The following is a 57671-nucleotide window of genomic DNA, read 5'->3' as shown; positions in this document are numbered from 1 at the left end:
AAATTCAAACAATATTATTTTTTCGTTTGTTAATTTTTATTAAATAATGTCACTACAAAAATAAATAATTCTTATCAATATTAATAAATAAAAAGGGTGAACAAATATGTTCACCCTTACTTCATAAAATATATTTAATTGATCAAGACTTCCAAACAAATTGGGAAAAACTCTGATCGGCTTTCAAACTATTTTCAACGGCCTGTGCAAGCTGGCGAATAATGCTTTGTGTTTCAATTTTCTCAAACCAGTCTTGTTCTTCATCTGGATTGGCAGAAATTTCACACATCAGGTGTCCATCATGGTCTGTTTTTTGACAAGTAATAGACAAAGGTAAAAGATGATTATCAATACTCACTTCTACCTTTTCATGTTCATGCACAATATGCTGTGCATCGAAACCATAATGCCCCAATTGTTTAAATAATAAAGCCGCTACATATTCTTGAGTGATATGGCATTCATTTGGTGGATGATCAAGCACCCCATGTTGTGGGCAACTGGCAATAAATTGTAATTTTTTCATCCTTTGTCCTAACACTATTATCATTATCTGCACTTAGCATAAGCAATAAACAAACAGCAGCCAAGCTTTTAGCTCGCTGCTGCCGTTGCTATTGTGTTAGCAATTATAAAATGTGTTAGGTAAAAAGTTATTGGCTAACTTCTATTGTTAAACCTGCACGATTCGCCAACTCAGTGAAAGTTGGGAAACTTGTAGCAACGGTTTCAGTACCATGAATTGTAATCGGACCAGAATTACGAAGACCTGCCATACTAAAACTCATAGCAATACGGTGGTCGTGGTGTGATTCAATTTCACCGCCAGCGAAAATTGGTGACCAATCGCCAGATTTGCCTTTACCTTCGATAATGATGCCATCATCAGTTGGCGTGCAGTCAATACCCATGATTTTTAAGCCATCTGCCATCACCTGAATGCGATCAGATTCTTTCACACGAAGTTCTGCCGCACCAGTTAATACTGTTTGGCCTTCGGCACAAGCCGCTGCAATAAATAAAGCTGGGAATTCATCAATTGCCAAAGGTACTTGGTCTTCAGGCATATGAATGCCTTTAAGCGTGCGTGAACCTTTAATATGAATATCAGCAATCGGCTCACCACCAGCAATACGTTCATTTTCAACAGTCAGATCTGCACCCATCTGTTTTAAAATTTCAATTACACCAGTACGTGTAGGGTTAATACCTACTGCCTCAAGCACAACGTCTGAACCTTCTGTGATTGCAGCACCCACCATAAAGAAAGCAGCAGATGAAATATCAGATGGAACTTGAATATCAGTACCTACTAATTTTCCGCCACCAACGAGTGAAATCTTGTTGCCTTCAGTTTTAACTTCATAACCAAATGCACGAAGCATGCGCTCTGTGTGGTCACGAGTTGGTTCTGGTTCAGTTACCGAAGTTTCGCCTTCAGCCCACAAACCAGCAAGTAAAATACCTGATTTCACCTGAGCAGATGCCATAGGTAAATCGTATTGAATACCTTTTAATTGCTGGCTACCTGTAATACTTACAGGTGGTGTACCTTTCTCACCTGTAGTCTGAATTTGCGCACCCATTAAACGTAATGGCTTAGCAATACGCTCCATTGGACGCTTAGAAAGTGATGCATCACCTGTCATCACTGAATCAAACTTTTGCGCTGATAACATGCCTGAAAGCAAACGCATGCTTGTACCAGAGTTACCCATATACAATGCACTTGCTGGCGCTTTTAAACCATGCATGCCTACGCCATGAATGGTCACTTCACCATTTTTAGGGCCTTCAATGCTTACACCCATATCACGGAAAGCTTGCAAAGTTGCCAAAGCATCTTCACCTTCGAGGAAGCCAGTTACATGGGTAGTGCCTTCAGCAATAGCACCAAACATAATGGAGCGATGTGACACAGATTTGTCACCCGGTACGGTAAATTTACCTTTAAAAGCCTTATTTCCCGGTAAGATACTGAATTGCTGTGTCACCTTATTTTTCTCCATTAAAGGTTTTTTGGCTAACATATGATTGAAATGCTGACGTGCTGCCTGAGCATGGCCGAGTAAACCCATTAATGCATGAGAGTCTTCGCTTTCAATCAATTGTCTAAGTACTGTGAGTTGCTTTTCGAAGCCATCGACAGCATTTAATATCGCTGTTTTATTGGCAAAGAAAATGTCATGCCACATTTGAGGATCACTGGCTGCAATCCGTGAGAAATCACGAAAGCCACCAGCCGCATAACGGAAAATATCAAGATTATCTTCACGGTTTGCAAGTTGCTCGACCAAATTAAATGCCATTAAGTGCGGTAAATGACTCGTATGTGCCAATACCTCATCGTGCTTGGCAACGTCCATACAAATTACTTCAGCTTTAGCAGCCGACCATAGTTGAATCAGTTTATCAACAGCCCATTCTGCACTTGTTGGCAACGGCGTTAAAATCACTTTATGGTTTGCAAAGAGATCAACCTTACCTGCGTGAACACCTGTGTGCTCACTGCCAGCAATAGGATGTCCGGGCACAAAACCTGCTGGTAAGTCTTCACCAAATACAGCTTTTGCTGCATCTACAACATTACCTTTTGTACTACCCACGTCAGTTACAATCGTAGTTTCTGACAAATACGGTTTAATTTGCTCGAGCACTTTTTGTGTAGCACGTACTGGCAAGGCTAAAACAACTAAATCGGCCCCTTTCACAGCTTCTACAGGATCGGAAAATCCTTCTTGTATTAAGCCAAGTGATTTTGCATCTTCTAAAGTTTTCTGTGAGCGTGTAGATGCAACAACTGTTGTCGCCAATTTTTCTGCAAAAATAACACGCGCCAAACTCGACCCGATGAGTCCTAAACCAATAAATGCAACTTTTTTAAATAGGGGTTGTGACATAACTTCAACTTTGCTTTTGCTCAAAGTGATTTAAACCTCTGAGCAATTTATTTTTAAGCATAATGACATGCTCTATTTTGATACATGCCATTATTCCAACATGAGTGATTAGAGAACAGCTGCAGGATAAGAACCTAGAATACGAAGCTCTTTCACCATTGGACGAATATCATTGATTGCCGCAGCAACGTTCTCTTGATCGATATGACCTTCTAAATCGATAAAGAATACATAGGCCCATTTTTCAGGTAACGCTGGGCGAGTCTCAATACTCGTTAAACTAATATTATGTTTTGCAAACGGCGCTAAAATTTCTAATAAAGCACCTGCACGGTCATGTGCTGAGATCAATAACGATGTTTTGTCATTACCACTTTGTGGAATTTTTTCACGACCAATCACTAAGAAACGAGTGGTATTTTCCGGGTTATCTTCAATATTGCTATGCAAGATTTCAAGGTTATACATGCCTGCTGCAATATCAGATGCAATTGCTGCTGAATGCCATTCGTTGCGAATACGGCGTGCAGCTTCTGCATTTGAGTTTAAGGCAACACGTTCAACACCCGGATAATGCGCGTCTAACCACTGACGACATTGGGCCAAAGTTTGCTGGTGAGCATAAATCTGTTTAATGCTGTCTTTACGTGTATTTTCAGAGACAAGGAATTGATGATGAATACGTAATTCAACTTCACCAATCACATTTAAATTCGATGTTTTAAAACAATCTAAAGTATGGTTCACAATACCTTCAGATGAGTTTTCAACTGGAACTACGCCGTAATGTGCACTACCCGCTTCCACTTCACGGAAAACTTCATCAATTGTTGGTAATGGACGAACAACTGCATCCTTACCAAAATGCTTAAGCACAGCAGATTGAGTAAAAGTACCTTCTGGTCCTAAAAATGCAATACTTTGCGGAGCTTCTAAAGCAAGGCAAGCAGACATAATTTCACGGAACAGACGCGCCATGGTGACATCAGACAAAGGACCTTGGTTACGCTCCATCACTTTACGTAAGACTTGCGCTTCACGTTCAGGACGATAAAACAAAGGATTCTCTTCGGAAGCAAATTTAGCTTTAGCAACAGCTTCAGCAAGGCTTGCGCGGCGATTTAATAATTCTTGAATCTGTTGATCAACACTATCAATATCTTCGCGAATTTGTTCTAAACTAAGAGAAGTCGTTTTGTTTTGATCATCGTTGATCATTGGAATGCAGCCTCAGTAAAATCATCTTTTAAACGAGAGTATAACAATAGTCTGCTTTGATTTGTTAGGCAATATGGCTGTAAGAGCTTTTTTCATTAACCTTTTTGCGGACATTCTTTTGATAGCTTTATTTGATAATGATTTTCATTTATGATTTGAGTAATAAATTTTATTTTCATCTGTTATGCATAAATCATTTTTCTTTTTTTCTTCTAGTTTTATCTTGAGTACTTTAATAAGCAGTAATGTTCTAGCTGAAACGCCTATACAAAATCAATCAAAAATCGTTTTTCAAAATAATCAGGCACAATTCCAAATCAAATCTAAAAATACAGGCCATGATTATCTTATTCAAATTTATAAACCACCTGTTGCCCCACCACAACATGGGTATCCGGTACTATATATACTAGACGGAAATGCAACTTTCCCAAGTGCTGTCAATATTGCTCAGTCAATTGGAGCTGGCTCTACAAAATTAGGACTTGATCCACTTATGATTGTAGCGGTTGGTTATCCTCAGCAAAAAACTTTTGATGTGCAAAAGCGTGCTTACGATTACACACCAAAACCTTCTTCTGAATTTCAAGCTCAAGGTAAATATAAATATGGCGGTGCTGATCAGTTTATTGCATTTTTAAATAACGAACTCAAACCTGAAATTGCACAACAGTTTCCAATTAATAGCCAGCAACAAAGTATCTATGGGCACTCTTTTGGAGGCTTGTTTGTGCTTTATCATTTTTTTCAAAAGCCAGATGCATTTCAACGTTACTTCGCTGCAAGCCCTTCTCTGTGGTTTGATCAAGGTATGTTATTTCAACAGTTAAAGCATTGGCAAAGTCAAAAATCAAATCATCCCTTACTCATAACCACAGTTGGTACACATGAGCAAGGTGGGCCTCGTACTCAATCTAATAATAAGTTTAATGAAACAGATTTCTTTAAAGCTTTAGAAAACAAACGTTCAAACCAATTTAGTTATTGGCATTTTTATAACCCTGCCGAGCAACACATTACAAATTTGTATGCAAGTCTACCTAAAGCCCTTATGTTTGCTTCGTGCAAAGATCTAGAAAGCTGCAAATCTTTATTTAATGAACAGAGTGAGAAGGCAACGGAATAAGAAATTGCTCAAATTTCAAAATGCTGAACTCATCTTAAAGCCTAGATTAGCTATACTGCTTAAAGATGTTAAAAGAACAGTAAAATAGAATGAATAAAATTATTGTCTTGAGTCTACTAAGTCTTGCAAGTTATAGTTTAACGGCTTGTAGCGGTTGTCCGATAATCGCAGGATGTAATGGTACTGATAATTCTCCGTACTATATGACAACTACCAGCGATCAAGTTCGTGGTATTCCAATCCCAGCCCAAACAAAACTGACCTATCAGTCGCAACACTTCAGGCAGAAATTTGAGCAAAAACATGCTTTAAATGAGAAAAATCTATCAGGTATATACTTGCCAGCAGATACAGCAATTATTTGGGGTGGTATGCCAGTAGACATGTTTATACAATTTTCCAACCCTGAAATAAAAGGATTTTCTGTCTATCCAGCACGAGGATTTAAAACAGAATTATCAAATGAGTTTTTACGTTTATGGAAAAGCTGTGAAAGTGATTTAGACATTAACTTAAAGAATCCAAATGACTGGTCATTTAATCCTGAAAATATGGAAATAACGGGTTGTGGCATCAATCAAAAACGTAGCAAATATACCGAAGACTCTTTTCGTCAAGATGAAGCCAATGCATTTTTAATAAAGATCAATCAAGCCTTACACAAATTACCCAAACAACAAGACTATCCTGTCATTTATCGAACTAACAAATAGGTAATATAAAAAAGCCTACTCAAAGGTAGGCTTCTTTTAAAACTATTTAATTAGGCTTTACCAATTAAACCACGCGCTACGATTTCTTTCATAATTTCATTTGTACCACCGTAAATACGCTGAATACGAGCATCTACAAAGAAACGTGAAATTGGATATTCAGTCATATAACCATAACCACCAAAGAGTTGCAGCAAGTTGTCTGCGACTTTCATTTGCATATCCGTACTAAAACTTTTGAGTGCGGCTGCTGTTTCCACATCTAACTTACCTTCTTGATATAGAGCAACGTTTCTCTCGTAAAAAGCAGCCGTAGCAAGCTCATCAATTTTTGCTTGTGCTAAAACAAAACGAGTATTTTGGAACTGTGAAATAGGTTGACCAAATGCATGACGCTCTTTTACATAAGCCGTTGCCAAATCAATTGCACCACGAATAGCGCCAATAGCGGTAGATGCAATGGCTGTACGTTCACGTGGTAACTCTTGCATTAAGTAAGCAAACCCCTGTCCAGCTTGACCGAGTAACTGGTTTTTAGGAACCTTAACATTGTCAAAAAATAGCTCAGATGTGTCTTGAGAATGCAGACCAATTTTGTCGAGGTTGGTACCTTTTTTAAAACCTTCTAAATGCGTATCTGCCAATAATAATGACACGCCTTTTGCACGCGCTTGAGGATCGGTTTTTACTGCAAGCACCACAAGGTCAGCATGTTGACCATTTGAAATAAAGGTTTTTGAGCCATTTAACAAATAATGGTCATCTTGCAAAATGGCACTGGTACGCATTGATTGTAAGTCTGAACCAGCACCTGGTTCAGTCATACCAATGGCACCAACCACTTCACCCGTAACCATTTTTGGTAACCAGTATTGTTTTTGCTCTTCAGTCCCGATATGTAAAATATAAGGTGCAGCAATTTCAGAGTGACAAGAAATAGCAGTTGATAATGCACAAAAACCAGCTCGAGCAGATTCTTCAACCAACATTAATGAATAGTAGGTTGGAACGCCATAACCACCGTATTCTTCTGGAACATCTACACATAAAAAGCCATTTTCGCCCAATTGATTCCAAACTGAACGCGGCATAATTCCTTCGTGTTCCCATTGGTCATAATGTGGAGCGATATGCTCATTCATAAAACGTTTAAAATTATCACGAAATAATTCTAAATCTGCATCGTATGCCAACATAATATTTTCCTTCAGCTTTATTGTTTTATCAATTCTCATTGCTGAGCATGCTAATCATTTTTTTAGTTACTGTCATGGCATAGCTGCTCATTAAAACTGTACTTTTCAGTCAGCCAATAAAAAAGGAAGCCGAAGCTCCCTTTTTATCAATCATAATTTTTAGTGAGATGCTTCAGCAACAACACTTTTTGGCTCAAGCATTTTCCTATCCACTTCCTCTGGATTATTTAATGCATCATTTAATTTATCTTTATCTAAAGCACCTACCCATTTAGCAACCACAATTGTTGCTAGAGAGTTACCAACAAGGTTGGTTAAAGCACGTGCTTCTGACATGAAACGGTCAATACCTAAAATTAATGCCAAACCTGCAACTGGAATATGACCAACAGCAGATAAAGTTGCCGCCATAACAATAAAACCAGAACCTGTTACACCTGCTGCACCTTTAGATGAAATTAAAAGTACCAAAAGCAAAGTAATTTGATGCTGGATATCAAGCTGTGTATTTGTGGCTTGAGCAATAAAAATTGCAGCCATGGTCAAATAAATTGAAGTGCCGTCAAGGTTAAACGAGTAACCCGTCGGAATAACTAAACCGACTACAGACTTTTCACAACCTGCAATCTCAAGTTTACGCAGCATACGTGGTAAGACTGATTCTGAAGAAGAAGTACCAAGCACAATTAAGAGTTCTTCACGAATTAGACGAATCATCTTAAGGATGCTAAAACCACTGATACGGCTGATTGTACCCAAAATCAAGAAGATAAAGAGCAGACACGTAATATAGAAGCAAATAATAAGTTGCCCTAATTGTACGAGTGACCCCACACCATATTTACCAATAGTAAATGCCATTGCTCCAAATGCACCCAATGGAGCAAGCTTCATGATCATATTTACAATGTTAAAAAATACATGTGCAATTTGATCAATTAACTTTAAAACTGGACGTCCTGCATCACCTAACTTATGAAGTGCAAAACCAAAAAGAATTGCAAAAAGAAGGACCTGTAAGATTTCACCATTTGCAAATGCACCTACAACCGTGTCAGGAATAATGTGCATTAAGAAATCAACGGTAGATTGTGACTCACCAGAAGTAACGTATTTTTGGATACCTGAAGTGTCTAGGGTTGTAGGATCAATATTCATTCCTACACCTGGCTTTGCAATGTTAATCACCACAAGGCCAATCAGAAGTGCGATTGTTGAAACGATCTCGAAGTATAACAATGCAACACCGCCAGTTTTACCAACTGACTTCATACTTTCCATACCAGCAATACCACTGACCACTGTACAGAAAATAACAGGTGCGATGATCATTTTAATCAAACGAATAAATGCATCACCTAATGGCTTGAGTTGCTCACCTAAACCTGGAATATGATGTTCGACACCATTAACAATTTGCGTTGTACTTGGAGAGAAATGCCCTACCAAAACACCCGCAATAATCGCAATAATCACTTGAAAATAAAGTGATTTATAAATCGGTTTTTTAGCCATAACTTTACTTCAATCTATATTTCCAAGTCCGTTGGAAATATCAAAATGAAACGTCTATTCTTTACGAATACACAGCCCTAACCTTTCACATGAACACCGCAAAAGGGAAACGGTTTTTTAATAACAAAAAACCTTCCTACTACCTCAACGAAAACAAAAAAGCTGTTTTCTAAAACAGGAGAATACCTGAAGTTTCCAACCACTTTGAGTAGCCAGAAATAACCTCTTACTTTTTCAATAAAAAGCTGAAGATATAGGAGAATCACAGAAAATTATGATATGAGTGCTCAAAAAAGCACATGAAAGTTTACTCGAATTAAATCACGATTCGGTTAAAATTTTGGCTAATACGCACAAAAAACACTCATGCAGCCTTAAGACTTTAGTATGAGAAACACTTTTGATATTTTTTCAGCAGATTTTTATGTCATATTGATAAGTCCTTGTAGACATTTCATTTTGAGCTGCCTACCCCTTATTTTTACTGTTTTGAATTGCCATGAATACTAAACGTAATATCTATAAAGATGCTGAACATCCCTTTGCGCAATATGTCCGTATTTTAGGTAAGGGGAAAACCGGATCTCGATCACTGAGTTACGAAGAAGCCTATCAGGCTTTTACCATGATTTTAAAAGGCGAAGTTCTTGATGTTCAGTTGGGTGCTTTTTTAATGCTACTACGTGTTAAAGAAGAGTCCATTGATGAGCTTGCGGGCTTTGTACAAGCCACCAAAGACCAACTTAATTTTCAACCTTTAGACGTTGACCTAGACTGGTCATCTTATGCAGGCAAACGTAAACATTACCCTTGGTTTTTATTGGCTGCCCTGACACTTGCTCATCACGGCTACAAAATCGTCATGCACGGCGCTTCTGGACATACGATTAACCGAATCTATACTGAACAAGTTTTAGAATATTTAGATTATAAAATTTGCCATTCTGAACAAGAAGTCCGTACACAATTGGCCGAACAGAATTTTGCTTACTTACCTTTAGAAGTAATTTCACCTGTTTTAAGTGATTTAATTTCTTTAAGAAATGTCATGGGTTTACGCTCTCCTATTCATACTTTAGCCCGTCTGATTAACCCATTTAACGCGAAAGCAACCTTACAAGCGATATTCCATCCGGCTTATAGAACCTCTCATCAGCATAGTGCGCTTCGCTTAGGCTATCAAAATAGTGCAGTCATTAAAGGTGAAGGCGGTGAATTTGAGCGAAACCCCGATGCTAAAACACTGATTTGCGGTATTAAAAATGGTGAACTCTATGAACATGAGTTGCCAAAGCTTACACCTGAACGTAGCCCAATTGAAGAAGAGTTAGACTTGGCAACATTTAAAGCTGTCTGGCTTGGTCAGCAGCATCATGAATATGGTGAAATGGCAGTAACAGAAACCATGGGTATTGCGTTATATACCATGGGCGTTGTTGTTAGCTTTGAAGAAGCGATGCAAAAAGCAAAAGTGCTATGGGAAACACGAAATTTAAGCAATATTAATTTGTAGTTAACAGATGCTATCGCGAAGGTCGACATGGATGTCGACCGTATCACTGCGATACAGGAAGTATCGTCAGTGATACAGAGGATTTTTGGTTACTTTTGATCCTTCAAAAGTAATAAAAGCCTATATGCTATGAGTTATGAAAAACATGCTATATAAGGCTGTATGGAATAACCAAAAATAATTTTTCTGTCTTATTAAGTTTTAAACAAAACGAATAGGTTTAAACTCAGGCTCATGCTTGTGATGATCATCATCACACTCTTCACCCTCTTCTTTCGTTCCACGGTCAATATAACCACTACGCTGATCTTCCGGTAAGTTCTTTAACTCCCAAGCAATCACAGCTTGCATACATGTTTCGCGCTGTTCTTTTGTCAAGACAACACCATTTGGCCATTTACCGATCTCTACGGCTGTTTTTAAACGCTCGACAATTTCAGGGTTTAAAACAGATAGCATTTGTTCAATATTCATGATTCATCTCTTTGAAAAGATTCAAAATCTTGGTTCCAACCCAGTTTGGTACGACAAGCCATATAGAAATCATAACCTGGTGGGTGTAATAAACTTAATTTAAATGGGTGTTTGCGGATGTGCAAGCTATCACCGACATTGAGCGATACACTGTGTTGTCCGTCTGCACTCACCATCGGTAATACTCGATTTTCGCGAATGACAATTTTAATTTCACTTTGCCCACCGACTACGATTGGGCGTGAAGATAATGTATGGGGGTGCATAGGGACTAATGCAATCGCATCCATACTCGGATGTAAAATTGGGCCACCACCTGATAATGCATAAGCAGTTGATCCTGTTGGTGTCGAAACAATTAAACCATCACTATGCTGACGGTAAACATATTGACCATCAATATTGAGTTCAAAGTCGATCATATGTACCGACTTACCTGAGTGTAGTACGACATCATTTAAAGCAATTGCGTCGTAAATGACTTCGCCATTGGTACGTACTTCCATTTCAAGCAAGAAACGGCGATCAAGTTGAAAATGACCTTGTAATACCTGATCAAGTTTAAAAATAGCTTCCGCAGGCTTAATATCGGTTAAAAATCCTAAACGCCCACGGTTAATACCAATAACAGGTGTATTGTAGCGAACTAAAGCTCTGGCTGCATGAAGCAAAGAACCATCTCCACCTACTACAATGACCAGATCAGCGACTTCACCTAATAAGTGACGACTAACAACTTGCGCATGATCATAGGGCACTAATTCGGCAGTTTCCTGATCAAAAATGGGGTTTAGGCCTAAACTTAGCAAATGGTCATGAATTAAACATAGTGTTTCTACAACTGATGATTTATCCGGTCGACCAATTAACCCGACGTTTCTGAAGGACTTATGTGAAATTTGCACGAATGAGTAAGCTCCGCTGCGATTCTACGCTATCATAACATTATCCTGATTAATTTAAAAAAACATAACAACAAGATGCAGTAAAATTCAATCTAAGTTTTCAATTTATTCACAGTTTTATCATTGCAAATTGATGACAAGCTATCGCATCATTAGCGTATTGTTTAGGGTTTTATCTCATTTATATGAAGTTTGAACGTGGTATCGGTTTCTTCGCGCTAATTTTTTCAATTTTGGTGATTGGTGCTTTTATTGCTCTTAGTATCTATCTGATTCGTTTAGATAATATTATTCGTGAAAAATTTGAAGGACAGCGCTGGGACATTCCGGCCAAAGTGTTTGCTCGGCCTTTGGAAATTTATAATAATGCACCTATTACCCAAGCAAATTTCACTCAAGAATTAAAATTATTAGGTTACAAAACTTCAAGTAATTATGACAAGTCAGGAACCTTTGTTGCTCAAGGTAGCAACATGTATGTGCATACACGTGGTTTCGACTATGGTGATAGCGTAGAACCTGAACAGGTTTTAGAGCTCAGCTTTGCAAACGATCAGGTTGCAGATGTACGTAGTACAAAACCATCATCAACAGGTGTGGCCCGTTTAGAACCTTTACTCATTGGGGGCATTTATACCCAGCATAATGAAGACCGTGTCCTGATTAAACTTAATAGTGTTCCTAAACCACTGATTGAAGCTTTAATTTCTACCGAAGACCGCAACTTCTATCATCACCACGGTATCTCGATTCGTGGTACAGCACGTGCTTTGGTGAGTAATGTCACTGGAGGACGTCGCCAAGGTGGTTCAACACTCACACAACAGTTAGTTAAAAACTTCTATTTAACACCTGAACGCACCTTAAAACGTAAAGTGAATGAAGCATTAATGGCTTTGCTTATTGAGTTGCATTACAGCAAAGATGAAATTTTAGAAGCTTATTTAAACGAAGTAAATTTAGGCCAAAATGGTAACTATTCAATCAATGGTTATGGCTTAGCTTCACAATTTTATTTTGGTTTACCACTTCGTGAACTCAATGTCGCACAACAAGCTTATTTAGTCGGTTTAGTCCAAGGTCCATCGTTATATAACCCTTGGAAAAACCCTGAAGGAGCAAAAAATCGTCGCGACACAGTGCTCAATAACATGCGTGTAATGGGTTATTTAACTCAAGCTGAATATGAAACTGAAATTGCACGTCCTTTAGGTATTCTAAGTAAACCAAGCCTAGGCCCTGCAAAATTCCCTGACTTTTTAGATATTGTACGTCGTCAGTTACGTACCGAATATCAAGAAAGTGATTTAACCAATCAAGGACTACGTATTTTTACGACCTTGGACCCAATTGCTCAAACTCAAGTTCAAGATGCATTTAAAGCATCTGTAGAACGTCTTAGTCAAAGCAACCCTGCTCGTTTGAAAAACTTGCAAGGTGCTGTGCTCATAGCACATCCAGAAAACGGTGAATTGATTGCCGCTGTCGGCTCGACTCAAGACTTTACTGGATTCAACCGTACTCTAGACGCAAAACGCCAAGTCGGCTCCCTATTGAAGCCAGTGATTTATTTAAGCGCAATGGAGTCTGGACGTTATAACTGGGCAAGCAAGATCGAAGATTCGCCAATTAGCATTCCTGTAGATGGTGGTAAAAGCTGGACACCGAAAAACTATAGTGGCGGTGGTCATGGCGTTGTAAGTTTAAGTGAAGCCTTAGCGAACTCTTATAACCTTTCTGCTGTGCGTTTAGGTCAAGAATTTGGGTTATCTACATTTACCAACGACTTAAAGAAATTTGGTGTCGAATCACCAATTCCAGCCTATCCTTCTATTTTCCTTGGTGCAGTTAATATGTCACCAATGGAAGTACTCGGTATTTATGAAAACTTTGCTACCGGTGGTTTTAAATATCCAACTCGTGCAATTCGTTCTGTAGTAGATGCCAAGGGTCGTTTACTTGATCGTTATGGTTTAAACGTACAACAAACAATTGATCCATCTGTTGGTTATATCATGAACTATGGTCTACAACAGGTTATGTCTTCAGGTACTGGTCGTGCAGCTTATAACAGCTTATCACCTACTTTAAAATTGGCTGGTAAATCAGGTACAACCAACGATACACGTGATTCATGGTTCGCTGGATATTCAGGTAACCATGTTGCTGTAGTCTGGTTAGGTCTAGATGACAATAAAGTAACTGGCTTAACTGGTTCATCTGGAGCATTACCTGTGTGGATTAATGTGATGAAACAGTTACGTCAAACCCCAGTAAATCTACGTCAACCAGACACTGTACAGTGGCAATGGATTGATCATGCAACAGGTGATTTGTCTGCACAGGCTTGTGCTGGCGCAATGTATATTCCTATGCTGACGCATACAGTGCCACATCGTGCTACGCCATGTGCAGCACCTTATTATCAAGTTGATCCAACATACGCACCACAAAGTGATAACACAGCACCAGCATCTCAACCGGATAATAGCGATAGCTATATTCGTGATAGTGAAAGTCAGATGGAACAAGATCTGTCGAATAACACACGAGTGATTTCTAGTGGTAGTTATAACAACTAAGTGTTAACAGGAAACAGGATATGTTAAAGAAGGGTGTTTTTTATATTGGTGCTGTACTTATGGTCGGCTGTACAACTTTACCAGATCATTCAGTCCCAAAAGAGAAAACACCACCTGTTGCTGAGAAAAAGAATACTGAGACACCATCTGGTGTAAAAATTACACCTTATGATCATCCAGATATTCAACGTAAAAGTTTACAGGTGATTGTTCCTCAGCAGAAAAAGCCCCAACGCTTTAATGATGATGGAAGCCAATTACCTGCTTTTAAAACGTTAATGCAAAAAACTGAGCAAGCTTACAAAAACCAGCAATGGTCAGAGGCTGAGCGCTACGCCCTTCAAGCGCAGCGTTTAGCACCACAAGCCGCCGAGACTTATTTATTTTTAGCACTCAGTGCAAATCATAAACAGCAATATGCTAATGCTGAGTCTCTTGCAAGACGTGGTTTAAGCTTTGCTCAGAGCCAAGCGATGAAAAAACAGCTTTGGCTAACCATTTTAAAAGCTGGACAACAACGCAATAACCAAAAAACTATTCAAGAAGCTCAGCAAGCATTAAAAGCGCTCTAGCTTTTAATGCTTTTATGTCTTTTTAAAAATTACGAATACCTGCCAAGCCATACGCACTGTGTTGCTGTGCTGTAGCTAAATCATCAGGACTCATCCCCCCCAAAGCAAAGACGGGAATCTGGCATTTCTCAATCAAGTCAGCAAAACGATCCCACCCAAGTGCTCTCGCTTCTGGGTGAGTTTCAGTTACTTTGACAGGACTTACAAAAACAGCATCACAGCCGATTTGCTGTGCGTGTTGTAAAGAAACTGCATCGTGGCAAGCTGCAATAAAACGCACTCCCACCTCTAAATCACCTTTATGCAAACTCATTAATTGGGACTGTTTAAGATGAACTGTTTTTATGTGGCTTTTTAACTCAGGTTTTAGTTTGCGCCAAATATCGATATTTATGATTAATTTTGAAAGCTGCTCTGTATTTAACAGCACTAATTTTTCTATATCTTCTGGATTAAAGCTATCTTTTTCACTACGCCAATACACTAAAGTGTCCTTATTTTCGGTTAGTACGAGCGTAGAATTAATTTTAATGAAATGTGGCCAATACAATCTTTTTATGATGTCTTTATTGGCTTTCGGGAAGTTTAAGTTAACTAGCTGATCACGCGTATACCATGTCCAAGGCTGGTGAATAAGATTTAATAACTCATCAGGTACATAACTATGGAACAAATGAAGATTGACAATAATGTCATCATATTCATGGTGAATATAATCAAACTGATGCCAATCTTTTAAACCAATACCGACTTCTTCATAAATTTCACGGCGGCATGCTTCTTCAGGCGTTTCACCCTGCTCAACCTTTCCTCCTGGAAACTCATGCTTTCCACCTTGATGCTGCTGTTCACCACGCCATCCAACTAATATTTTTCCGCGATGAATTAAGATAGCTATTGCAACATCGACGATCGGTTTAGGCATTTTTCTACTCACTCAAGTTTTTCATAAGTGTAAGCAAATTTTATCAATTTATAAATTCTTTAAAATCTCATTGACAGATCTATTCGATAATGATTATCATTTAAATCGTTCAAGAATATACCACGGAGCACAACAAATGAACGCACCTTTTAGCTTATTTACTCGTAACACTGACTCAGCTCATGCCTTACCAATGCTGCATTCTAACAACCTATTTGCATTAGGTCGTGAAATTCGAATTATGCATGCTGGCGAGGAATATCGTTTACGCCTTACACGCAATAACCGTCTCATTTTAACTAAATAAGAACCACCCTCGCGTTTCAACAATATTCGTGGGAAAACAAAAAATGGATAGCATGGGCAACCATGCTATTTTTGTATTTCCTGATTAAAAGGCATTATCACTTCAACTTTTAAACCACCTTGGCTTGCATGCATAAATTGTAGTTCTCCACTATGGAGTTGAATAATTTTTTTAGTAATTGAGAGTCCTAGTCCTGACCCTTGCTGCTGCGTACCTAATACCCGAAAAAAACGCTGTCCTAGACGTCTTAAAACTTCATCATCTACCCCATTTCCAGCGTCTTCTATAGAAATTTTCAGTTGTTGCTGGGACTGACTCAGTTCAACATGAATAAATCCTAAAGCAGGACTATAGCGAATCGCGTTATCAAATAGATTTCGAAAAGCAATAAAGAGTAACTCTTCATTCGCAAATACTTTAGTTTCATTTGACAAAATATTGGTCTCAATCATCATTTGTTTGGCTTGCGCATCAATATTTACGGTTTCTATGACTCGAGCCAATATATGGTTTAAATCAATCACACTCTTAAACAGATCTGGCTGTTCTGTTTTATTAGGCTCTAAACGAGCAAGTAGTAGTAAATTTTCAAGAATTTTTGTACTTCTTGAAACGTCTTGTTGGATGCGTTCAAAGTCTTGGTCAAGCTCTGGAACATGCTGGTATTTACGCTGTAAAACTTGAAGCCGCATTTGTATTGCTGATAAAGGTGAACGTAACTCATGTGAGGCATCTGCGGTAAAGCGTTGTTCAGCAACAAGCGCCCGCTGGAGTCTTGCAAGTAACTGATTTAAAGCATCTATGACTGGTTGAATTTCTGTAATGACATCCGGGTCTTGAATTGGTTCTAAATTTGATGCAGTTTTTTGAGCAATACGTTTAGAGAGTAGATTTAAAGCCGCCAATTGTTGTTCTGTACGCCAGCTTACAATCACCCATTGTAATAGCCAGAACAGAACCATAAGACCGCTATATCCAGCGAGTGCTTTGAGTACCTCTTCAACACGTGTACTCATAGGCTGAAAGACTTCAACTTGCAGCTCTGAATCTTTTTGCTGTGTGGCCAGACTACGCCATAATTGACCATCAAACCAAAAGTATGAAAACCCTTTAGATAAATTACCCTGCTCAAAAAGCTCATGTTGATAAGTATGAGAATGGGTAAGCAATTGACCAGAGTTTAATAATTCATATTGAATATCAAATTCATCACTAAGCTCATCAAACTGCTTCATAGGATGGTTAGAAAGATCAGAAACCAACAAAGTATCTGAAATTTCATCCATAATTTGATCTTGCACGGACATGTTGTGGTAAATCGAGAATATAGTCAGTAAACCTAAAGCCAACAGCCCGACCACTACACTGCTCCACATGGTGGTCTTAACCAGTTGTGACTGTAAAGATGAACGGTTCAGTTTCATTTTAAATCTCCCATACGGTAGCCTAGTCCCCGTATGGTTTTAATGCTGCTACTGCCGATTTTTTTTCGAAGCTGGTAAATAAAAACTTCTATTGCATTACTTTCAATCTCGTCACCCCATGCATAGAGCGCTTCTTCTAACTGATCACGCGTAATAATATGTTCAGGATGAACCATGAGCTTACGTAAGATTTGGAACTCTTTTGCTGTTAAATCGATAGAGATTCCCGCCAATAATACAACTTTCGCTTGAGTATCGAGGTGTAAATCTCCCCACATTAAAATCGATTGCTGACTCAAAGTTTGTTTGCGCAATTGAGCTCGGATACGGGCAGATAACTCTTCTAAACTAAAAGGTTTAACCAAGTAGTCATTAGCACCTAAATCTAGCCCCTCTACTCGGTCATGAATGCTGTCACGCGCTGTAATAAAAATGACAGGTACATTTTTTTGTTTATAACGTATTGTTGTTAAGACTTTTTCACCCGCCAATTCAGGCAAACCTCGATCAAGTAGAATACAGTCATAGTCATGCTGTTCAATCGCAGTAAGCGCGTAATCACCTCTTTCAACCCAGTCGACTTGATAGCCATCTAACTCTAACCAAGATTGAATACTTTCCGCTTGAGAGCGATCATCTTCTGCAAGCAAAATTCTCATCTATTTATCCTGTTATATTCTGACTTGATCTTGCCAAGCATTTATTAAAAAAGCAAAGCCGCATCATTCGTGCGGCTATAAATGGTATAAGCAAAGTCCAATGCTTAAAATTGGACTTGCTCTACATCAATTTCTACATGTTTTGAGGGTTTAAAGTCTATATCGACTTCACCAACCAGACCAATATTAGTCGTTGGAGAAATAGGATGACCCTGCCAAAGTTCATCATCTACATTAATAATGATAGTGCCTGTTTTATCTCGGAACTGATATTTCTCATCACCTATAGACTTCACCACTTGCCCATGTAATTTTACAGGCGTATTGTCTTTTGCCTTTAATGCTTGCTTAACAGTAGTGACCGTTGCAGGTATCGCTGCTGCCTGACTCGTAGATAGATGTGTTATGGCGATACCAGTAATAGCTGTCATCAAGATCACTTTAAATGTTTTCATAAAATCACCCATTTGATTACATCTTGGAATGACATCAGTAAAACAAGCATAAATGAGGTGAATCTTAAGAAAAATTTAATTTAAAGGCACAACACGTAATACCTCTTCCAAAGTAGTAAGCCCTTCAATGACTTTATGCGCTCCAGCAATTCGCAAAGGCTCCACACTTTCTTTTTTAGTTTGGCTTCTTATTTCATTTAATGTTGCGTGACTACCAATCAGATGCTTAAGCTCAAGACTAACAGGCATAAATTCATAAATACCGACTCGCCCTTTATAGCCTGTATGACGGCATTGTTCACAGCCTACTGCTTGATACACTTTTTCTGGCATTTCCATAATGTAGTCGAATGTTAGGTGCTGCCATTCATCCTCATTAATATGAGTTTGTTGCTTACAGTGCGGGCAAAGCTGTCGCACTAAACGCTGTGCCAATACGCCTAAAATAGTTGCTGCTGTCAGAAATGGTTGTACACCTAAATCATGCAAACGAGTCAAACTAGACGGCGCATCATTGGTATGTAAAGTTGACAGTACCAAATGCCCTGTGAGTGCCGCCTGAATAGCCATATTCGCAGTGTCTTGGTCACGAATTTCCCCAATCATAATAATGTCTGGATCTTGACGCATCAGGGCACGCACACCATCAGCAAAGCCCAGATCAATTGCATTATTGACCTGCATTTGGTTAAAACTAGGCTCTAGCATTTCAATCGGGTCTTCAATGGTACAGACATTGACTTGATCGGTTGCGAGTTGCTTTAAAGAAGAATATAGCGTTGTGGTTTTACCAGAACCTGTTGGACCAGTAACCAAAATAATGCCGTGACTATTTTGTGTTATGCGTTGCCACTGTTGTAATAAAGACCGATCAAAACCTAATTGCTGAAAAGAACGTACCAGTACATCTGGGTCGAAAATACGCATAACCAGTTTTTCACCAAATGCAGTCGGCAAAGTTGATAAACGTAGTTCGGTTTCTTGTCCTTTCGGTGTCCGTGTTTTTAATCGACCATCTTGCGGTTTACGCTTTTCCGCTACATTTAACCGCCCTAAAATTTTAATTCGGGAAATCACGGCGGTCAGTGTATTTGAAGGCATGTTATAAATGGTGTGTAAAACACCATCAATACGAAACCGAACTTTACCATTGTCTTTGCGTGGTTCCATGTGAATATCACTGGCGCTTTGTTCAAATGCAAACTGTAAAATCCAGTCGACCAATTTCACAATGTGTTGATCATTCGCATCAGGGTTTTGGCTATCACCAAGCTGTAAAAGTGCTTCTACTCCCTTGTTATCACGGTCATGCGCAGCATCTTTTTGAGCTGAATTTACAGCACGGCTAACCTGATAATACTCTCGCAAATAACGTTGCAACTGTTCGGGATTAAGCAGTACCCGTTCAATTTTCTTCGGTGCTAGGCTTCTTTCCAGATTGTTTAACCAATCTATTTTAAAAGGCTGGTCGGTACCAATCACAATTCGATCCGTATGGACTTCTACAGCTAAAATGTGGTTTCGAATCGCAAACTCTTGTGACATGACTTGAGTTAAAGCACTGACATCTGCCTTTAAAGGATCAATCACAAATAATGGTAATTGCGCCCGATCGGCAAACCATTGGCACAGGCGGTTTAAACTTAAATGCGCCTGAACGTGGTGTTGGTCTTTTAAATTAAAATGCGCAATCCACTGTAATGGATGCCATTTCAATTGATCTTTTTGTCTATTTGTCGTTTGTACCAGTAATTTATCACGCTCAGTAATACGGCCTTCTTGTAATAGTTGTTCTAGGCACCAATGTGCGTCTATTTCTACATGTGCATTCATGTGTTATCCCCAATATATTTTTATAATATAGCAGAGATGTTTTAGATTTAACGGGTATGAAAATTTCCAAATTCAGCTTTTAAATACCTTTTAACTTCAATTAATTAAACCAATTCTCAACTTATTATTGTTTTGTGGCATAGATCATATTTATAAAGATGTTTATTGTGATAGTTTGATTAAAAAAGAGACTAGGCTCAATACAATAAAAAGCATACACTGCATATGAATACATGATTTAAATATGATTAACACCTGTATATAACAATAAACCAATGAGGAAGTATTATGAATCTTCCAATGACAATGTCATTACAAAATGCATCTTTTGAAGAATTTATCACCATTATTGCTGCTGCATTAGGCTGCGGGTTATTAATTGGTTTGGAACGTGAAAGAAGCAAGCTCAAACACGAATATAAGACTTTTGCAGGTTTTCGATCTTTTGCAATTAGCTCCCTACTTGGTGCAATCTGCTTTTTATTTGGTACTGAAATTGGAATTGTAGGCGCTCTACTTATTGGCGCGATCAGCATTGTCTCCCTTAAAAATCAGCCGAATGACCCCGGTGTGACTACCGAACTCGCTTTTATTATGACTTACTTTATAGGAGCGCTTTGTATCTGGAATATTTCGTTAGCTGCGGGTCTCGCCGTCATCATAACGATTATTTTATTAGCAAAACAATCTATGCATGGCATTGCCAGTCAATGGATTACCGAATCGGAATTACGTGATGGTATTTTTCTACTTGCCTTACTTTTAATAGCACTGCCGTTAGTCCCCAATAAACCATTTTGGGGTCCAGTTTTAAACCCACATGTCATTTTAAAATTACTGACTTTGATTTTATTTGTGCAAGCTCTCGCACATATTGCAAAACGGCTTTTGTCATCTAAAAATGCTTTATTACTTTCTTCTTTAGCATCTGGTTTTGTATCGAGTACAGCGACTATTGCAACTCTAGGTTTAGAAGTTCGTTCTGGTCGTGCGAACGCCACCACAAATGCAGGTGCTGCATTGATGTCGTGTGTTTCTACACTCATTCAGACCTTAATTATTGTGATTGGAATTAGCTTAGCATGGTTCAAAGTCATTATATTTCCAATGCTGATTGCTTTGGTTTTTTTAGCGGTGTGGGCTTTTATTTTATTACGTAAGGCGGAACCAAGTACGACTTCAGCCGAATTAGACTCCAGAATGTTCAGCTTAAAAGAAGCCGTGATTATTGCGGGAACACTCACACTCATTCAGATTGGTGTTTATGGTCTAAGTCTATATTTAGGAAATGCAGGCTTAATCGCAGGGACTCTACTCGCTTCTTTGTTTGAAATACATGCAGCTATTGCAGCAGTAATTGTACAAGGAGAACCGAATAACGCTCACACATCGCTACTAATCGCTTTTATGAGTGGTTTTGCAGTGCATGCAATTGCCAAGAGCATTAATTCGGCTATTTCAGGTGGAATGCGCTATGCCCTTGCTTTTATTCCCGCACAACTCACTCACATGGCGATATTAATTTGCCTGCTATGGATGAACATACATTGGTTTTGAAATGAGATGCTTAAGCAAGTAAAATATCTTCTACCATATCAACTACTGTAATTACATTATCATTGACTTTAAAATGAATATCAAAATTAGAAAACTTCATTTTATAGACTCGTTCAGGGTCTTCTTGATAGGCAGGCCTTGGGTCTAAAGCTAGAACTTGCTCTAATTCATCCAGATATTGCCCGTTAATTTTTTTATTTTTTAGAAGATTTTGCTGAGTAGTCAATGCACTTTCCGACCAGATGACTTGCTTTCGTTCTGGTTCAGCTTGTGCATAGCCACTTTGAGCATCAGCAATGGCATCTGAATATTGAATATAAGGTTTAATATCTAAAATTGGCGTGCCATTTAGTAAATCACTGCCCGTAACATACACTCTTAAAGACTTACCGACTTTTTCAACCTTTTTTAAACGTACTACAGATAAACCTACAGGCGCTGGACGATACATACTGCGTGTTGCAAATACACCAATTTTTTCATTCCCCCCTAAACGTGGTGGGCGAACCTGAGGTCGAAACTTAGTTGCAGTCTCCTGATTTTTATTGTCATGAAACTGCCAGATGAGCCAGAGATGAGTAAATTGATCAATTCCCTCAAAAGCCAATAAGTCATTATAAGGTTCTACCATTTCGATGTAAGACTCGATATTGACCAAGTTGGGCTGACGTGGAATACCAAATTTTTCTCGAAAAGGTGAGCACATGTGCCCGACTATTGGGAGGGTGACAGAGTTCATCATCACTTTTTCTTATAAACACAATTAAATATATTCAGTTTATCGGGAATGAAATTAGATTAGAATAGCAATCTGTTTTCTTTTAATCGTGATCGAGACCTTTAATGGCTGCTTTTAACGTTGAACGCATTACTCATGTGCACCACTGGAATGACACCCTTTTCAGTTTTAAAACTACACGCGACACTAGCTTACGTTTTAAAAATGGTCAGTTCGTGATGATCGGACTTGAAGTGAATGGCAAACCGTTAATGCGTGCGTATTCGATTGCAAGTGCGAACTACGAAGAAGAGTTAGAATTCTTCTCAATTAAAGTACAAGACGGTCCTTTAACTTCGATTTTGCAAAAAGTACAAGTTGGTGACGAAATTTTAGTTTCTAAAAAACCAACAGGTACATTGGTTCATGATGACCTTTTACCAGGTAAAAACTTGTACCTTTTATCTTCTGGTACTGGTCTTGCTCCATTCTTATCAATTATTCGTGACCCAGAAACTTACGAACGCTTTGAAAAAGTAATCGTTGTTCATGGTACACGCTATATTTCTGAATTAGCGTATCAAGACCTAATCTTGAACGAATTACCAAACCATGAATTCTTTGAAGAATTAGGTATTAAAGACAAACTTGTTTACTACCCTACTGTTACTCGTGAGCCTTTCCACACGCAAGGCCGTGTAACAACAGCAATTGAAACTGGTGCTTTATTTGAAAAAATCGGTTTACCACGTTTTAACCGTGAAACTGACCGTGCAATGCTTTGCGGTAGCCCTGCATTCTTAAAAGACGTGGCTGCATTACTTGACCAACATGGTTTAGTTGAATCACCTCGTATGGGTGAGATGGGCGATTACGTGATTGAGCGTGCGTTCGTAGAAAAATAAGATTTTTCTAAATAAAAAACCGAGGCTAAGTCCTCGGTTTTTTTATATGTGTTTTATAACTTGATTGTGCCATCAATACAGGTAACAGCCGTTCCACCCACCAAAATTTTATCTTGATGTAATTCAAGTTTCAGCTGTCCATCACGGCCTAAAGCCTGACCTTGTGAAGAAAACACCACATCATTTTGTGCTGGCAAAATCCCACGGTAACGAATAAAAGACGCCACACTACCATTCCCGCTACCACAAACTGGGTCTTCATTTATTCCACATGAAGGGGCAAATGAACGAACTTCTATGTGTTTTTGCTCATTATTATTTTCATAAAAACCAAAAACAGTCGCGCCCGTAACTTTCATTTCTAAATCATGTTGTTTCAAGGCTGCAAAGTCTGGTTGAGCCGCTAAAACAGCTTCAGCATTCACCGCTTGCAATACAACCCAACGCGCGCCTACATTCACCAATGTAGCATTCCATTGAGTATTAATTTCGCATTTTAAAATTTCTGCTAATTTCTCAGTGTGCATTGCATCTAATGGTGTAATTTTAGGCTTAGGTAGTTCAAATGAAATATGCTTTGAGTCACTTACAGTCAGAGTCACCAAACCTGCAGCACATTGCTGTACCAGTTTACCGCCTTTAGCTGTCACGAGGCCCGCCTCAAGCAAAGCATAGGCAGTACCAATTGTAGGATGTCCTGCAAATGGCAACTCACTTTGCGGAGTAAAAATTCGAACCTGATAGTCAGCATGAGAATCAGTCGCAGGGAGCACAAATGTCGTTTCAGAAAGATTGGTCCAATTCGCAATTCCCTGCATCTGTTCAGATGTTAAGGTACTAGCGTCCATAATGACTGCAACAGGATTACCTTTAAATGCTTGTGAAGTAAAAACATCAACTTGTTTAAATGCAACAACAGACATAGACCACTCCTACTGATCTTGTAATTAAAAATTATGGTTTTAAATCCTCACCATTTTTTGATCTTACTGCTTTATTTTTAATGGTCACAGTATCAGTTAAGATGAAAAATAATAGACACAGTTTTTAAGTTTAGATTTGTGTTAAATGAATCAATCAAAAGCAACCACAATATTTGAGTTAAATAAAAGATCACGATAAAGTGTATCCATTGCTTTGGCTTTTTAATGAATTGACATGTACAAATATAAAAAAGTAAGTGATGACCTAACCCTTCAAATTCAGAATGGCAGACAGCCTATCGGCTCCCGTTTACCATCAATTCGCGACTGCGCAAATCATTATCAGGTCAGCATTAACACCGTAAAAGAAGCTTATCGTCAGCTTGAAGATCAAGGTTTAATTTCAGTTCGTCCACAGTCTGGTTACTATGTTTGTCATGCACCTTCAAACTTACTAGAACTCGAAGAGCGTTATGTCAGTGAAGAAAAAGTATCTCTTTCAGGAATTAGCTGTTTTCTCGCGCAAATTGTTAAAAAGCAGATGGATCCTGACTATGTCAATTTGGCTCTGGCTTGCCCTACAGGTGAAAACTTCTATCCAATTGAACGCTTAAAACGCTTAACTGCTCAAGTTTTACGGACACAGCCAGACATTTTTAAAAACTATACTTTACCGCCCGGCTCTATACGTTTACGTACACAAATTGCGAGGCGAGGCTTACAGCTTGGTATGTTTCTTTCAGCAGATGATATTGTACTCACTCATGGCACCATGGAAGCTTTAAGTCTCGCGATTATGGCAACCACCCAAGCTGGTGACAGCATTGCACTTGAGCTTCCTACATTTCATAATCTCTACCCGCTTCTTCATAATTTAGGTCGAAAAATTGTAGAAGTGCCGACCTCGCCGCATACAGGTATGTGCCTAGATGCTCTTGAAGAACTGTTAAAATCTAAAAGTGTACAAGCCATATTAACTATTCCAACAGGACACAATCCTCTCGGTTTTAGCATGCCTGAAAGCAACCGTCGTCGCTTAGCAGAGCTTGCTAATCAGTTTCAAATCCCTGTCATTGAAGATGCAATGTACGCCGAACTGCAACTGACTGAACCGCTCTTACCCAACATTAAGGCATTTGACCAAAATGGATGGGTTTTGGTATGTGGTAGCTATACGAAAACCGTAGCACCCGACTATCGAATTGGTTGGTTAGAAGCTGGGCGCTTTCGTAATATTGTGCAGCAAATTAAATTAACAACGACAGTTGCCGAGCCAGCTCTACTTACAGAAACTTTAGGGCTTTTCTTAGAGAATGGAGGTTATGATCTGCACTTAAGGCATCTTAAAAAACGCTATCAACAACAAATTGACACCATCAAATCTTATATTTGCCGTTATTTTCCAGTCGGTACTCGAGTCAGTCGACCGCAAGCAGGATTTATTTTATGGTTAGAGCTACCCGAGTCTATTGATGCATTAGAACTTTTTCATCAGGCAATGGATGAAAAAATCTTATGCATGCCGGGAATTTTATGTTCAGCTGATAAAAGATTTAGTCACTGCTTACGTATAGCTGCGTGTTTCGAGCTAAATCCTAAAATGTTAAATGCTTTGATGCGCTTAGGAGAGTTAGCAAAAAATATGCTGCCCGCGCAAAAAGATATAGGTCAAATCCCTACTAATTCAGTAGGTTGAATCCAAAATGTGGAGTTAATAAAATAAAACCATATATTTTTTATGCCTTTTATTTTATGAAAACTGAACTCCTCTCTCCCGCAGGTTCACTAAAAAACATGCGCTATGCATTTGCCTATGGAGCAGATGCCGTATATGCCGGCCAACCACGTTATAGCTTACGTGTTCGTAATAATGCTTTTGATCATGACAACTTAAAAATTGGAATTGATGAAGCGCATGCTTTGGGTAAAAAGTTTTATGTTGTGGTGAATATTCAGCCTCATAACAGCAAATTAAAGAACTTTATTCGTGATCTTGAGCCGATTGTAGCAATGCAGCCAGATGCGCTCATTATGTCTGACCCAGGTTTAATTATGATGGTACGTGAACATTTCCCAGAAGTACAAATTCATTTATCTGTTCAAGCCAATGCCATTAACTGGGCCACTGTTAAATTTTGGAAAGATTACGGTTTAAGCCGTGTGATTTTATCGCGCGAGTTGTCATTAGAAGAAATAGAAGAAATCCAGCAACACGTACCAGATATTGAACTCGAAGTTTTTGTACATGGCGCACTATGCATGGCCTACTCAGGCCGTTGCCTACTTTCAGGATATATGAACAAACGTGATGCCAACCAAGGTGCTTGTACCAATGCGTGCCGTTGGGACTATAAGTTGCATGAAACCCAAGAAGATGCAAACGGCGATGTAATTCCAGTCACTCAGCTCAACACGTCAGAGAAGTCTTGCTGCTCATCAGCACAATCAGAGACAACTTCAGCTCAAACTTTGCTTGTACAACGTAATGATGAAGAAATGTTTGCTGCTGAAGAAGATGAACACGGCACCTATTTTATGAATTCTAAAGATTTACGTGCGGTACAGCATGTAGATCGTTTAACCAAGATGGGCATCGCCTCACTGAAAATTGAAGGGCGTACTAAATCGTATTTTTATTGTGCCCGTACTGCACAAATTTATCGAAAAGCTATTGATGATGCTTTAACAGGTAAACCATTTGACCCAAGCTTAATGACTCAGCTCGAAGGATTGGCAAATCGCGGTTATACCGAAGGTTTTTTAAGACGTCACGTACACAGTGAATATCAAAACTATGCCGATGGTTCATCACATTTTGACTATCAACAATTTTGTGGAGAGGTTTTAGCACGTCACGGCGATTATATTCACATTGAAGTTAAAAACCGTTTTGTGGTTGGCGACTCACTAGAACTCATGACACCTCAAGGCAATATCACTTTTACCTTAACCGAAATGCGTGATTTAAAAGGTAACCCAATTACAGATGCTAAAGGTTCGGGACATTTTGTTGAAATTCCATTCTCACAAGATGTTGATATCAGTTATGCCCTACTCGTACGCAATTTGCCACATGCGAAAGAAAGTATTACTGCATCTACATTGGCTTATTCAGCGAGTTAAACATGACACTTTTGATTACGAGTGACTGCATCAACTGTGATATGTGCTTACCTGAATGTCCCAACATCGCTATTTTTGAAGGGAGCAAAGTTTATGAAATTGATCCACTTCGTTGTACCGAGTGTGTAGGCTTTTACGATGCGCCTACGTGTAAGGCGGTTTGCCCTATCGATTGCATAAAACCAGACCCTGCGCATATTGAAAATAAAGAGGAGCTTCTAGAGAAATTTAAAAGTTTAAATATACTCAGCTAATCTATCTTTAAAAGTCTATAGAGGATCAAGCTAAAGTCGTTGATCCTCTTAAATGACTATGCAGATCAATGATTAAATAAGTGAATAAATAAGTGAATAAATAGCTGAGAACACTTTGCTAGTGATAAAATCAATTTATCAGTTCAGTTTGATTTACTGGTTATTTTGTACCAAAAAAATTAAACAATCGTTAAAACTGCCAAACCATTTCAACATTTCATGTAGATTGATTAAAACTCATTCTGGCGTAGCTCCCCATGTCTTATCTTTATTTAGCAATTGCGATTGCTTGTGAAGTCATTGCAACTTCAGCCTTAAAAGCATCTCAAGGTTTTACTGTTCCTATTCCATCCATTATTACAGTTGTGGGCTATGCAATTGCTTTTTATCTATTGTCTCTCACCCTCAAAACGATTCCGATCGGAATTGCATACGCCATTTGGTCGGGCGCGGGTATTATTTTAATTTCTGCAATTGGCTGGATATTTTACAAACAGCATTTAGATTTGGCGGCCTGTATTGGTCTTACTTTAATGATTGCAGGTATTATCATTATTAATGTGTTTTCTAAAAATACCCATCTATAAAATATAATTAAAAAAGCAACCGAGTAAGATGCGAATCCTTTTTTAAAAAATTTCACCTTACTCGGTATAAACAACTTATTTCAAACTGCCCGTCAAAAATTGCTTTAAACGCTCACTTTTCGGATTGTTGAGTACTTCATCAGGATGGCCCTGTTCCTCAATTTTCCCTTGATGCAAGAAAATCACTTGATTAGACACATGACGTGCAAAGCCCATTTCATGTGTCACCACAATCATGGTACGGCCTTCTTCAGCCAAACTCTGCATAACCTTGAGTACTTCACCCACCAACTCTGGGTCAAGCGCACTGGTTGGTTCATCAAATAGCATCACTTCCGGTTCCATAGCCAAAGCACGAGCAATCGCTACACGTTGCTGCTGACCACCAGATAAAAATGCCGGATATTTACTTTCAACACTTTCAGGTAATCCAACTTTGCGTAGATATTTCCTTGCACGCTCTTCAGCTTCAGCACGTTTTATCCCAAGTACGTGAATGGGCCCTTCAATGACATTTTCAAGCACCGTCATATGTGACCATAAATTAAAGTGCTGAAACACCATCATGAGCTGCGTACGCATTTTTTGTAGTTGCTTTGGTTCAACTACTTTTAAATTGCCTTTTTTATCAAAGACTGTGCGTAGTTTTTCACCATTGAGCTTAATCGTGCCATTGCTCGGTTGTTCCAAAAAGTTAATGCAGCGGAGTAAAGTACTTTTACCTGAACCCGATGAACCAATAATACTAATCACATCACCGGCATTTGCATCAAGTGATATCCCTTTCAGTACTTCATGATCGCCAAATGTTTTGTGTAAATCACGAATCACTAGTTTTGCAACGTGTTCCATTTATGTCTCCTAATGATTCGATGGCTTTAAAAATGCCAACCAACGTTTTTCCAACTTACGAAATATCCAAATCAAAATAAATGCCAACATCGCATATAACACCGCAGCAATTCCAAAAGCATTGAAAGTGTCATAGGTTGCCGCATTAACATCACGCGCAATTTTTAAAATGTCAGGAACAGTTGCTGTAAATGCAATGGTTGTCGCGTGCAACATCAAAATGACTTCGTTACCATAAAACGGTAAAGCACGGCGTAACATCGACGGAATGATAATACGTGTGTAGAGTTTCCATTTTGACATTCCAAAAGCTTGGGCAGCCTCAATCTCGCCATGTGGAATAGAACGAATCGCTCCAGCAAAGATTTCAGTCGTATATGCACCAGTATTGAGCGCGAACGCCAAAATGGTGCAATTTATGCCCTCTCGAAAGAATGCATCGAGTGCTTGATGTTCATGGACATAATCAAAGCTATAAATGCCCGAGTAAATAATTAACAATTGGATGTACAGTGGTGTTCCACGAAACACATAAGTAAACAGCCAAACTGGGCCACGTAACCAGATATTTTCTGATACTCGTGCAAGTGATAAAGGCACGGCAAGCAGAAACCCAATACCGATTGAAAGTACCAATAACCAAGCAGTCATCGCAACACCGGTCATTTGTAGGCCATCGGTCCAAAGGTATGCCTTCCAATATTGTTGAAGGATTTCAATCATAATTGCCCCTTCCTTACACCAGCAGAATAACGACGTTCAAGCCACATTAAAATCAGGTTTGACACGGTGGTAATTGCCAAATAAATTGCAGCAGCGACGATGCTGAAAAAGAACAATTGCATGGTACTTCTACCTGCATCTTGCGTAATTTTTACAATGTCAGTTAGGCCAATAATGGAAACCAGTGCGGTCGCTTTAATCAAAACTTGCCAGTTGTTACCAATACCAGGCAATGCAAAACGCATCATTTGAGGGAATAAAACACGTCGAAAAACCTGCCACGGCGTCATCCCATAGGCCATTGCTGCTTCAATTTGTCCCGTTGGAACCGATTGAAATGCACCACGAAAGGTCTCTGTAAAATATGCACCATAAATGAACGCTAAGGTAATCACACCAGCCACAAATGGGTTGATATCAATCTGGTCCATTTGCAGTGCTTCAGTAATTTGATTTAGACCCAACTGCAAGCTATAAAATAACAGCAGCATAATCACTAAGTCAGGCACACTACGAATGAGCGTGGTATAGCCGGTCGCAATATAACGTAAAGCTTTAATATTAGAGAGTTTTGAACTCGCACCAATTAAGCCAATAATGACAGAAAGCAAGAGTGACAACAGCGCAAGCTGTATGGTCATCCATGTTCCGCTGAGAAGGAGTGGCCCATAGCCAGAAAAAGACATGACTCATCTTCTCCTTAAAAACAATATCTAATATTGATGAGATGAGAATAGATTTAAAAATGTCGGCACTTAGCCGACATTTTTCACATCATTAGTAAATGCTAAAAGAGAAGTATTTTTTCTCGAGTTTCTTGTATGTGCCATCAGCAATGATTGCAGCCAAAGCTTTGTCGATATTCGCTTTCAAATCTGCATCTTCTTTGCGTAAACCAATAGCCGCACCTACACCCAATGTTTTGACATCAACCACATTGCCACCAGCAAAAGCGAAGTTTTTGCCTTTCGGTTGTTTTAAGAAAGCACCATCAACCATGATTGCATCTTGTAACGTTGCATCTAAACGACCAGACATCATGTCTTGGTAAATCAAGTCTTGAGTTGGATAAGGAACAACACTCACACCTTTTGGAGCCCAATAGGTTTTAGCGTATGTTTCTTGAATTGTGCCCTGTTGTACCCCTACACGCTTACCTTTTAATGAAGTAGGTGTTGGCAATAACGGTGAGCCTTTTTTTGCAACCATACGCGTTGGCGTATTGTAGATTTTGCTACTAAATAAAATTTGTTTCGCACGTTCATCAGTCACTGTCATTGATGAAAGAATGCCATCAAATTTTTTCGCTTTAAGTGCGGGAATCATCCCGTCAAAAGAGTTTTCAACCCAAACACATTTGGCTTTAAGCTTTGCACAAATGGCATTACCTAAATCAACATCAAAACCAGTTAACTTGCCATCTGGTGTTTTATATTCAAATGGAGCATAAGACGACTCAGTACCAAAACGAATCACCTTCCAATCCTTTGCTTGAACATTCGTTGCAACAGCAGCCAAAACTAAGGTTGTTGAAACGAACATTTTTTTCATAAAGCTTGCCATCTTGAAGCTTCTCCTTAAAATCCAAATAAGGTGATAAAAACTTGAGCAATTTCTAAATTACTCTTCTGCCGAAATAATTGCAATTTCTATACCAGTAAATTAAGGATTTATGAATATGTCTAAACAATGGATTGGATTAACTATCTAAATGTTGAAAAATCACTCAAATTTTAAATTAGTTTTTGAGTGTATAGGCTTCTGCCATATTTTCATTTTCAACCAATGTCCGAATAGTATATTCATGGTTATTTTCTTTAGCGCTGGCAAATTCACATTTCGAATCCCATGCCATTGAACAACCACTCAACAATGGACAACTTGCAAATAATTCAGCTACCCAGTCTACAAATACACGAACTTTAGGCGATAAATGACGGTTTTGTAGATAAACGACTGATATTGGCATCGGTGCAGGTAACCATTCAGTCAATACCTCTCTAAGTGCACCAGATTCTAAATGTTTTGCCGCCATGTAATATGGACATTGAATTAAGCCGAAACCTTGCACTGCCAAATCAATATATGAATCACTATCATTGACAGAAACACGCCCTTTCACACCGACGCTATGAATCTCGCCATCCACCATAAAATCCCAGTCAATATTGCGTCCGGTACGGCTATTAAAATAATGCACGACTTGATGTTTTTGTAAATCTTCAATGGTTTTTGGTTCGCCATGTTCCATCAAATAACGAGGCGCAGCAACAGTGACACACTGAATTGTTCCGATACGACGTGCAACTAAACTTGAATCTTTCAATTGACCAATACGAATAACACAGTCCACTGCATCTTGAACCAAATCGACTGGACGATCACTCATACCAATTACCAAATCAATATCGGGGTACTTGGCATGAAAATCACAAAGCATTGGTATAAGGATGAGTCGTCCAATTGACGCTTTAACATCAATGCGCAGTCGACCTCGTGGGCCACGTTCAGAATCATGGAAATTCGATTCTACATCTTCTACGTCGGCTAAAATTCGTGCAGTCCTTTCATAATAAACTGCGCCATCTGGTGTCAAACTCAGTTTACGAGTGGTTCGGTTCAATAAACGAACTTGTAAATGTTTTTCTAAACCTTGAATGGTTGTCGTCACAGAAGCACGCGGTAGTCCTAAACTGTCAGCCGCTAAACTGAAACTATTTGTTTCGACAACTTTGTTAAATACTTTCATCGCATGAAATAGATCCACACGCACACTCCTATCAATGCATTTATTTAATCAAACACATCAATTGTTATAAAAATACGAATAGTGTTATCGAATTTAATATATTTATTCGTGATTGACAAACTTTTATGCTCCGTCCATCCCATAAACCCTGTTTCTCCCATACGGACCACAACTAAAAGTCTGAAAACAGGTATCCAAATAACTAGGAGCACCTCATGTCATTTTCCCGCAAACAGTTCGCACTGTCTGCCATCTTTGTCGCCATTTTGGCTACAGGGGGTAGTTTTATGTTTTTACATGAAAATGCCGATGCAAAAGCTGCACCGACCAGTGCCCAACAAGCTGCAACAGTTGATATTTCTAATGTCATTAGCAAAACGATTACCGATTGGCAAGAATATTCCGGTCGTTTAGAAGCGATTGATCAAGTCGATATTCGGCCACAGGTTTCAGGTAAACTCATTTCCGTACACTTCAAAGATGGCAGTCTTGTTAAAAAAGGCGATTTACTTTTTACAATCGACCCACGTCCTTTCCAAGCAGAACTGAATCGTGCTCAAGCTCAACTTGCTTCGGCTGAGGCACAAGTCACTTATACGGGATCTAACCTTTCTCGTATTCAACGTTTAATTCAGAGTAATGCTGTATCACGCCAAGAGCTGGATCTAGCTGAAAATGATGCACGTTCAGCGAATGCCAACCTACAAGCTGCTAGAGCCGCTGTTCAGTCTGCACGTTTAAATCTTGAGTACACTCGTATTACTGCACCAGTCAGCGGCCGAATTTCCCGTGCCGAAGTAACCGTTGGTAATGTGGTGTCTGCCGGTAATGGCGCACAGGTCTTAACAAGCTTGGTGTCTGTATCTCGCCTTTACGCCTCTTTCGACGTTGATGAACAAACTTATCTCAAATACATCAGTAATCAGCGTAATTCAGCACAAGCTCCTGTCTATATGGGGCTTGCCAATGAAACAGGTTTCTCTCGTGAAGGAACTATCAACTCCATTGATAACAACCTGAATACGACCTCAGGTACGATTCGTGTTCGAGCAACTTTTGATAATCCTAACGGCATTTTATTACCGGGTTTATATGCTCGAATCCGTTTGGGTGGTGGTCAACCTCGTTCAGCAATTCTGATTAGCCCAACTGCAATTAGTGTCGATCAAGATAAACGTTTTGTTGTGGTAGTCGACGCTAAAAATCAAACTGCTTACCGTGAGGTAAAACTCGGTGCACAACAAGATGGCTTGCAAATCGTAAATAGCGGATTACAAGCGGGTGATCGTATTGTGGTGAATGGTTTACAGCGGATTCGTCCGGGTGACCCTGTTACACCACACCTTGTTCCTATGCCAAATGCACAAATCACTGCGAACAGCACTACTCCTCAACCTCAGCCACCAGAAAAAACTTCAACTCCGGCAAAAGGTTAATCACATATGAATATCTCTAAATTTTTTATTGATCGGCCGATCTTTGCTGGTGTGTTATCAGTACTGATTTTACTTGCCGGTCTTCTTTCGGTATTTAAACTACCAATTTCAGAATATCCGGAAGTTGTTCCACCCTCTGTGGTGGTACGTACTCAATATCCGGGTGCAAACCCAAAAGTCATTGCTGAAACTGTTGCTTCTCCGCTTGAAGAATCTATAAACGGTGTAGAAGATATGCTGTATATGCAATCTCAGGCAAACAGCGACGGTAATTTAACCATTACGGTGAACTTTAAGCTCGGTATCGACCCAGATAAAGCACAGCAATTGGTTCAAAACCGTGTATCTCAAGCCCTGCCTCGTTTACCTGAAGACGTACAGCGTTTAGGCGTTACTACTTTAAAAAGCTCACCGACTTTAACCATGGTTGTTCATCTGACCTCACCAGATAATCGCTATGACATGACCTATTTGCGTAACTACGCGGTGCTCAACGTAAAAGACCGTTTGGCACGCTTACAAGGTGTAGGTGAAGTCGGTTTATTTGGTTCTGGTGACTATGCAATGCGTGTGTGGCTGGACCCACAAAAAGTGGCACAGCGAAACCTCACCGCGACCGAAATTGTCAGTGCAATCCGCGAACAAAACATTCAAGTTGCAGCAGGAACCATTGGTGCATCACCAAGTAATTCCCCTTTACAACTTTCGGTAAACGCTCAAGGTCGTTTAACCACTGAGCAAGAATTCGCAGATATCATTTTAAAAACTGCTCCTGATGGTGCGGTCACTCGATTGGGTGATGTTGCACGCGTTGAACTTGCAGCTTCACAATATGGTTTGCGTTCATTACTTGATAACAAACAAGCGGTCGCCATTCCAATTTTCCAAGCACCGGGTGCGAATGCTTTGCAAGTTTCTGATCAAGTGCGTAGCACAATGAAAGAACTTTCAAAAGATTTTCCATCTTCAATTAAATACGACATTGTGTACGATCCGACTCAATTCGTACGTGCCAGTATTAAAGCAGTCGTTCATACCTTACTTGAAGCAATTGCACTGGTTGTTGTGGTCGTTATTTTATTCTTACAAACATGGCGTGCTTCAATCATTCCATTGCTTGCAGTACCAGTTTCAATTATTGGTACATTCGCACTCATGCTTGCTTTTGGTTACTCAATCAATGCGCTTTCGCTATTCGGGATGGTACTTGCCATCGGGATTGTCGTCGATGACGCGATTGTGGTCGTCGAAAACGTCGAGAGGAATATTGAAGCTGGTTTAAATCCAAGGGAAGCGACTTACCGTGCCATGCGAGAAGTAAGCGGACCGATTATTGCGATTGCTTTAACGCTGGTTGCCGTGTTCGTTCCACTTGCCTTTATGACAGGCTTAACAGGGCAATTTTATAAACAATTTGCAATGACTATTGCCATTTCAACTGTTATTTCGGCATTTAACTCGCTCACTCTATCTCCTGCTTTAGCAGCCATGCTACTAAAAGGACATGATGCGAAACCTGATGCATTAACACGCATAATGAATCGTGTATTTGGACGTTTCTTTGCGCTATTTAACCGCGTATTTACCCGTGCGTCAGACAACTATGGTAAAGGCGTAAGTCGTGTTATCTCCCATAAAGCATCGGCAATGGGTGTCTATGCAGCTCTTCTAGGTTTAACCGTTGGTATTTCTTATATTGTTCCGGGTGGCTTTGTTCCCGCTCAAGACAAACAATATTTGATTAGTTTTGCGCAGCTACCAAACGGCGCATCATTAGATCGTACCGAAGCTGTCATTCGTAAAATGAGTGATACGGCACTTAAACAACCTGGTGTAGAAAGCGCGGTTGCCTTCCCTGGTCTCTCAATTAACGGTTTCACCAACAGCTCAAGCGCCGGTATTGTCTTTGTGACCTTAAAGCCATTCGATGAACGTAAGGCCAAAGACTTATCTGCAAATGCAATTGCAGGTGCCTTAAACCAGAAATACTCAGCTATTCAAGATGCTTATATTGCGGTTTTCCCACCACCACCTGTGATGGGCTTAGGGACTATGGGCGGCTTTAAACTTCAACTTGAAGACCGAGGTGCCTTAGGCTATTCAGCCTTAAATGATGCTGCACAAAACTTTATGAAAGCAGCTCAATCAACTCCTGAGCTTGGTCCAATGTTCTCAAGTTATCAAATTAACGTACCTCAACTAAACGTAGATTTGGATCGTGTAAAAGCCAAACAGCAAGGTGTTGCTGTGACAGATGTTTTCAACACTATGCAGATTTATTTAGGTTCGCAGTATGTTAACGACTTTAACCGCTTTGGACGTGTTTATCAGGTTCGTGCACAAGCCGATGCGCCTTTCCGTGCAAATCCTGAAGATATTTTGCAGCTTAAAACCCGTAATAGTGCCGGACAAATGGTGCCATTATCTTCATTGGTAAATGTAACTCAAACCTATGGCCCTGAAATGGTGGTGCGTTATAACGGTTATACCGCAGCAGATATTAATGGCGGTCCTGCACCAGGTTATTCATCTAGCCAAGCAGAAGCTGCTGTTGAACGTATTGCTGCTCAAACTTTGCCGCGTGGTATCAAGTTTGAATGGACAGATTTAACTTACCAAAAAATCTTGGCTGGTAATGCAGGACTTTGGGTATTCCCAATTAGCGTATTGCTCGTGTTCTTAGTTTTAGCCGCTCAATATGAAAGTCTAACCTTACCATTAGCAGTCATCTTAATTGTACCGATGGGAATTTTGGCGGCTCTGACAGGTGTTTGGCTCACCAGTGGAGATAACAATATCTTTACCCAAATCGGTTTGATGGTACTGGTCGGACTGGCCTGTAAAAATGCCATCTTGATTGTTGAATTTGCTCGGGAACTCGAAATGCAAGGTGCAACTGCTTTTAAAGCAGCAGTTGAAGCAAGTCGTCTTCGTTTACGTCCAATTTTAATGACCTCTATTGCATTCATTATGGGTGTCGTCCCACTGGTTACTTCAACTGGTGCAGGTTCTGAAATGCGTCATGCCATGGGTGTTGCCGTATTCTTCGGAATGATCGGGGTAACTTTCTTTGGTTTATTCCTGACCCCTGCCTTTTACGTCCTGATTCGTACATTGAATAGCAAACATAAATTGCATTCCGCAGCAGTTCATGAAGCGCCATTAGCTAACCCACACGATCATTAAGGAGGACATTTAATGACTACAGCAAAACAAAGCTTGTTATTGTCCTCACTCATGGGGAGCCTGCTTCTTGCAGGCTGCTCTTTGGCTCCGGAATATCAACCTGCAAAAGTGATAGTTCCTGTCAAATTCAAAGAGTCAGACCCTAAACTTGAAGACAATAATTGGAAAATTGCCCAGCCTGCCGATCAGCAAGTTCGAGGTGAATGGTGGCGTGTTTTTAATGATGCTCAATTGAATGAGCTAGAACAACAAGCGATTGCCGGCAACCAAAATCTTAAAGCGGTAGCAGCTAATATTCAGGCTTCACGTGCAATACGTTCGGCAGCACAAGCTGAACGTTTGCCAAGTATTGGTGCTGGCTTTGGCCCAACTCGTCAAAAACCCTCTCCTGCTTCATTGGGTTTAGATGACAATGCGCATACGTCTGCACAAACCTTATGGCGCGCTCAAGCTAATGTTTCATATGAGCTCGATTTATTTGGTCGTATCGCCAGTAGTGTTAATGCAGCAAAAGCGGATCTACAACAGCAAGAAGCGTTATATCAGTCGGCACTTTTAGCGTTACAGGCCGATGTTGCACAAAGTTATTTTCTCATTCGCCAGCTTGATGCTGAACAAGCAATTTATACTCATACTATTAAATTACTTGGTGAGACACGAGATCTCGTTCAAACCCGATTTAAAAATGGTTTAGTCAGTGAATTAAATGTTTCTCGTGCACAAACTGAACTTGCTACAGCTCAAACCAATGCACTGAGCATTGCTCGTAACAGAGCCAATGCCGAACATGCACTTGCAGTATTGTTAGGCAAAACACCAACTGACTTTAGCTTGGCTGTCCAACCTTTAACTACAAATAGTCTTCGTCTTCCAGCAGGATTACCATCGAGTTTACTTGAAAGGCGACCTGACATTGCTGCTGCTGAACGTGCTATGGCAGCAGATAATGCACGTATTGGAATTGCCCGTGCAGCTTTTTTCCCGAAAGTTAATCTAACGGGTGCCTTAGGTTATGAATCTTCAAGTTTAAGCGAGTTAGGGAAATGGTCGAGCCGTACCTTCTTGCTTGGTCCAGTCGCAGGTACTATTTTATCTTTACCATTATTTGATGGCGGACAACGTAAAGCAGGTGTTGCTCAAGCACGCGCAGCTTATGAAGAAAGTGTTGCCAACTATAGACAAACTGTACTAAACGCCTTTCGTGAAGTTGAAAATGGTTTGTCCGATCAACGTATTCTTGATCAGCAAATTCAAGCTCAAAACCAAGCACTCTCATCGTCTCGCCATGCAAATCAATTGTCTCATCTACGCTATCGAGAAGGTGCGATTAGCTATCTTGATGTGATTGACTCCGACCGGACTATTTTGCAGCAAGAACAATTGGCAGCTCAGCTTAAAGGTGGCCAAATCATTGCAAGTGTAAACTTAATCCGTGCTTTAGGTGGGGGTTGGAGTAATTGATATAAAAAAAAGCGCCTTACGGCGCTTTTTTATACACACAAATTATTTTGCATATACAGGGAATTTTGCACAAACAGCTTCAACTTTCGCTTTTACATCAGCAATAACTTTTTCGTCACCTTTGCTGTCAATCACGTCAGCGATCCAACCAGCAAGTTCACGAACTTCAGTTTCACCAAAACCACGAGTTGTTACTGCTGGAGTACCAATACGGATACCAGAAGTTACAAATGGAGAACGTGGGTCATTTGGAACTGAGTTTTTGTTCACAGTAATGTGAGCAGCACCTAACCAAGCGTCAGCATCTTTACCAGTTACGTCTTGTTTGATTAAAGATAACAAGAATAAGTGGTTGTCTGTACCGCCAGAAACAACATCATAACCACGTGCGATTAATACTTCAGCCATTGCTTGAGCATTTTTCACAACTTGTTGTTGGTAAGCTTTAAAGTCATCAGACATTGCTTCTTTGAAGCAGATTGCTTTAGCAGCAATCGCATGCATTAATGGACCACCTTGGTTACCAGGGAATACAGCTGATTGAAGTTTTTTCTCGATTTCTTCATTCGCTTTCGCAAGGATTAAACCAGAACGTGGACCACGAAGTGTTTTGTGAGTCGTCGTTGTAGTTACGTCAGCAATTTGAACTGGGTTTGGATATACACCAGCAGCAACAAGACCTGCAACGTGAGCCATATCAACAAAAAGGTAAGCGCCAACTTTGTCCGCGATGTCACGGAAACGTTGCCAATCTACAACACGACTATAAGCAGAGAAACCAGCAACGATCATACGTGGCTTGTGTTCTAATGCTAAACGTTCAACTTCTTCGTAATCGATCTCGCCAGTTTCAGAGTTTAAACCATACTGAACAGCGTTATAAGTTTTACCAGAGAAGCTTACTTTTGCACCGTGAGTCAAGTGACCACCGTGAGCCAAGCTCATACCCAAAACTGTATCGCCTGGGTTAAGAAGTGCTAAATAAACAGCAGAGTTAGCTTGTGAACCAGCATGTGGTTGAACGTTTGCGTAATCAGCACCAAAAAGTTCTTTAGCACGGTCGATCGCCATTTGCTCAATAACATCTACATACTCGCAACCGCCATAATAGCGTTTGCCTGGATAACCTTCTGCGTATTTGTTCGTAAGTTTTGATCCTTGCGCTTCCATCACAGCAGGAGAGCAATAGTTTTCAGATGCAATTAACTCGATATGTGCTTCTTGACGCTCATCTTCAGAAGCAATAGCTTGAGCTAATTCTGGATCAAATTCAGAAATGGAAATATTGGCAAACATTAGCGGGGGTCCTATAAATTAGGGCTTTTAAGCCGTGCTAAGATTGCGGCATATTGTAGCATGAACTTTATAATTAAACAGAATCAAGTTAGCTCAGTTTTAAATAAAAATGGCTCAATTTTTATAAAAAATGAGCCATCAAATCTAAAATAATTTATAAACACTTAAAAAGCATTTATTTAATAATTTTCTAAAGTTAAATTTAGCTTTTCATAGCAACAAAAAAACTTTAAATATCATTACCCTTATTGAGCTGACAATAGGTTTTGTACATTTCCAACAATGTTATCTACATTACTACTCATTGCTGAATCGTGATCCCAGTTACCCGTCACATAGCTATTAATTTTTGTACCTACCACAGTGGCATTAGATATCAAAATATCAGTCGCTACTTTCGGAACTGTTGTATCTGCTAAGCCCTGATAAATAATAATCGGGGTAGTGACTTTTGCCTGTAAAGGTTGAGAATCTTTATCTAAGAATGTTTTAACTAAAGGTACTGCCATAAAATTAGGTTGAGTACGCGTATATCCATCCAGTGTTCCATTATGCTCTGTAGCATACTTAGTCATACCTGCACCAAAGGCTTGACCCAATGGCCCTGCACAAATTGTTTCCGCCTGCTGTGCAGTACTTGCCGTTTGTGAAGTAAATACCTGCGAATAATCAAAGCTTGGTTGTGTATTTCGAATGCCAGCTGTAACTAAAGCAGTATATGTATCAAGCTGTGCATACATTGGGATCTTTTTATCCAAAGTTGCATTGGCAACGGCTTGTTCACCTGCAATTAAAATAAATCCTAGATTTGAAGCTGGTGCTACCGCTACTGTACCTTTATAGTTTAGCTGTGCACGACTTGCATATTGTGCAGCACCCAATGCAGCATGCCCACCCTGAGAGTGACCTACAGTGACCCATTTGTTCGAAGTTAATAAATTACGCTGAGATAAATAATTGCGTGTTGCAACCACGGCGTCCGTAATTGAATAAGCTTCACTTTTAACATTTAAGAATGGATGTATGCCTGGGGTTCCTAAACCCTCATAATCAGGAGCGACAACGACATAACCCGCCGCAAGAAGTTTACTAATTAAATCTTTAGTACTATCTGTTAATGCCGATTTACTTGGTGCACATGCATCTGCAACCCCTGTCGTACCATGAGCCCAAACCACAATTGGCCAACCGCCTGCTGGTGGTGGAGTCGTCGGTGTAAATACTAAACTTGTTGCCTGAACCTCTTGTCCACTTTGGCCCAACATTTTATAAGTCAAAATACTACTTTCAGCAGCAACCGCTCCTAAGTTAGTACTTGTATAAGCATCGACTTTAACCACTGGATTTTGAATATTATTGGCTGGTGTACCAGATGGATCAGTAGTCGCTGGACTGTCATCACTACTTCCACCACCACATGCCGTCAACAATAAACTTGTGCTAAGAACACTGGTCATGAACAGTTTCATTTTCATTGGTATATCTTCCCTTAAATTCGATTTTTGTTGTGCTTTAGTTTTTAATGAACATTTTAAATGTCTTACAAACAATTACGCCTAATCTTCATTTTTCGCAAGTGATATTTAATCAAAATAAGTAGCGAGATTTTCTACTTTTCAACATAAATTAAATTTCATAGCTATATCTAACCTTATTCTATGTTTTAAAGTCGCTAGTCAACTGTTAACATTGACGGTTACTTGTGATTGTTTAAAGGTTCAAAAGATGCAAGCCATTATTTTAGATACAGAAACTCATACACTAAATGGTTTGCCTATTGAAATTGCATACGCTCCCATTGAACTTAATGCAGGTAAACTGACTTTAGATAAAAGCAAATTATTTGATCAGCTCTATCAGGTTGGAACACCAATTTCTTATGCTGCGATGGCGGTGCATCACATCTTGGAATCTGACCTAGAAAACCAGCCTCACTATAAAACATTTAAATTACCTGATAGCACAACTTATATTATTGGTCACAACATTGATTATGATATTGCAGCTATTGCTCGTTGTGGCGTTGATGTATCTCATATAAAACCAATTTGTACTTTAGCTTTAGCACGCAAAGCTTGGCCAGATGCAGAAGCTCATAATATTTCTGCACTCATTTATATGATTTCTCAAGGCAGCAGTAAAGCACGAGAATTACTCAAAGGTGCACACCGTGCCGATGCCGATATTATTTTAACTGCCAATATTTTGATGCATATTATCTATCATTTAAATATTCAAGATATTGAAGAGCTTTACCAAGTTTCTGAAGAAGCCCGTATCCCCACGACTATTAACTTTGGTAAGCATAAAGGTACAGCAATTGCTGAACTGCCTAAAGATTATATTCAATGGCTTCTACGTCAAGACGAACTTGATGTCTATTTACGTAAGGCATTAGAAAGTGCATTTTAAAGACTTAACTTAAATAGATGATATTCATAAATTCTTCATCATATTGTCATTTTTGAGTTTTATCTTTAACCCCATTTATATTTTATTAAGAACAGTACTGTTTGATAAAAATTAAACAGTCTGCTTCATTTTTATATTGGGGAAATACAATGTCTGGTTTTTATCGAACCAATTTGGGAAGAGTTGCGCTTCAACAACGTAATATTACGTTAAATGCAAAACAAAGACGTTTACTTCTACTCATTGATCATGAAGATTTTCAAAGCCTTAATAGTGAGTTTAAAAAGCGTATTGCCCCACCAGAGCTAATTCAACAACTGATTGATTTAAAACTCATTGCTACTTCTAACGAAAGTTACCCAGAGTTGACCGAGCAAATATCGATGCAAAAGTCATCTATAACATCAAATGAAGTACATCAGAAAAATATTGATGAGAATAAAAGTAACGATTTAGTTGGAGAAATTCAGATTCCTCAATCAACGTCTGTGACTTCTCCAAATATAGAAAATGACCAGCCATCTATTCCAGTTCAACAACTCTCTTTTGAAGAAATACAACTATTAATGAAACAAAGCTTGAGCCAGTACTGTGGCCTTATGGCAAAACCACTTATTCAAAAAATAGAGCAAATCAAAACGCTTCAAGAACTTAAAATGTGCCAAATGCAATGGATTACCAGTTTACAGGAGTCACGTATTCCTCCTCATGAGCTAGCACATACGCTTCATTCTATTAATTATTCAATTCAGCTTATTCAACAACGCGTCTAAAATAGAACAAGCTGCTGTTTAATTAAGCATTAAACTCACTTGGTACGTATTTCGTGCTTTACCTACCAGTGTTTTTTTCCTATGATGTGCCCCACACATGTGCGCTCGTAGCTCAGTTGGATAGAGTACAGGTTTCCGAAGCCTGGGGTCGTGGGTTCGATCCCCGCCGGGCGCACCAATTTATATATAATAACTTCATAAATTTATCCCAATTTCATAAAATTCCGACTATTTTACTTGGTTTATTAATCATTATCGCTCAAAATATACCCCTCTTTCATAATGTGAGAATTTCATGACTGATGCTTTGGTATTAAAAGATTTGTCCAAAACATATCGTAATGGTTTTCAGGCGTTAAAAGGTATTAACCTCACTGTGCCTGAAGGTGAATTTTATGCGTTGTTAGGCCCAAATGGTGCCGGCAAATCCACAACCATTGGTATTATCAGCTCCCTCACAAAAAAGACCTCAGGAACAGTTGAGATTTTTGGGCATAATCTCGACACGCATCCATCCTTGGCAAAACAGCAGCTTGGCGTTGTACCCCAAGAATTTAACTTCGGGCAATTTGAAAAAGCATTCGATATTTTAGTCACTCAAGCTGGCTATTACGGCATTCACAAAAAAATTGCCGAAAAACGTGCCGAACATTATTTAGAAAAACTTGGCTTGTGGGAAAAACGCAATATACAAGCACGTATGCTGTCTGGTGGTATGAAGCGCCGTCTAATGATTGCCCGCGCCATGATGCATGAGCCTAAACTTCTTATTTTAGATGAACCTACTGCGGGTGTAGATATTGAATTACGCCGTTCTATGTGGGATTTTCTAACAGAAATGAATGAAAGTGGCACTTCTATTATTTTAACGACACACTATTTAGAAGAAGCGGAAATGCTCTGTCGTCAAATTGCCATCATTGACCGCGGTGTCATCAAAGAAGACACCAGTATGAAAAGTTTCTTAAACCAGTTGAGTGAAGAATCTTTTATTTTCGATTTGGCAGAACCGATTGCCCCACTCCAGTTAAACATTATTGGAGTGAAATTCAACTTAATTGATAGCAGCACTTTAGAAGTAACCATGGATAAGGCTCATACATTAAATGACTTATTCCAACTTTTAGAGTCACAAGGCATTCGTGTTCGTAGTATGCGTAACAAATCGAATCGCCTTGAAGAGCTATTTGTCAAAATGGTTGAGAAAAATCTTGAAGGAGAGGCAAAATGAACTTTAACCAACTGCAAATTGCCCTCTGGACTTTAGTTCGTAAAGAAGTGCGCCGATTTCTTCGCATTTGGCCGCAAACCTTATTACCACCTGCGATTACCATGAGCTTGTATTTTGTCATTTTTGGTAATTTGGTTGGCTCACGTATTGGACAAATGGGCGGCGTAAGCTACATGCAGTTTATTGTGCCCGGCCTAATCATGATGGCTGTTATTACCAACAGTTATGCGAATGTTTCTTCCAGTTTCTTTAGTGTGAAATTCCAAAAAAGCATTGAAGAACTTATTATGAGCCCTGTGCCATTACATATTATTTTATGGGGCTATGTCATTGGTGGTATTTGTCGTGGTGTTCTAGTTGGGGCCATTGTTACCGCGATGAGTATGTTCTTTACTGACCTTTTTATACATAACTGGTTCGTAACTATATATACAGTCTTAATTACATCTGTTTTATTTTCCTTAGGCGGCTTTATTAATGCAGTCTATGCGAAATCATTTGATGATATTTCTATTATTCCAACATTTGTACTTACTCCACTCACCTACTTAGGTGGTGTGTTTTATGCCATTAGTGCACTTGGTCCTTTTTGGCAAAAACTTTCTTTAATTAATCCTATTGTGTATATGGTTAATGCTTTCCGTTTCGGCATTTTAGGTCATAGCGACGTGAACGTTACGTTCTCTTTAATCGTTGTGACATTATGTTGTGTTGTACTTTACGGAGTTGCTTACTATTTACTTGCTCGTGGTTCAGGAATGCGTGAATGAGTGTCGAACAGTCTTTATTGGGTAAAGAAACCCAGTATCCAACTAGCTATCAACCCGATGTGTTATTTCCAATCGCACGTGCTCAATCTCGTGAAAATTATTCACATATTGAAGGCATTACCCAAGGTAAAGATTGGTGGCATGTTTTTGAAATCTCTTGGTTAAATTCGCACGGTATTCCACAGGTTGCTATTGGTAGAATTACCCTGCCAGCTTCTTCACCAAATTTGATTGAATCAAAGTCATTAAAACTTTACTTCAATAGTCTTAACTTCACTCAGTTTGACTCTAAAGCGTTATTCATTGAAACAGTTGAAAAAGATTTATCGGCTGCAGCAGGTGCAAAAGTTGAGCTAACGCTATTTCAAGTAGATGATCTCGATATTTCCAAGCCACAAGGCATTTGTATTGATGACCTAACACCTGAACGTTTAGAACAACATCCCGATGCATCGCTTTTAAAATTGGATGAGTCTGGTGAAGAAGTTGAAATTGAACTGTATTCTCATCTTTTGAGAAGTAACTGCCCAGTCACGGGACAACCGGATTGGGGTACAGTTTTTATCCGTTTTAAGGGCAAAAAACCTTGTTATCGTAGTGTTTTAGCTTATATTATCTCGTACCGTCAGCATAACGGTTTCCACGAACAGTGTGTTGAGCAAATCTTTGCAGATGTTTGGCAAAATTTGCAGCCTGAAAAGCTGATGGTTTATGCAACTTATACTCGCCGCGGTGGACTTGATATCAATCCTTGCCGAGTATCGGATCTATCATGGATGCCAAAACCGATTCGATTGGCACGACAATAAAACGAATAATTTGAGGATACACCATGCCGTTTTTTGGTTTTACCCCTTCTGAAGGCTTATTGAACGATATGCAGACTGGAATTGCGAATAAAAATTCTAGTGAACCGCTATATCCACTTCGAGACAAAATTGCTTTACAACTCAATGAAGAAATTATTGATAATGTACTGATTCAGTTAGTACAACATTTCCCAGCGAGTGAAAAAAGAGATACTGCCGAAAAACTTGCTGGTTATGTCAAATCTACAGTTGCCGTACTTTTAAAGCAATTACTCAGTAAAGCACCAAATGACGTTGTTAAACAGTCAGTTGAGTTTTCAGAGAAAAGCTTATTTAAAGATCCCCAAGGTCAATATAAAGTTGGCGTAGCTTTAGATGCTGGCTTAGTGACTAATTTGAAGCATAATTTTGCTGAGCTTCAAGCAGGTAATGACATTAATAAAGCAGCATTAGCGGAACTCTATAAACAGTTTGGTGATGCTATGGTTAGACACTTTATGTCTGATTTTAACAAGACATTAGATTTAGGTATGATTAAGCGTAAAGCAGCCGATATTGGCGCTGCTGCTGTTACTAAAGCGGTTCATATCGCGATCGATAAACTCATTCCAAGTTTAAATCGCACTGAATTGAAAGCGATGGCTGAATATCATGATGGTCTATTCTTTAACTAATAAAAAATAGACTATCGGAAACCTGGCAAACGCCAGGTTTTTTTATTGCAAAATATTGATATACATTGCCATAAATCACGTTTATGTTAGCATGCGCCAAGCACTGATTGACCTAGTTAAAGCCGCATGTCTCCTAGTCCACAATATAAATTTTTACGCCAAGCTCCTCGAGATGGTCTTAGTACTGCCATGCAACCATCACGCTGGCAGCAACTTCATATTGACCCTTGGTTATGCCTATTTTTATTCCTAAATGCTCTGTTAGGTTTAACGGTACTATATAGTGCATCTGCACAAGATGTCGGCTTAGTCAGTAAACAGGCTATGAGCTTTGGTATTGGCTTTTTAGTCATGATTGGTCTGGCTCAAATTCCTCCAAAGGTTTATCAAGCTTTTTCACCTTACTTTTATTTATTTGCACTATTTTCCTTAATTGGAGTTATGGTCTTTGGTGAAGTTCGTATGGGGGCTAAACGCTGGATCGATATTCCAGGTTTCGGAAGTGTGCAACCCAGTGAGTTCATGAAAATTGGCATGCCAATGATGATTTCATGGTTTTTAGCACGTAAACCACTTCCCCCTAGCTTTTCTCAAGTTGTTTTATCATTAATGTTAATTGGTGTTCCTTTTTTACTCATTGCAGAACAACCTGACTTAGGAACATCTCTACTCGTATTAGCCAGTGGTATTTTCGTACTATTTTTAAGTGGTCTGTCTTGGCGTATGATCGGCGCAGCAGCAGCCTGTGCCGCTATTGTTATTCCAATTGCATGGGAATTCCTTTTACACGACTATCAACGTCAACGTGTTCTAACGCTACTTGACCCAGAAGCAGATGCATTAGGAACAGGCTGGAACATTATTCAATCTAAAACAGCTATTGGTTCTGGCGGCTTCTCAGGTAAAGGTTTTCTTGAAGGGACACAGTCACATTTACACTTTTTACCAGAAGGTCATACTGACTTTATTATTGCGGCTTATTCCGAAGAATTTGGCCTGATTGGCGTACTTATATTAGTTACTCTTTATTCAGCTATTATTTTTAGAACATTCCAAATTGGTTTACAAAGCTTTCATAATTATGGCCGTTTGGTTGCTGGCGCCTTTGGTTTGTCTTTTTTTGTTTATGTATTTGTAAACGCAGGAATGGTAAGTGGTATTTTACCTGTAGTGGGTGTTCCTTTGCCTTTTATGAGTTATGGCGGTACCGCTATTATTACTTTAATGGCCACTTTTGGTTTAGTTATGTCTATTCATACACATCGATAATTTGGAATTTAAAAAAGATATGTTGTCTCAATTTGTTAATAAAACTTTAAAAGTACTCGCTTTGTGTACTGGTCTAGTGAGCACAAGTCATTTTGCTCAGGCCAATGATTTTGTAAATGATCCTAATTATTTAAATTTTAAACAAAAAGCCATGAATACTTATGGTTTAAGCAGTGTACAAGTAGATGCCGCGATGAGCGGTGCAAAAAATTTACCAAACATTATAAATATTATGACTCGCCCAGGTGAAAGTAAGCCTTGGTACGACTATCGCTCTATGTTTTTGGTTGAAGGCACTATTCAGCGTGGTGTCCGCTTTAAAAACCAATATGCAGATGCACTTAACCGAGCTGAACAGCAATTTGGTGTCTCTCAAGCTGTCATTTTAGGTATTTTAGGTGTTGAAACAGGATATGGAGCCAATAAAGGTTCTTTCATCACTCGTGACGCGCTTGCGACATTAGCATTTGGTTACCCGCGCCGTGCTGATTATTTCAGTGATGAGTTAGCTGCTCTGATTGCATGGACCTATAAAGAAGGCTATCCAACCAATAGTATTGTTGGCTCTTATGCTGGAGCAATTGGCTACCCACAGTTTATGCCAAGCAATATCAGTAAGTATGGAGTCGATTTTGACGGTAATGGGCACATTGATCTTCGTAACTCTGCGGAAGATGCTATTGGGTCAATCGCAAACTACTTAGCAAAACAAGGATGGCAACGCGATCAACCGATTGGCTTCATGGCTCGTTATGTCGGCTCAAATCCAGAAAATATCATTGCCAAAGACCTAACTCAGCCCTCTCCATATGGCGTACTCAAAACTCAAGGGATTTCACCATTAAACCCTTTAGTTAAAATTGATGACCTAGATATGGTAAATGTTATTCAATTACAAGACTATAACGGTCCGATTTACTATTTAACCTATCCAAATTTTCAAGTGATTACCACTTACAACAAAAGCCGAATGTATGCGACTACAGTATGGTTGTTAGGCACAGAAGTAGCTAGCCGATAGGCTAGCTTTTTGATGGGTTTTTGTAAAAGTCAATAAATATTTTTGTTAAATCGATCACAATACACACATTTTAAATACCTTGTTACATATTTGGTTATTTTTTAATCTAAAACTGTAAGTTTTTGCCCTTTTTGTAACTATTTCTCGTTAAAGACTAGACACTCTCCGTAAGCGATGAATATTATCCACCCCAATCAAGCAATTGCAAAAGTGAATAATTAGGCATGTTCACTTCAATTTTTAGCGTTTTGCTAAAAGAAAAAGAGCATGTTCTCAGGAGTTTATATAAATGCAGTTATCGCTGAAATACATTCTTGCACTGACGGCTAGTTTAAGTATGGCCCCACTGCACGCTGAAATGATGCAGTCATCATCATTAAACAGTGATGTAGATGGTCCAAATGCAAATTTAGCAGCACGTGTATTGAGTAAAGATACTCAAAGCTTTAATTCTCGTTTTTCTAACATTAACAGTCTTTCAATCACTGAACGTTCTGGCGATCAAATTCGTCGTCAAGCTATCGCAGCTAAAATTGAAATCCCTGAAGATGAGCCTTCAGTGATTGAAAAACTTAACACAGTAGCTTCAAATACTGTTCGTAAGTTTAGCCAAACTGGTATGGCATCTTGGTATGGTCGTCAATTTCATGGCCGTAAAACTGCAAGTGGTGAAACATTCGACATGAATGCACTTACTGCTGCTCATCGCAGTCTGCCATTGAACTGTTATATCCGTGTGACAAACAAAGATAATGGTAAAAGTGTGGTAGTAAAAGTAAACGACCGTGGTCCATTCCATGCAAATCGTGTACTTGATTTATCATACGGCGCTGCAAAACGCCTTGGTATTACCAATGCTGGTACTGCAAAAGTAAGTATTGAACGTGTAGACGGTCCTACTTCATAAGCGATTACTCCTAGAGTTCATGAAAAAGCCACAATTTAATTTGTGGCTTTTTAATTTTTAGCCCCCCCAATATAAAAATTATGCTCAAAATTTTATGTTTTCACTCTTTTTTTAATTACAAAATTGATTAATTTTTAACCCAAAAACACATCTTTTTAATACCTCTCATTTTTTTCTTCTATTTTCCGATTAGAGCCATTTTAAAAAAATTACGCTACCCTAGTACCACTTTAGTCTAAAAAGGGCTATTTATCGCGTTTTAAGAGCAGTTGAGTTGAGTATTTTTCTGTTATTTTCCGGCTTTTCATAAAAAAGTGCTTTTTTGGGTCATTTCCTGACTTCAAAATCCGAAAATAAATAGCCAGATTTTTCTAAAATAGAATTCGCTTTTTTTAAGTTCGGCTTTTAACTTTTCCAACCCGCTTTTTCCAGATGATGAATCCTTAAATTTTAAGATCACATAAATGAAAGATAAGGAAGATTTGCAACTTTTCTTGTCTACTCACATAACGACAGGCTAAAATATAGGCATAAAAAGAATGATTCAAAATTAGACATGGAGAACAAGGTCTATGAAATCTATTGGTGAATGGTTTGATGAATACAGTGAAAGCCATCAAAATCCAACGAATAAGAAAATCCACTGGGTATGCGTCCCAGCTATTTTATTTTCTATTATCGGAATCATTGCCCACTTTAGCGCATTACTCACTGCTTTACTCATTGTACTGACTCTAATTTTCTATGCTCGACTCGATCTTGTACTTGCAGTAGCAATGGCTGCACTTCTCGTTGTAATGGCTTGGCTTATTTATGTCTTACCTGTAGGGGTGGGATTTTATATGGCTCTTTTTGTCATTGCTTGGATTGGACAATTTTATGGACATAAAGTTGAAGGTAAAAAACCTTCTTTCTTTAAAGATTTACAATTTCTATTGATTGGTCCAGTTTGGTGTATGGATGCTTATATTGGAAAAATGTTGCCAAAGTGGAAAAGTCGGCAGAACAAATTGATTACTCAATAATTTATTAAAAAGCTGAATCTTTTAGATTCAGCTTAAATTTACTGATTTATTAGAAAATTTATAAAATAGAAAAATGCTAGGCTGAGTAGCACACTGGGCAAAACTTTTTTTAAATAGAAAGCAATTACAATACAAAATATTGTCGCGTATAAGTAAGGATTATCAAAATTACCTCTTAGTTCATTTCCCTCAAAAAAGATTACTGGTATACAAATAGCAGTTAATAAGCAAGGCGCTGAATAATTCAGCATTTTATTCATTAATACTGGTAATTTTACTTTTACATTCGGTTCTAAAAAATAATAACGATTAAAAAACACAATAGCAGCTAATCCTAAAATCATGAGCCATGACATATTATTTTTCTCCTGTTCTATTTTCTGCAAAAACCGCAATAAGCATTCCCAATAAACCAGAAATTAGAATACCTCCTTCCAAGTTTAAAAATTTGAAAAAAGAGCCAGTAATGCAAGTTGTTAAAACTCCAGCTATGACAGGCTTTTCCTTACACATAGGAATAATCATGGCCACAAAAATAGCAATAATCGAAAAATCTAAATGGTAGGACAATAAATTAGGAATCGCCGTAGCCAACAAAATTCCAACTAGACTAAAAACCACCCAGAATAAATAAAAACTTATACCGGCACCTAATAAATAGTGGGGGTGTCTTTTTTCGTTCGGAGCACTTAGCGCAAATAATTCATCTGTTAATAGAAAACCCAAACTTAATCGTTTGGGTAAAGACAAAATAGAAATGTCATTTCTTAAAGTTAATGCATAAATAAAATGCTGTGCAGTAAGAAAGAAAATCGTGATATAGATTGTTAATAATGATGCACCTTCCACCACCATACTCAAACTGACCAATTGTGCAGCACCAGCAAACACAATTCCTGACATTGCTAATGCTTTATAAAATGATAAACCTGCATGAATTGCCATTGAACCAGCCAAAATAGCCCACGGAATAACCGAAATAGATAATGGCAATATATCTACCGCCCCTCGTAAAAAAAGATACGAAGGTTGGTTTTTAGAAAATCTAATAGATTGATTTAAACGAGTGTTCATCTCTAGACATCTATAACATTAAATATTTATAGATTTTCTTCTATGCAGGTTAGCTTCTCTTGAACAAAATTGCGTTTAGAAATCAAAATAAATCTTAGAGATTAAGACTAGTTACATACTGGGTAGGTGTAACGCCCATCGCCTTTTTAAAGTGACGGTTAAAATGACTTTGATCAGAAAATCCACATTGCTGTGCAACCATCACAATTTGATCACCTTGCTTTAATAACTGTCTCGCTTTTTGCAAACGTGCCTGTACCAACCACGCATGAGGTGGTAAACCCACATATTTTTTAAATTGTCTTAAAAAATGCCAAGCGCTTAATCCAACCATATCAGCCAATTCCTGCAAAGAAAAATTCTTTTCAGGCATATCTGCCAACAAATCTTTAACTTTTAAGATTTTCGAATAAGCTTCTGGTAGCTCACAAAAGGTATGCCGTGATTTACCATGACGCATCATTAAACAAGCCAATGTCGACAGATACATGGTTTCTTTCAGCAAAAAATTATCTTTTTGTTCTAATAAGTCAAATAATAAGCAAAGTTGTTGAGACAAACCCAGATCTTGAATAACTGCTTGAGGGAACCAAGGTGCGCCATGACCATTCTCAAAAAAATCCTGACTCACTTCAGCGAGCATTTCTGGTGTGGGATAAATTGCTCGATAACGCCAACCCGATTCGACAGCAGATGAACCTGTATGAATTTCGTCTGCATTCACCAAAATAATGTCGCCTTTAGGGGCTATATGTAGCTGTCCCGTCCTAAAAAAAGACTGTGCACCTTCTTCAATCACACCAATACAATACCCTTCGTGGGTATGCTTTGAAAATTGCGTTTGGTGGTAATGTGCTTTTAATAGTTCTAAACCGCCCAACTCTCGCAAATGCAAGTAGTCAGCCTGTTCGCGGTACATATATACATCTCATCTACTTATCTAGAAAAAACATAGCATGTTTTAAAAAGATGCATAGAACAAAATTGCTGTTAGATAGAAATGTATACCCGTTTTCTATTGGTAAATACGCCCATTATGTTTTAGCCAACCATTTTCATGTCGATTTTGTGGATCATGATGCGTCCAATGCAATACACCACCTTTTTCGCTATATTCATATTCACCATTAAATTCGACAATATCCCCTTTGTGCAAATCTTCAATTTTTGGTGCTAAATCAATATTATGTGCCACCAAAATTGAAAGACCATTTTTTAATACAAGAATAAATTTCTGATGTCTTGTCCCATCATTATCTTCTCTTAAAATTGCTTTTACTCGACCACTTCCTTGCACTTGAACATTACTTTGTTTACGATCATAAGCAGTTTTTATGGTATCCGCACCATCATTTGAAAGCGCCGTTTCAGTATGCTGAGTGACAGGAGTGGGTGATGATGTTCGATTGTTCTTATGTCCAGATGAATCTAGACCGAAATATGCAGCAATCAATAAGACAATAATGCCACCAATACTTAGATTTTTTTTATTTGTCATCTTTATATTCCGATTTCAATAGAGATAAAAAAAGCCCCATAGGGGCTTTTTTTATTGTGATACGAATTACTTCGCAGCAGCTTGAGCAGCAGCAACTTCTTCAGCGAAGCTCATTTCTGCTTTTTTCTCGATACCTTCACCAACTTCGAAACGTACGAAGTTAGCAACAGTTGTACCAGTCGCTTTTAATACGTCAGCAACTTTTTTGTCGTTGTCGATAACGTACATTTGACGGTCAAGAGCAACTTCGTTTAAGTATTTCTCAACAGAACCAGTTACCATTTTCTCAACGATGTTCGCTGGCTTACCAGATTCTAAAGCTTTCGCTTCAGCAATTTCTTTCTCTTTAGCGATAAGGTCAGCTGGAACAGCTTCAGCGCTTACTGCTACTGGGTTGAATGCAGCAACGTGCATTGCAATACCTTTACCAGTGTCAGCATCACCTGTGTAAGAAACTACAACACCGATTTTTAAACCGTGTTTATAGATAGCCAAGTTTTCGCCTTCAACGATTTTCGCGCGACGAACTTGGATGTTTTCACCGATTTTTTGAACAAGCGCAATACGAGCTTCTTCAACTGATTGGCCATCAGCCAATTTTAATTCAGCGATTTTAGCAGCATCAGTTTCGCCAGCAGCTAAAGCAGCAGCAGCAACTGCGTGTGCAAAGTTAGAGAAGTTTTCGTCTTTAGCAACGAAGTCAGTTTGACAGTTTACTTCAACTAAGATCGCTTTATTACCGTCTTGAACGATAGTGATTGCACCGTCAGCAGCAATGTTGCCAGCTTTTTTAGCAGCTTTAGCTTGACCAGATTTACGAAGGTTATCAATAGCAAGTTCGATGTCACCGTTCGCTTCTGTTAATGCTTTTTTGCATTCCATCATTGCAAGACCAGTACGGTCACGTAATTCTTTTACCATGCTTGCAGTAATTGCAGTCATGTTGATCTCCTAAAATCGGTAGAAAATAAATCTGTTCAACAAAAACGGCCCAAAGAAACTCTGGGCCGTTTGCACTCTCGACGCTTAATTTGCCACCATTACATGTCGCAAAAATGACAAGCCTGCGTCAAAAAACGCATTAAGCCTCAGAAGCGTCTTTCGCAGCGTCATCGCCTTTTGCTTGAGCGTTCGCTTGAGATTGAGCGTATTCTTTACCAGCAAGAATTGCGTCAGCCATAGCTGAAGCATATAAAGTTACTGCACGGATCGCATCATCGTTACCAGGAATAACGTAATCAACGTTGTCTGGGTTAGAGTTTGTATCAACGATACCGATAACTGGAATACCTAAGTTCTTAGCTTCTTTAATTGCAATCGCTTCGTGATCAACGTCGATTACAAATAATGCGTCAGGTAAACCACCCATGTTTTTAACGCCGCCTAAAGAGCGCTCAAGTTTTTCCATCTCACGAGTACGTTCTAAAGCTTCACGTTTAGTAAGCTTAGCAAAAGTACCGTCTTGAGATTGAGTTTGAAGATCTTTTAAACGGTTGATAGATTGGCGAAGTGTTTTCCAGTTCGTCAACATACCACCTAACCAACGGTGGTCTACATATGGTTGACCAGCGCGTTGAGCTTGTTCACGGATGATGTTAGAAGCAGCACGTTTTGTACCAACGAACAAAACTTTGTTCTTTTTGCTTGCTAATTGGTTAGCGAAGTTCAAAGCATCATTTAACGCAGGAACAGTGTGCTCAAGGTTGATGATGTGAATTTTGTTGCGCGCGCCAAAAATGTATTGACGCATTTTTGGGTTCCAGAAACGAGTTTGGTGACCAAAGTGCGCACCTGCTTGAAGAAGGTCGCGCATGCTTACGTTGTAATCTGCCATTTTCTTTACCTTAAAAGTTGGGTTAGGCCTCCATATATCCGCATTCTCCACCTTTTTACGGGCACCCAGAGTAATGTGACGATATATGTGCGGATTTTTTACTCCATCTATCAATATTCTTCGTAAAAGATATTCACGAAAAGCATTTGATAAAATGGGCGGCTATTTATACCATATACACTTATAAATTACCAAAAGTTTTTAGAGATCATGAACAGTACTTATACAGCTCCACGTCGATTAATCAAAACTCCAGATGAAATTGAAAAAATGCGCATTGCAGGACGACTGGCGGCTGAAGTTCTAGAGATGATCAAGCCGTATATTAAGGCCGGTGTAAGCACACTCGAGCTTGATACGATTTGTCGTAATCATATTGAAAATGTACAGCATGCTATTCCAGCCTGCGTAGGTTACGGTGGTGCTCCAGGACGCCCTGCTTTTCAACACTCTATCTGTACTTCGGTTAACCATGTCGTATGTCATGGTATTCCATCTGAAAATAAAATCTTAAAAAACGGCGATATCCTTAATATTGATGTAACCGTCATTAAAGACGGCTATCACGGCGACACCAACATGATGTACATCGTGGGTGGTGAAACATCTATTTTGGCAAACCGTTTATGTAAAGTTGCTCAAGAAGCTATGTATCGTGGAATGGCAACAGTTAAAGATGGTTCATATTTAGGTGACATTGGTCATGCCATCCAAAAATATGTCGAGTCAGAACGTTTTAGCGTAGTACGTGAATATTGCGGTCACGGTATTGGTACTGTGTTCCATGATGAACCTCAAGTGTTGCACTATGGCCAAGCTGGTACAGGCATGCGTTTAGAAGCTGGTATGACTTTCACTATTGAACCTATGGTAAATGCGGGTGTTTGGCAAACCAAATTGTTAGGTGATAAATGGACAGTTGTAACTAAAGACCATAAACTTTCAGCTCAATATGAACATACTATTTTAGTCACTAAAACAGGGATTGAAGTATTAACAGCTCGCCCAGAAGAAGATCTTTCACGCTTCAATCAATAATTTAATCAAAATTAATAAAAGGCTACTTTATGTAGCCTTTTCTTTTTTATTTTGTACTTTTTATTAATAAATATTTCCAAATATAAACAAATATTTCAAAAAAATTACAATTATTAATTTTTAATACACAATTATTTCAATAAAACGCGTTATGGTGGGCTCAATAAAAATCAGTAAACAAATGCTCGGACATGGAGTCCTTTTATGATGAAAAAGTCATTATTTTGTATGACAGCTGCCTTATTTGCTCTGCCAACAGTCACTTCCGCCGCTTCCCCATATTTTAGTTTAAAAGATGGTGATGGTTTCAAACGTTTTTCAGTCTCAGCTGGTTGGCTCCATGCTATGCCTCAAGGCTCAGGAAACCCTGTCAATATCAATACTAGCGTTGCGGAAGGTACAAAATCTAAAGTTGGAGATGTATCTACAAAAGCCGTTTTAGACGCAATCGACCAAAGTAAACCTTCAGGACAATTTTGGCATGGCACTATTAGCCTTCTTGATAAGTTTACAGACACTCTTCCCTCATCACTTGCGGGTACAGCAGAAATTAATGGTCTTTCTCAATGGGAACAACAAGGTTCTGGCTTAGAAGCTGCTGATGTTGATACCGTTGGTCTTATGTTTAACTACAACTTTACGGATAATTTATCTTTAGAAATTAAAGGTGGTATTCCCCCTAAAGTAGATATTAATGGAAAAGGTAATATTTACGCTCCCCTCTCTGGAAAAGCGACTCCACTAAAAGATGGATCTGTGATTGGAGGAATCATCGGAGATGGTATTGCCAAAGCGGGTGGAGATATTCCTTTAAAGCAAGACATTCATATTACTGATCTTTCTCAGGGTGGTAAGGCTGCGACCGCACGTGCATGGTTACCAGCTGTTGAGCTACATTATCAATTTGGTAAAACAGGTGTAAATAAGTTCCGTCCTTATATCGGAGCTGGCGTGATGTATGCATACTTTAATGATTTAAAAATGAATTCCGGTATTGAAGCCGATTTAATTCAAGCGGGTCACATGATCCAGAATATCCATGATAATAAAGCAGGTGCAGCATTAGATCGTAAAACATCTTCTGCTAATCCTATTGTGAAACTAGAAGCGACAGATACATTTGCACCTATCGTTACCGTAGGAGCAACCTATGACTTCAATCCGAACTGGTTCGCCGTTGGTTCAGTTTCTTATTCAAAAATGAATAATAAAGCAAAAATTTATGTCACTGATCAAAATACAGGTAAAG

Annotated in this window: 54 protein-coding genes, 1 tRNA gene and 1 pseudogene (1 of these 56 running past the window's edge); 29 read left to right on the top strand and 27 right to left on the bottom strand. The window is 39.0% G+C overall.

Translation table 11 applies throughout. The annotated features are described in order from the left end of the window. Nucleotides 1-142: 142 nt before the first annotated feature. From NE363_RS05945 to pheA, 3 genes are all read right to left on the bottom strand, one after another. On the bottom strand, nucleotides 143-526 hold the full coding sequence (locus NE363_RS05945; protein ID WP_004700537.1) for a hypothetical protein: 384 nt from the start codon (nucleotides 524-526) through the stop codon (nucleotides 143-145). A gap of 127 nt (nucleotides 527-653) precedes the next feature. Further along, nucleotides 654-2900: a bifunctional prephenate dehydrogenase/3-phosphoshikimate 1-carboxyvinyltransferase gene (locus tag NE363_RS05940; protein ID WP_445536025.1), complete on the bottom strand. Its 2247-nt coding sequence runs from the start codon at nucleotides 2898-2900 to the stop codon at nucleotides 654-656. A 108-nt stretch (nucleotides 2901-3008) separates the two neighbouring features. After that, nucleotides 3009-4118, bottom strand: coding sequence for a prephenate dehydratase (gene pheA / locus NE363_RS05935; protein WP_002049199.1), 1110 nt, complete (start codon nucleotides 4116-4118; stop codon nucleotides 3009-3011). Nucleotides 4119-4302: 184 nt separating this feature from the next. Between pheA and NE363_RS05930 the strand changes: the two genes are divergently transcribed. Next, nucleotides 4303-5244, top strand: coding sequence for an alpha/beta hydrolase (locus NE363_RS05930; RefSeq protein ID WP_445536024.1), 942 nt, complete (start codon nucleotides 4303-4305; stop codon nucleotides 5242-5244). An 89-nt stretch (nucleotides 5245-5333) separates the two neighbouring features. Next, nucleotides 5334-5957 (top strand): hypothetical protein, encoded by a 624-nt coding sequence (locus NE363_RS05925; protein ID WP_445536023.1) that lies wholly within the window; start codon nucleotides 5334-5336, stop codon nucleotides 5955-5957. Between the two features lie 50 nt (nucleotides 5958-6007). Here NE363_RS05925 and NE363_RS05920 read toward each other — a convergent pair whose 3' ends face one another. Further along, nucleotides 6008-7153: an acyl-CoA dehydrogenase family protein gene (locus NE363_RS05920; RefSeq protein WP_004700529.1), complete on the bottom strand. Its 1146-nt coding sequence runs from the start codon at nucleotides 7151-7153 to the stop codon at nucleotides 6008-6010. Nucleotides 7154-7312: 159 nt separating this feature from the next. Continuing rightward, on the bottom strand, nucleotides 7313-8668 hold the full coding sequence (locus NE363_RS05915; protein WP_049064365.1) for a dicarboxylate/amino acid:cation symporter: 1356 nt from the start codon (nucleotides 8666-8668) through the stop codon (nucleotides 7313-7315). Between the two features lie 499 nt (nucleotides 8669-9167). Between NE363_RS05915 and NE363_RS05910 the strand changes: the two genes are divergently transcribed. Next, the gene (locus NE363_RS05910; RefSeq protein WP_445536022.1) at nucleotides 9168-10181 is read left to right on the top strand and encodes a glycosyl transferase family protein; all 1014 of its coding nucleotides are present in this window, start codon (nucleotides 9168-9170) and stop codon (nucleotides 10179-10181) included. Nucleotides 10182-10382: 201 nt separating this feature from the next. On the opposite strand, the gene NE363_RS05905 is transcribed toward NE363_RS05910, so the two are convergent. Together NE363_RS05905 and NE363_RS05900 are read right to left on the bottom strand one after the other, a co-directional pair. Next, a complete protein-coding gene (locus NE363_RS05905) occupies nucleotides 10383-10655 on the bottom strand; it encodes a YeaC family protein (protein WP_002118245.1) in 273 nt (90 codons plus the stop codon). Then, on the bottom strand, nucleotides 10652-11560 hold the full coding sequence (locus tag NE363_RS05900) for an NAD(+) kinase (protein ID WP_002049094.1): 909 nt from the start codon (nucleotides 11558-11560) through the stop codon (nucleotides 10652-10654). Before NE363_RS05900 ends, NE363_RS05905 begins: the two co-directional genes overlap by 4 nt. Nucleotides 11561-11745: 185 nt before the next feature. On the opposite strand from NE363_RS05900, the gene mrcB reads away from it, so the two are divergent. Together mrcB and NE363_RS05890 are read left to right on the top strand one after the other, a co-directional pair. Further along, nucleotides 11746-14142: a penicillin-binding protein 1B gene (gene mrcB / locus NE363_RS05895; RefSeq protein WP_445536021.1), complete on the top strand. Its 2397-nt coding sequence runs from the start codon at nucleotides 11746-11748 to the stop codon at nucleotides 14140-14142. Nucleotides 14143-14162: 20 nt separating this feature from the next. Next, nucleotides 14163-14714, top strand: coding sequence for a tetratricopeptide repeat protein (locus NE363_RS05890; protein WP_039250916.1), 552 nt, complete (start codon nucleotides 14163-14165; stop codon nucleotides 14712-14714). Nucleotides 14715-14736: 22 nt separating this feature from the next. Here the strand turns inward: NE363_RS05890 and NE363_RS05885 are convergent, their stop codons facing one another. After that, nucleotides 14737-15639, bottom strand: coding sequence for an NUDIX domain-containing protein (locus tag NE363_RS05885; RefSeq protein WP_445536020.1), 903 nt, complete (start codon nucleotides 15637-15639; stop codon nucleotides 14737-14739). A 136-nt stretch (nucleotides 15640-15775) separates the two neighbouring features. Here NE363_RS05885 and hemP point away from each other — a divergent pair, with 136 nt between their 5' ends. After that, nucleotides 15776-15946: a hemin uptake protein HemP gene (gene hemP / locus NE363_RS05880; protein WP_000993415.1), complete on the top strand. Its 171-nt coding sequence runs from the start codon at nucleotides 15776-15778 to the stop codon at nucleotides 15944-15946. Nucleotides 15947-16011: 65 nt separating this feature from the next. Here hemP and NE363_RS05875 read toward each other — a convergent pair whose 3' ends face one another. The 4 genes from NE363_RS05875 to NE363_RS05860 all read right to left on the bottom strand — a co-directional run bounded on the left by NE363_RS05875 (nucleotide 16012) and on the right by NE363_RS05860 (nucleotide 20317). Beyond that, on the bottom strand, nucleotides 16012-17370 hold the full coding sequence (locus tag NE363_RS05875; RefSeq protein WP_445536019.1) for a sensor histidine kinase: 1359 nt from the start codon (nucleotides 17368-17370) through the stop codon (nucleotides 16012-16014). Further along, nucleotides 17367-18029 carry a response regulator transcription factor gene (locus NE363_RS05870; protein WP_107972959.1) on the bottom strand — a complete coding sequence of 221 codons (663 nt, stop codon included), beginning with the start codon at nucleotides 18027-18029 and terminating at the stop codon, nucleotides 17367-17369. The genes NE363_RS05875 and NE363_RS05870 overlap by 4 nt, the downstream gene beginning before the upstream one ends. A gap of 104 nt (nucleotides 18030-18133) precedes the next feature. Beyond that, nucleotides 18134-18484, bottom strand: a complete 351-nt coding sequence (locus NE363_RS05865; RefSeq protein WP_445536018.1) for a NirD/YgiW/YdeI family stress tolerance protein — start codon at nucleotides 18482-18484, stop codon at nucleotides 18134-18136. A gap of 75 nt (nucleotides 18485-18559) precedes the next feature. Continuing rightward, nucleotides 18560-20317, bottom strand: coding sequence for a GspE/PulE family protein (locus tag NE363_RS05860; protein ID WP_445536017.1), 1758 nt, complete (start codon nucleotides 20315-20317; stop codon nucleotides 18560-18562). A 288-nt stretch (nucleotides 20318-20605) separates the two neighbouring features. Here NE363_RS05860 and NE363_RS05855 point away from each other — a divergent pair, with 288 nt between their 5' ends. Next, a complete protein-coding gene (locus tag NE363_RS05855) occupies nucleotides 20606-21874 on the top strand; it encodes an MgtC/SapB family protein (RefSeq protein ID WP_445536016.1) in 1269 nt (422 codons plus the stop codon). Between the two features lie 10 nt (nucleotides 21875-21884). Here NE363_RS05855 and tsaA read toward each other — a convergent pair whose 3' ends face one another. Then, nucleotides 21885-22613, bottom strand: coding sequence for a tRNA (N6-threonylcarbamoyladenosine(37)-N6)-methyltransferase TrmO (gene tsaA, locus NE363_RS05850; RefSeq protein ID WP_445536358.1), 729 nt, complete (start codon nucleotides 22611-22613; stop codon nucleotides 21885-21887). 104 nt (nucleotides 22614-22717) lie between these two features. Here tsaA and NE363_RS05845 point away from each other — a divergent pair, with 104 nt between their 5' ends. Beyond that, complete coding sequence (locus NE363_RS05845) at nucleotides 22718-23497, top strand: ferredoxin--NADP reductase (RefSeq protein ID WP_002118187.1); 780 nt, start codon at nucleotides 22718-22720, stop codon at nucleotides 23495-23497. A 53-nt stretch (nucleotides 23498-23550) separates the two neighbouring features. On the opposite strand, the gene NE363_RS05840 is transcribed toward NE363_RS05845, so the two are convergent. Next, entirely contained in the window at nucleotides 23551-24420 is an 870-nt protein-coding gene (locus NE363_RS05840) for a PhzF family phenazine biosynthesis protein (RefSeq protein ID WP_445536015.1), read from the bottom strand. A 229-nt stretch (nucleotides 24421-24649) separates the two neighbouring features. On the opposite strand from NE363_RS05840, the gene NE363_RS05835 reads away from it, so the two are divergent. The 4 genes from NE363_RS05835 (at nucleotide 24650) to abeS (ending at nucleotide 28384) form a co-directional block, all read left to right on the top strand. Continuing rightward, nucleotides 24650-26116, top strand: a complete 1467-nt coding sequence (locus NE363_RS05835; protein WP_400198017.1) for a PLP-dependent aminotransferase family protein — start codon at nucleotides 24650-24652, stop codon at nucleotides 26114-26116. 56 nt (nucleotides 26117-26172) lie between these two features. Further along, nucleotides 26173-27543, top strand: coding sequence for a prephenate-dependent tRNA uridine(34) hydroxylase TrhP (trhP, locus tag NE363_RS05830; RefSeq protein WP_445536014.1), 1371 nt, complete (start codon nucleotides 26173-26175; stop codon nucleotides 27541-27543). 2 nt (nucleotides 27544-27545) lie between these two features. Then, a complete protein-coding gene (locus NE363_RS05825) occupies nucleotides 27546-27797 on the top strand; it encodes a YfhL family 4Fe-4S dicluster ferredoxin (RefSeq protein ID WP_445536013.1) in 252 nt (83 codons plus the stop codon). 257 nt (nucleotides 27798-28054) lie between these two features. Beyond that, nucleotides 28055-28384 carry a multidrug efflux SMR transporter AbeS gene (abeS, locus tag NE363_RS05820; RefSeq protein ID WP_003650669.1) on the top strand — a complete coding sequence of 110 codons (330 nt, stop codon included), beginning with the start codon at nucleotides 28055-28057 and terminating at the stop codon, nucleotides 28382-28384. A gap of 75 nt (nucleotides 28385-28459) precedes the next feature. On the opposite strand, the gene NE363_RS05815 is transcribed toward abeS, so the two are convergent. The 5 genes from NE363_RS05815 to NE363_RS05795 form a co-directional block, all read right to left on the bottom strand. Beyond that, a complete protein-coding gene (locus NE363_RS05815; RefSeq protein ID WP_445536012.1) occupies nucleotides 28460-29236 on the bottom strand; it encodes an ABC transporter ATP-binding protein in 777 nt (258 codons plus the stop codon). A 9-nt stretch (nucleotides 29237-29245) separates the two neighbouring features. After that, a complete protein-coding gene (locus NE363_RS05810; RefSeq protein WP_445536011.1) occupies nucleotides 29246-29959 on the bottom strand; it encodes an ABC transporter permease in 714 nt (237 codons plus the stop codon). After that, the gene (locus tag NE363_RS05805; RefSeq protein ID WP_004700487.1) at nucleotides 29956-30645 is read right to left on the bottom strand and encodes an ABC transporter permease; all 690 of its coding nucleotides are present in this window, start codon (nucleotides 30643-30645) and stop codon (nucleotides 29956-29958) included. Before NE363_RS05805 ends, NE363_RS05810 begins: the two co-directional genes overlap by 4 nt. 91 nt (nucleotides 30646-30736) lie before the next feature. Further along, nucleotides 30737-31522: an ABC transporter substrate-binding protein gene (locus NE363_RS05800; protein WP_019457144.1), complete on the bottom strand. Its 786-nt coding sequence runs from the start codon at nucleotides 31520-31522 to the stop codon at nucleotides 30737-30739. 175 nt (nucleotides 31523-31697) lie between these two features. Then, the gene (locus NE363_RS05795; protein ID WP_004700483.1) at nucleotides 31698-32726 is read right to left on the bottom strand and encodes a LysR family transcriptional regulator; all 1029 of its coding nucleotides are present in this window, start codon (nucleotides 32724-32726) and stop codon (nucleotides 31698-31700) included. A 197-nt stretch (nucleotides 32727-32923) separates the two neighbouring features. On the opposite strand from NE363_RS05795, the gene adeF reads away from it, so the two are divergent. From adeF to NE363_RS05780, 3 genes are read left to right on the top strand one after another with little or no spacing between them, the layout of a single operon-like run. Next, nucleotides 32924-34144 (top strand): multidrug efflux RND transporter periplasmic adaptor subunit AdeF, encoded by a 1221-nt coding sequence (adeF, locus tag NE363_RS05790; RefSeq protein ID WP_445536010.1) that lies wholly within the window; start codon nucleotides 32924-32926, stop codon nucleotides 34142-34144. Between the two features lie 6 nt (nucleotides 34145-34150). Next, nucleotides 34151-37330, top strand: coding sequence for a multidrug efflux RND transporter permease subunit AdeG (gene adeG / locus NE363_RS05785; RefSeq protein WP_445536009.1), 3180 nt, complete (start codon nucleotides 34151-34153; stop codon nucleotides 37328-37330). Nucleotides 37331-37342: 12 nt separating this feature from the next. Continuing rightward, entirely contained in the window at nucleotides 37343-38791 is a 1449-nt protein-coding gene (locus NE363_RS05780; protein WP_445536008.1) for an efflux transporter outer membrane subunit, read from the top strand. A gap of 42 nt (nucleotides 38792-38833) precedes the next feature. Here NE363_RS05780 and glyA read toward each other — a convergent pair whose 3' ends face one another. Beyond that, entirely contained in the window at nucleotides 38834-40087 is a 1254-nt protein-coding gene (glyA, locus tag NE363_RS05775) for a serine hydroxymethyltransferase (protein ID WP_039250893.1), read from the bottom strand. A gap of 60 nt (nucleotides 40088-40147) precedes the next feature. On the opposite strand from glyA, the pseudogene NE363_RS05770 reads away from it, so the two are divergent. Beyond that, a pseudogene (locus NE363_RS05770) lies at nucleotides 40148-40225 on the top strand (hypothetical protein); the annotation flags it as partial. Nucleotides 40226-40332: 107 nt separating this feature from the next. On the opposite strand, the gene NE363_RS05765 reads toward NE363_RS05770, so the two are convergent. After that, on the bottom strand, nucleotides 40333-41562 hold the full coding sequence (locus NE363_RS05765; RefSeq protein ID WP_019457150.1) for an alpha/beta hydrolase: 1230 nt from the start codon (nucleotides 41560-41562) through the stop codon (nucleotides 40333-40335). A gap of 250 nt (nucleotides 41563-41812) precedes the next feature. On the opposite strand from NE363_RS05765, the gene NE363_RS05760 reads away from it, so the two are divergent. From NE363_RS05760 to NE363_RS05710, 11 genes are all read left to right on the top strand, one after another. Beyond that, the gene (locus NE363_RS05760) at nucleotides 41813-42499 is read left to right on the top strand and encodes a putative quorum-sensing-regulated virulence factor (RefSeq protein WP_068933486.1); all 687 of its coding nucleotides are present in this window, start codon (nucleotides 41813-41815) and stop codon (nucleotides 42497-42499) included. 149 nt (nucleotides 42500-42648) lie between these two features. Next, nucleotides 42649-43272 (top strand): hypothetical protein, encoded by a 624-nt coding sequence (locus NE363_RS05755; protein WP_445536007.1) that lies wholly within the window; start codon nucleotides 42649-42651, stop codon nucleotides 43270-43272. A gap of 101 nt (nucleotides 43273-43373) precedes the next feature. After that, a tRNA-Arg gene (locus NE363_RS05750) sits at nucleotides 43374-43450 on the top strand. A 117-nt stretch (nucleotides 43451-43567) separates the two neighbouring features. Next, complete coding sequence (locus NE363_RS05745) at nucleotides 43568-44503, top strand: ABC transporter ATP-binding protein (protein WP_004700452.1); 936 nt, start codon at nucleotides 43568-43570, stop codon at nucleotides 44501-44503. Continuing rightward, nucleotides 44500-45273, top strand: a complete 774-nt coding sequence (locus NE363_RS05740; protein WP_077165428.1) for an ABC transporter permease — start codon at nucleotides 44500-44502, stop codon at nucleotides 45271-45273. The genes NE363_RS05745 and NE363_RS05740 overlap by 4 nt, the downstream gene beginning before the upstream one ends. Next, nucleotides 45270-46082 (top strand): NADPH-dependent 7-cyano-7-deazaguanine reductase QueF, encoded by an 813-nt coding sequence (gene queF, locus NE363_RS05735; protein WP_445536006.1) that lies wholly within the window; start codon nucleotides 45270-45272, stop codon nucleotides 46080-46082. The genes NE363_RS05740 and queF overlap by 4 nt, the downstream gene beginning before the upstream one ends. Before the next feature lie 23 nt (nucleotides 46083-46105). After that, complete coding sequence (locus NE363_RS05730; RefSeq protein ID WP_039250820.1) at nucleotides 46106-46756, top strand: hypothetical protein; 651 nt, start codon at nucleotides 46106-46108, stop codon at nucleotides 46754-46756. Nucleotides 46757-46882: 126 nt separating this feature from the next. Next, nucleotides 46883-48025 carry a rod shape-determining protein RodA gene (gene rodA, locus NE363_RS05725; protein WP_151749497.1) on the top strand — a complete coding sequence of 381 codons (1143 nt, stop codon included), beginning with the start codon at nucleotides 46883-46885 and terminating at the stop codon, nucleotides 48023-48025. Nucleotides 48026-48044: 19 nt separating this feature from the next. Then, nucleotides 48045-49046 carry a lytic murein transglycosylase B gene (gene mltB / locus NE363_RS05720; protein WP_445536005.1) on the top strand — a complete coding sequence of 334 codons (1002 nt, stop codon included), beginning with the start codon at nucleotides 48045-48047 and terminating at the stop codon, nucleotides 49044-49046. Between the two features lie 289 nt (nucleotides 49047-49335). Then, nucleotides 49336-49953 (top strand): septal ring lytic transglycosylase RlpA family protein, encoded by a 618-nt coding sequence (locus NE363_RS05715; RefSeq protein WP_002052473.1) that lies wholly within the window; start codon nucleotides 49336-49338, stop codon nucleotides 49951-49953. 572 nt (nucleotides 49954-50525) lie between these two features. Beyond that, nucleotides 50526-50978, top strand: a complete 453-nt coding sequence (locus NE363_RS05710) for an Mpo1 family 2-hydroxy fatty acid dioxygenase (RefSeq protein ID WP_445536004.1) — start codon at nucleotides 50526-50528, stop codon at nucleotides 50976-50978. A 38-nt stretch (nucleotides 50979-51016) separates the two neighbouring features. Here the strand turns inward: NE363_RS05710 and NE363_RS05705 are convergent, their stop codons facing one another. The 6 genes from NE363_RS05705 to rpsB form a co-directional block, all read right to left on the bottom strand. Next, nucleotides 51017-51334 (bottom strand): AzlD domain-containing protein, encoded by a 318-nt coding sequence (locus tag NE363_RS05705; RefSeq protein ID WP_445536003.1) that lies wholly within the window; start codon nucleotides 51332-51334, stop codon nucleotides 51017-51019. A gap of 1 nt (nucleotide 51335) precedes the next feature. Beyond that, nucleotides 51336-52052, bottom strand: a complete 717-nt coding sequence (locus tag NE363_RS05700) for an AzlC family ABC transporter permease (protein WP_445536002.1) — start codon at nucleotides 52050-52052, stop codon at nucleotides 51336-51338. A 94-nt stretch (nucleotides 52053-52146) separates the two neighbouring features. Continuing rightward, nucleotides 52147-52971 (bottom strand): helix-turn-helix domain-containing protein, encoded by an 825-nt coding sequence (locus NE363_RS05695; protein WP_445536001.1) that lies wholly within the window; start codon nucleotides 52969-52971, stop codon nucleotides 52147-52149. Nucleotides 52972-53067: 96 nt separating this feature from the next. Continuing rightward, nucleotides 53068-53550 (bottom strand): DUF3465 domain-containing protein, encoded by a 483-nt coding sequence (locus NE363_RS05690; RefSeq protein ID WP_445536000.1) that lies wholly within the window; start codon nucleotides 53548-53550, stop codon nucleotides 53068-53070. A 66-nt stretch (nucleotides 53551-53616) separates the two neighbouring features. Beyond that, entirely contained in the window at nucleotides 53617-54492 is an 876-nt protein-coding gene (gene tsf / locus NE363_RS05685; RefSeq protein ID WP_396519317.1) for a translation elongation factor Ts, read from the bottom strand. Nucleotides 54493-54631: 139 nt separating this feature from the next. Beyond that, the gene (rpsB, locus tag NE363_RS05680; protein ID WP_001982118.1) at nucleotides 54632-55384 is read right to left on the bottom strand and encodes a 30S ribosomal protein S2; all 753 of its coding nucleotides are present in this window, start codon (nucleotides 55382-55384) and stop codon (nucleotides 54632-54634) included. A 210-nt stretch (nucleotides 55385-55594) separates the two neighbouring features. On the opposite strand from rpsB, the gene map reads away from it, so the two are divergent. Together map and NE363_RS05670 are read left to right on the top strand one after the other, a co-directional pair. After that, complete coding sequence (gene map, locus NE363_RS05675; protein ID WP_445535999.1) at nucleotides 55595-56422, top strand: type I methionyl aminopeptidase; 828 nt, start codon at nucleotides 55595-55597, stop codon at nucleotides 56420-56422. Nucleotides 56423-56626: 204 nt separating this feature from the next. Beyond that, nucleotides 56627-57671, top strand: partial view of an OmpW/AlkL family protein gene (locus NE363_RS05670; RefSeq protein ID WP_445535998.1) — the 5' portion only. The gene runs 74 nt beyond the window's last position; only the first 1045 of its 1119 coding nucleotides appear in the window; it begins with the start codon at nucleotides 56627-56629; its stop codon lies beyond the right edge, outside the window.

The sequence above is a fragment of the Acinetobacter sp. G18 genome, assembly GCF_052660225.1.
This window is presented reverse-complemented; position numbering and strand designations above follow the sequence as displayed.

Excerpts from the sequence above, each read along its gene's own strand:
- NE363_RS05745 (WP_004700452.1), top strand. The coding sequence starts at position 43,568 with ATGACTGATGCTTTGGTATTAAAAGATTTGTCCAAAACATATCGTAAT.
- NE363_RS05700 (WP_445536002.1), bottom strand. The coding sequence starts at position 52,052 with ATGAACACTCGTTTAAATCAATCTATTAGATTTTCTAAAAACCAACCT.
- NE363_RS05755 (WP_445536007.1), top strand. The coding sequence starts at position 42,649 with ATGTCTGGTTTTTATCGAACCAATTTGGGAAGAGTTGCGCTTCAACAA.
- NE363_RS05845 (WP_002118187.1), top strand. The coding sequence starts at position 22,718 with ATGGCTGCTTTTAACGTTGAACGCATTACTCATGTGCACCACTGGAAT.
- hemP (WP_000993415.1), top strand. The coding sequence starts at position 15,776 with ATGAACGCACCTTTTAGCTTATTTACTCGTAACACTGACTCAGCTCAT.
- NE363_RS05810 (WP_445536011.1), bottom strand. The coding sequence starts at position 29,959 with ATGATTGAAATCCTTCAACAATATTGGAAGGCATACCTTTGGACCGAT.
- NE363_RS05705 (WP_445536003.1), bottom strand. The coding sequence starts at position 51,334 with ATGTCATGGCTCATGATTTTAGGATTAGCTGCTATTGTGTTTTTTAAT.
- NE363_RS05780 (WP_445536008.1), top strand. The coding sequence starts at position 37,343 with ATGACTACAGCAAAACAAAGCTTGTTATTGTCCTCACTCATGGGGAGC.
- NE363_RS05715 (WP_002052473.1), top strand. The coding sequence starts at position 49,336 with ATGCAGTTATCGCTGAAATACATTCTTGCACTGACGGCTAGTTTAAGT.
- NE363_RS05805 (WP_004700487.1), bottom strand. The coding sequence starts at position 30,645 with ATGTCTTTTTCTGGCTATGGGCCACTCCTTCTCAGCGGAACATGGATG.
- NE363_RS05865 (WP_445536018.1), bottom strand. The coding sequence starts at position 18,484 with ATGAAAACATTTAAAGTGATCTTGATGACAGCTATTACTGGTATCGCC.
- NE363_RS05855 (WP_445536016.1), top strand. The coding sequence starts at position 20,606 with ATGAATCTTCCAATGACAATGTCATTACAAAATGCATCTTTTGAAGAA.
- NE363_RS05860 (WP_445536017.1), bottom strand. The coding sequence starts at position 20,317 with ATGAATGCACATGTAGAAATAGACGCACATTGGTGCCTAGAACAACTA.
- NE363_RS05905 (WP_002118245.1), bottom strand. The coding sequence starts at position 10,655 with ATGAATATTGAACAAATGCTATCTGTTTTAAACCCTGAAATTGTCGAG.
- NE363_RS05730 (WP_039250820.1), top strand. The coding sequence starts at position 46,106 with ATGCCGTTTTTTGGTTTTACCCCTTCTGAAGGCTTATTGAACGATATG.
- NE363_RS05765 (WP_019457150.1), bottom strand. The coding sequence starts at position 41,562 with ATGAAAATGAAACTGTTCATGACCAGTGTTCTTAGCACAAGTTTATTG.
- NE363_RS05870 (WP_107972959.1), bottom strand. The coding sequence starts at position 18,029 with ATGAGAATTTTGCTTGCAGAAGATGATCGCTCTCAAGCGGAAAGTATT.
- NE363_RS05840 (WP_445536015.1), bottom strand. The coding sequence starts at position 24,420 with ATGTCTGTTGTTGCATTTAAACAAGTTGATGTTTTTACTTCACAAGCA.
- NE363_RS05925 (WP_445536023.1), top strand. The coding sequence starts at position 5,334 with ATGAATAAAATTATTGTCTTGAGTCTACTAAGTCTTGCAAGTTATAGT.
- map (WP_445535999.1), top strand. The coding sequence starts at position 55,595 with ATGAACAGTACTTATACAGCTCCACGTCGATTAATCAAAACTCCAGAT.
- tsaA (WP_445536358.1), bottom strand. The coding sequence starts at position 22,613 with ATGAACTCTGTCACCCTCCCAATAGTCGGGCACATGTGCTCACCTTTT.
- NE363_RS05875 (WP_445536019.1), bottom strand. The coding sequence starts at position 17,370 with ATGAAACTGAACCGTTCATCTTTACAGTCACAACTGGTTAAGACCACC.
- NE363_RS05760 (WP_068933486.1), top strand. The coding sequence starts at position 41,813 with ATGCAAGCCATTATTTTAGATACAGAAACTCATACACTAAATGGTTTG.
- NE363_RS05940 (WP_445536025.1), bottom strand. The coding sequence starts at position 2,900 with ATGTCACAACCCCTATTTAAAAAAGTTGCATTTATTGGTTTAGGACTC.
- NE363_RS05915 (WP_049064365.1), bottom strand. The coding sequence starts at position 8,668 with ATGGCTAAAAAACCGATTTATAAATCACTTTATTTTCAAGTGATTATT.
- NE363_RS05695 (WP_445536001.1), bottom strand. The coding sequence starts at position 52,971 with ATGTACCGCGAACAGGCTGACTACTTGCATTTGCGAGAGTTGGGCGGT.
- rodA (WP_151749497.1), top strand. The coding sequence starts at position 46,883 with ATGTCTCCTAGTCCACAATATAAATTTTTACGCCAAGCTCCTCGAGAT.
- adeG (WP_445536009.1), top strand. The coding sequence starts at position 34,151 with ATGAATATCTCTAAATTTTTTATTGATCGGCCGATCTTTGCTGGTGTG.
- NE363_RS05740 (WP_077165428.1), top strand. The coding sequence starts at position 44,500 with ATGAACTTTAACCAACTGCAAATTGCCCTCTGGACTTTAGTTCGTAAA.
- adeF (WP_445536010.1), top strand. The coding sequence starts at position 32,924 with ATGTCATTTTCCCGCAAACAGTTCGCACTGTCTGCCATCTTTGTCGCC.
- NE363_RS05800 (WP_019457144.1), bottom strand. The coding sequence starts at position 31,522 with ATGGCAAGCTTTATGAAAAAAATGTTCGTTTCAACAACCTTAGTTTTG.
- pheA (WP_002049199.1), bottom strand. The coding sequence starts at position 4,118 with ATGATCAACGATGATCAAAACAAAACGACTTCTCTTAGTTTAGAACAA.
- NE363_RS05690 (WP_445536000.1), bottom strand. The coding sequence starts at position 53,550 with ATGACAAATAAAAAAAATCTAAGTATTGGTGGCATTATTGTCTTATTG.
- trhP (WP_445536014.1), top strand. The coding sequence starts at position 26,173 with ATGAAAACTGAACTCCTCTCTCCCGCAGGTTCACTAAAAAACATGCGC.
- NE363_RS05945 (WP_004700537.1), bottom strand. The coding sequence starts at position 526 with ATGAAAAAATTACAATTTATTGCCAGTTGCCCACAACATGGGGTGCTT.
- NE363_RS05710 (WP_445536004.1), top strand. The coding sequence starts at position 50,526 with ATGAAATCTATTGGTGAATGGTTTGATGAATACAGTGAAAGCCATCAA.
- mltB (WP_445536005.1), top strand. The coding sequence starts at position 48,045 with ATGTTGTCTCAATTTGTTAATAAAACTTTAAAAGTACTCGCTTTGTGT.
- queF (WP_445536006.1), top strand. The coding sequence starts at position 45,270 with ATGAGTGTCGAACAGTCTTTATTGGGTAAAGAAACCCAGTATCCAACT.
- NE363_RS05910 (WP_445536022.1), top strand. The coding sequence starts at position 9,168 with ATGAATACTAAACGTAATATCTATAAAGATGCTGAACATCCCTTTGCG.
- NE363_RS05885 (WP_445536020.1), bottom strand. The coding sequence starts at position 15,639 with ATGCCTAAACCGATCGTCGATGTTGCAATAGCTATCTTAATTCATCGC.
- tsf (WP_396519317.1), bottom strand. The coding sequence starts at position 54,492 with ATGACTGCAATTACTGCAAGCATGGTAAAAGAATTACGTGACCGTACT.
- NE363_RS05825 (WP_445536013.1), top strand. The coding sequence starts at position 27,546 with ATGACACTTTTGATTACGAGTGACTGCATCAACTGTGATATGTGCTTA.
- glyA (WP_039250893.1), bottom strand. The coding sequence starts at position 40,087 with ATGTTTGCCAATATTTCCATTTCTGAATTTGATCCAGAATTAGCTCAA.
- NE363_RS05930 (WP_445536024.1), top strand. The coding sequence starts at position 4,303 with ATGCATAAATCATTTTTCTTTTTTTCTTCTAGTTTTATCTTGAGTACT.
- NE363_RS05920 (WP_004700529.1), bottom strand. The coding sequence starts at position 7,153 with ATGTTGGCATACGATGCAGATTTAGAATTATTTCGTGATAATTTTAAA.
- NE363_RS05815 (WP_445536012.1), bottom strand. The coding sequence starts at position 29,236 with ATGGAACACGTTGCAAAACTAGTGATTCGTGATTTACACAAAACATTT.
- NE363_RS05890 (WP_039250916.1), top strand. The coding sequence starts at position 14,163 with ATGTTAAAGAAGGGTGTTTTTTATATTGGTGCTGTACTTATGGTCGGC.
- rpsB (WP_001982118.1), bottom strand. The coding sequence starts at position 55,384 with ATGGCAGATTACAACGTAAGCATGCGCGACCTTCTTCAAGCAGGTGCG.
- mrcB (WP_445536021.1), top strand. The coding sequence starts at position 11,746 with ATGAAGTTTGAACGTGGTATCGGTTTCTTCGCGCTAATTTTTTCAATT.
- abeS (WP_003650669.1), top strand. The coding sequence starts at position 28,055 with ATGTCTTATCTTTATTTAGCAATTGCGATTGCTTGTGAAGTCATTGCA.